We start from the raw sequence: 57,671 nt of genomic DNA, 5'->3' as shown, positions 1-57,671 counted from the left end.
CTGAAATTTTCTTTTTTTTATTACTATTTTCAGCTAATAAAACGTTTGAAATCAAAATAAAAATTAATAAATTAATTATTTTATTTTTTCTCAAAATTATCACCTTTTTAATATAATTTTTTACAATTATAACACACATACAATTTTTTATAAAGTAGTATTTTTCTAGTGATATAATAAAAATTTCAATATCTCTTATTGAATTGCTGATAAAATAAAAAAAATATAACCAAGACGATTATTAATAGAATTTATAAATAAAAAAGCAAGACCTTCATATCTTGCTCTATTATTATTCAACTGTTGTTTCTTCTTCAGTTGCTAAAATTTGTCTACCTCTATATACTCCTGTTTTTAAATTTAATCTATGAGGTCTTCTTACTGTTCCATCAGCTTCTACGATAATGCTTGGAGCAGAAATTGAATCATGAGATCTTCTCATATTTCTTTTTGCTTTTGAAGTTCTTTTCTTAGGTACTGCCATTGTTTACCGACTCCTTTCCAATAATTGGTATGTAATAAGTAAGCATATTTATGCAATTTGCTTTCTTTAAAATATTATACAAGATATTATAATAAATAAGTCTTTATTTGTCAAGTCTTTTTCTACTTTTTCATATTTTATTTTTATAATATCTTGTTTTTTGTTTTTTCTTATTTTTAAAAATAAAATAAAAAACTTTTACCATCTTTTAAATTAATGATTTCTCAAATTAAAATTTCAAATTAAACTCTACTTGTAGTTCCATTTTCATATTTTTTTCTTTCGTTAGCGTTCAAATATTTTTTTCTCAATCTAATAAAGTTTGGTGTAATTTCAACTAACTCATCATTTTCAATATATTCTAATGCCAATTCAAGTGTAAATTCTTTTGGAGGTGCTAATTTCACTGCATCGTCACTTCCAGCTGCCCTCATATTTGTAAGTTTTTTCCCTTTACAAACATTTACAACTAAATCATTTTCTCTTGAATGTTCTCCAACGATCATTCCTTCATATACTTCTACACCAGGCCCAATAAATAAAATTCCTCTTGGCTGTAAGTTATTCAATGAGTAACCTAAACTTGTTCCTGATTCCATTGCAATAAGAACTCCTCTTCTTCTTCCAGTTACTTCACCTTTAAATGGTTCATATTCAAAGAATGAATGATTTAAAATTCCTGTACCTCTAGTTTCTGTTAAAAATTCATTTCTAAATCCAATTAATCCTCTTGAAGGCACTTTAAATTCAAGTCTAGTATAACCATCTGTTCCTTGAACCATATTTACCATTTCACCTTTTCTCAATCCTAATTTTTCAATAACAACTCCTACAAATTCATCTGCAACATCAATAATTGCCAATTCTATAGGTTCCATTTTTTGTCCATTTTTTTCTTTATAAATTACTTCTGGTTTAGATACAGCTACCTCGTATCCTTCTCTTCTCATATTTTCTAATAATATTGATAATTGAAGTTCTCCCCTTCCTTTAACTATAAAGGCATCTGGCAAATCAGTCATTTCTAATCTCATACTTACATTATGATTTACTTCTTTTTGTAATCTTTCCAAAATGTTTCTAGACGTTACAAATTTTCCGTCTTTTCCAGCAAATGGCGAATCATTTACAACAAAAGTCATTGCTAATGTAGGTTCATCAATATCAATTAATGGAAGTGGTTTTGGATTATTTCTATCTGCAACTGTTTCTCCTATATCAATTTTTTCAATTCCTGCCACAGTTACGATATCTCCAGCTGATGCTTCTTCCATTTCCACTTTTTTCAATCCATCATAACCATAAATTCTAGTAACTTTAGCGTTTACCATTTCTCCGTCTCTTTTAATTAAAGTTATGTCGCCATTTTTTTCAACTTTTCCGTTATAAATTCTTCCTGTCCCCAATTTACCTACATATTCGTCATATTCTGTATTAGTAATTAGCATTTGTAAAGGTTCGTTTTCGTCACCTTCTGGATCTTCAACGTGTTTTAAAATCATTTCGAATAAAGGTTTCATATCTTTATCTGCATCTTCTAATTCAAGTTTAGCAAATCCATTTTTTGCAGAAGCATAAACTACTGGGAAATCCAATTGTGCGTCATTTGCTCCCAATTCAACAAATAAATCGAATACAGAATCAACAACAGCATCTGGATCAGAATTTGGTCTATCTATTTTATTTACAACAACAATTGGTCTCAAACCATGTTCTAATGCTTGTTTCAATACATATTTAGTTTGAGGCATTACTCCTTCAAATGCATCTACTAATAACAACACTGAATCAACCATTTTTAAGATTCTTTGTACTTCTCCACCAAAATCAGCATGTCCTGGAGTATCTACTACATTTATTTTATAACCACCATAATGAATTGACGCATTTTTTGAAAAGATTGTTATTCCTCTTTCTTTTTCTAAATCATCACTATCCATTACTCTTTCATCAACTTTTTCATGTTCTCCAAACGTTCCTGATTGCTTCAATAACGCATCCACTAATGTTGTCTTACCGTGGTCTACGTGAGCAATTATTGCTATATTTTTTATTTTATTACTCATTCTCGTTTCAAGCGAACTTTATCGCCTATATTCCTCCTTAATATTTTTCTATCTTTTAAATTTTATAAAATTAATATCAAAAAAATTTTAAAATTCATAATTTTATAGAGTATTATAACATATTTTTTAAAAAAATAAAAATACATTTTTATTTTTTGTTTAAACTTTTTTCTAAAGAAAAAATTACTTTAGAAATTTTATGGAAAAAATAGAATAGGAATGTATCATAAATTGAAAATTATTTTGTCCACTTTATGAAACATTCCTATATCAAAATTTTCTATTTAGTAAATATTACTTGACTTTCAACATCTTTAGGTAATTTTATCCCCAAAAATTCCATATTAGATTTACTAACTTTTATTTGTAAATCTTTTACAGTTTCTATTGGGAAATCACTCGGTTTTTTACCTTTTAATAAAATTTCTGCTGCAATTTCTCCTGAACGGTAACCAATTCCATAATCTGTCGTACCTTGAGAAATAAATGCACCTGCATTACTGTAAACATCATTTGTTGCAAATACTGGAACTTTCGCTTTATTTAAAACGTCTAACAATGCTGCAAAATATGATGCAACTGTGTTGTCTTGAGTTGCATAATAAATATCTATTTCTTTAGAAATTATATTTGCTGCTGCTAAAAGTTCTGTCCCATTTGTTATCGCTTTATCAACAACATTAAAACCATTTTCTTTAGCTAATTTTTTCAAATTATTTACTTCAGAAACTGAATTTTGTTCAGATGAATTATAAATTATACCTATATTTTTTGCTTTTGGAAATATTTTTCTCATTAATTTAAGATTTTCATTAATCGGAGCTGCTCCACTTGTTCCTGTAACATTTGGAATTCCTTCTAATCCTGCACTTTTAGGATCCGTTACCGACGCAAATACGACTGGTATTGATTTATCCACCTGATTTTTAGCTGCTTGAGCTGTTGGCGTTGTAACTGCAAATACTAAATCCTTTTTATCTGACGAAAACTGTTGCATTATCAATGTTTGAGCACCCATATCATTATTAGCTATTTTATCATCGTACTCTGCTTTAACTCCTGCCTTTTCCAAAGCATCTTTAAATCCTTTTTTCGCAGCATTTAATGCTGGATGGTCTACAATTTGCGATAATCCTATCCTAAAAACCTTTTCTGACTTAGAACTACTTTTACTTTGAGTATTTTGAGCTCCTTCATTTTTATTTCCACATGACATTAGCATGCCTCCTAACATACCGAATAACAGTACACCTCTCATAATTTTTTTCATCTGAATCTCCTCCTACATAAATAATTTTAAAATATATTTTTTTATTTTTTAACTATAACTTTTATTAATTACAAATCACAACACTTATTATAACTATTTTTAATCCTATCTGTAACTTCTCAAAAATGAAGACCATTCTTTAGTTTCTTTTGAAAAGTAATTTAAAAAGTCGTTTATTTTATAACCTTTTATATCAATTGTTATGATTTTATCTTCTATTTTCAAAGATTTTATTATATTTAAATCATCTTTTGTTTTGGTTCCACCTATTATAGTGTATTTCCCATTAAATTTAGGTGCAGGTATAGCAGTGAAGAAAAATTGGCTACTATTAGTATTAGGTCCTTTATTTGCCATTGCTAACATACCTTCTGTATTAAAATTTAACCATTTAACAATTTCATCATTTACTAAATATCCTGTTCCACCTGTTCCATCTCCAACTGGGTCGCCACCTTGTACAATAGCCTCTGGAAACGTTATTTTACTAAAAGATAATCCATCATAAAATCCATTTTTAGCCAGGAATACAAAATTTGCCACATTTTTAGGAGCAGCTTCTGGATATAAAAATACATTTATATCTCCTTTTGTCGTTCTAATAACTGCTTCCATTCTAAAATCTTCCATCTCTTTCAAAAACTTTTCATTAGCTTTATCTTCTTTTTTATCAACTTTTTGTTTTGTTTCTGATTTTGACTTTGATTTTTTTTGAGATTTTACAGTTTTCGCATTTCCTATATTTAAAATTAACAATAACAAAATACCTACTAACATCACTATTTTTCTCATAAATCCTAATGTCGGCAAATTTTGTAGCTAATAAAAATTTTAACTATTTTTATTGCCTTTTCCTTTCTAAAAACTTCTTTTCACTCTTAAAATCAATTCTTCCACATCAATTTTATTATTAAAATCAAACTCTAAAATTCTAAAATCGAATTTATCTACTTCTAAATTATATTTTAAAAGCTCTCTTTCTTCCATTAAATTATCATAGATTACAAGAAGTAATGCTTCTTCGCCACTTCCATATTGGACATCAACTACAGTAAATACCCTTTTTGGATCCATATTCAAAATTTCTCGTATAACCTCGTTTGAACGTTTTGTATTTTTCATCTCTTTATACAAACCCATAACGATATCTGGCAATCTAACTCCGAATAAAATTCTCAACTCTTCTCTTTTTTTTAATTTTACTATTGACATTCTATTTTTTCCTTCTTTAAAACTCTACTTTAACTTTGGATTGCTTTTGTCAATGGTGGAATAATTTGTTTTTTTCTAGAAACTACTCCTTTTAAAGTTACCAATCCATTTTCAACTTTAGAATTAAACGCTTTTTCAATATAATCATTTCCATTTCCTGTAACAATTGCAACGGAATCATTTGTTAAAATATTAGTTATAACAAACATGAAAAATTCTAATCCTTTTTCTGAGCTAATTTTTTTAATTTCTTCAACTAATTTAGCTTCTCTTTTTAAAACTTCTTCTTCATTAACAGTATTTACTTGAGCTACCCCAATTTTTTTACCGTCAATTTCAAATACTTTCATATCCATGTTAATTAATTCAGCTTCAGATTTGTTTCCTAATGCTGTTCCTGCTTTTAACATTTCCAATCCGTATTCTTCTAAATTTACTCCTGCTATTTCAGCCAATTCTTTTCCAGCTTTCACATCACATACTGTACAAGTTGGAGATTTGAATAATAATGTATCAGAAATAATTGCACTTAACATTAATCCTGCCACTTCTTTTGAAGGAACTAATTCATTTTCTTTGTACATTCCTAAAATAATTGTTGCAGTACATCCTACTGGTGCCATTCTTACCATTAATGGTTCGTCTACATTAAAGTTAGAAATTCTGTGGTGATCAATTAATTCTAAAACTTTTGCTTCTTCAAATCCGTCAGCAGTTTGAGTTCTTTCGTTGTGATCCACTAAAATAATTTCTTTTCCAGCTACATTTTCAACTAATTCAGGTTTTTCAACTTTAAAATAATCTAAAACATATTTTGTTTCTTCGTTAATTTCTCCTAATCTTACTGGTTTTACATCTTTTCCTAATTTATTTTTTAATTCAGCATAAGCAATTGCTGAACAAATTGTATCTGTATCTGGATTTTTGTGTCCAAAAACTAATATTGACATCTTTTCCTCCTAATTTTTTTATTTTTATAAATTTACTTTATCATTATACCTTATCTCTTTTAATTTTAAAATAGTTTTTTTTATTTTTTTAATATTTTTTATTTAAAATATTTAATCAATTATATAATATCCCAAAACTAGCTAAAAAAAACATTATTGAAGTTGCTACTACAAATCCTAAAAATCCTCCAGCAAGCACTTCTTTAAAACTATGAATCCCAGCTTTTACTCTACTTTGAGCAACTAACAATGCCATGAAAAATGCCAATCCCAAAATTCTTACATCAGAAGTCATATACAAAAGTATACCAAATACAGCAAATGCTATAGCACTGTGACCACTAGGCATTCCACCTTCAAGCGGAGTCCCTTTATTAAACAATGATTTTATTATTATTACTAAAATTGCAACTAAAATTATAATTAAAATTGAAACATTTCCTTTTCTAGCCGCAATCGTATGAAGCATATCTTTACTATCAAAGATATCCAATAATTTATCGTAAAATAATAAGTATCCTACACAAAGTGCATTTATCGCTGCCACTAAAACCGCTCCTGCTGCCACATCTTTTGCCAATTTTGCAAGTGGATGTCTTTCAGGCGAAACCATATCTACCAAAGCCTCAACCGACGTATTCATTAACTCAGTAATTATCACAAATGAAACCGATAATGAAATTATCAAAATTTCTACTTTACTTGCATTAGTAACTATCGCCAAAATTACAATTATAATCGATGCTATAATATGAACTTTCATATGCTTTTCATTTCTAATCGCAGCCGTCAATCCTTCAATCGCAAAATTAAAACTGTCTATAATTCTTCTATCTCTTTCTCTTTCTTTTTTTACATCCCATTCATATCGATGTCTATTAAAAAGTTTGAATCTCTCTTTTAAACTTTTTTTATCTTTCATTTCTTCTCCTTTCTAAAACTGAAAGTCTAATTTTTACTTTTTGTTTTCATAATCTTAATTTCTAACATAATTAAATTTTTCTAAAATTTCTTCTTCTCTTTTTCTCATAACTCTTTTATCTTCTTCTTCAATGTGGTCATACCCTAATAAATGTAACATTCCGTGGCAAAGAACATAATAAAATTCCCTTTCGTCTGAATGACCATACTCGCTAGATTGCTCTCTAACTCTATCCATCGAAATTACAATATCTCCAAGCACATTCATAGGCCCAATATTCTCAGTTTCGTTATAGGCAAAAGAAATTACATCTGTCGGCATATCCTTGTCTCTATATTCTCTATTAATCTTTCGAATCGCTTCATTTGTAGTAATCATTAGCGACAAATAATATTCCTTCTCTTGAACTTCATCTCCAAACTCTTTTTCCAAAATAAAACTCACAAATTCAGTAATTTTATCTTCATCAAAAAACTCATCAACTTTTTCAATTTCATAAGTTATATCTAACTCTAACATCTTTATTCTCTCTCTTTCCTTCTATTTTTCAATTTTCTTTTTTCTTCTTTCATCTAATTTAGGATATTTAATTCTTTCGTGGTATACTCCTTGCAATGTATTTACAAATGCTTGTATAACCTTTTCAATCTCTCCTAAAGTCAATGCTGAGTCGCTCAACTGATTATCATCTATTTTCGTTCTTATCAAATATCTAATAAAATTCTCGATACCTTCTCTACTTTTATCCTCTAATGTTCTTACAGCCGCCTCAACAGTATCTGCCATCAAAATAATTCCTGATTCTTTAGTTTTCGGTTTTGGACCACTATATCTAAAATTACTTTCAACAACTTTTTCTCCATTTTCCAAAGCCTTATAATAGAAAAATTGAACTAAAGTAGTACCATGGTGCTCTAATATTACATCTAAAATTTCTTTTGGCAATTTATTTTGTTTTCCCATAATGTATCCGTCTTTTGTATGCGAAGTCAATATTAATGCACTTAAAGATGGTTTTGTCTTATTGTGAGGATTTTCTCCACCTTTTTGATTTTCCACAAAAAATTCTGGTCTCTTCATTTTTCCAATATCATGATAATATGAGGCAATTCTAGCAAATGTAGCGTTCGCATTAATCGCTTCAGCTCCACTTTCTGCCAATGCACCAACCATTATGCTATGATGAAATGTTCCAGGCGCTTTTACCAACAATTGTTTCAATAACGTATGCGAAAAATCACTTAATTCCAGCAACCGCATGTTCGTCAAAATATCAAACGTGTTTTCAAAATACGGCAACACTCCTAACGAAATTACACCTGTTATAAGTCCTCCAAATACTGAAAAAATTATAATCGTCATCAACAATACGAGATTTAACTGATTTACAAGTCCATAACTAACTGAAACAACTGCTTGAAATATTCCAAGAAATAAACTTATTTTTATAATATCACTTCTACTTGTAAGATTGTCAGCTTTATATATTGCAACCAATGCAACTGCAATCATCACTAAAAGCCAAGATTCCTCTCGCGATAAAACAAGTATATTTGTAAATGTCAACACAAATGAAAATAACCTACCACCCAATATCGTTCCTATCAAAGGCAACATCGCAAATGGCAATATGTATGTAAAATAATTATTCTTTAAAAAAATTATATACAATACATCTAAAAATATTATCGTTATTAACATTGGATAGAAAACATTGGATTCCATTAATTCCTTACAATTTCTTTTTAAAATCGTATATAATAGAGCGATTAATATAATAAAAGTTATCACTAATCCCGTTATTTTTATAATCTTAGCTCCACCTCTTACCATTCCTAACTTTTCCAATTTCAAATAGGCGTCATTATCTATGATATCGCCTTTTTTTACAATTGTATCCCCTTTATAAATATTCACTTCTCTGTCTTTAAGAGAAGCAATATTATCAGCAATTTTTTTCTCAGTTTCTTGTTCATTTAATTTCAAATTTGGCTTTATAAAATTTTTCAAGAATTTTAAATCTAAATTATCAGCTCTAATCTCTTTTTCTCTTATTATTCGAGGAAAATCCTCTGTCCTTATAATTCCCTCATCATAAATTTCAGAAACAATATCAGAAATATTTACAAGATAACTTGGATCTTCTACTCTAATTAGTATTTTTTTTACATCTTCTACTGTTAAATTATACTTCCTTGATTGTATAAATTTCTTAATGTCGTCATCATTATAAAATTTAGTCTCTCTCAAATCCCTAAAAAATTCGTTAATCGCAATTCGCGTTTCTTTATTAACTTCTGGGATTTTATCATACTCTGGCGTTGTATTTCTAAAAATTTTATCTTGAATATTATCATCTAGCAAATCAACAGAATAAGTTACATTTTTGTAAGCGATTATATCTGATTCTGCTATACTTCCAACCGTATAATTTGGTTTTAATCGAATTGCTTCTACGAAAATTCCAAATATAAAAAATATTATCGATAATAGTAAAAATCTATAAATAAATTTACCCTTATTTTTTCGAATAGTATTTTTTACATTATTTCTAGTATCTCGATTTCTATTATCTTTCATTTCAAAAAGAAATTCTCGGCCTAGTATATTAAAATTCATTTTTATCCTCCCTTTATTTCCCAGATTTCATTAATTTCAAAATATTATCTTTACTATCTTTTATAGCATTTTTAGGCAATGTCTCTAAAAATTTCCTTCCATAATATTTTTTAATAATTCTATTATCTAAAATAATAATATTACCATAATCTGTTTTACTTCTAATTAATCTACCAATTCCTTGTTTAAATTTTATAACCGCTTGTGGCACTTGATAATCATTAAATGGATTTTGTCCATTATTTTTAATATTTTCAATTATCGATTCTGTTACTGGATCATTAGGCACTTTAAATGGCAATTTCACGATAATTACTGACTTTAACTGATCTCCTTGAACATCTACACCTTCCCAAAAACTATCCGTTCCAAGCAATATCGGATTTTTAGAATGTTTAAAAATTTCTATCATTTCATGTCTTGGATAATCATTTTGTCTAATAATCGTATATTCGTTTTTACTAAAAGTTCTTACTATCTTATTATACAAATAATTCATCATACTATAAGATGTAAATAACAAGAAACAATGTCCTTTTGTAGCTTTTATCGATTCTTTAATAAAGTCTTCTAAATCATTCAAAAATTCAAGATTTGTAGGTTCCAACGCATCAGTTGGAATATAAACTTTCATTTGTTTTTCATAATTAAATGGTGATTTTATAATTTTTTCTAAAATTTTTGATTTTTTCTCTTTTTTCAATCCTATACTTTTTTTATAATAATCAAATTTCTTATCAACTGCCAATGTAGCTGAAGTAAATATCATTCGATCCAATTTAGTTAATAAATTTTCATTCAGTTCATCTGAAATATCATAAGGCGTTGCATATAATTTTACATTAGATCTCACAGAAGTTATGTTTAACCAATAAACGAAACCATCTTCCTTCGCCTCAATAATAAACTCAAAATTCTTATAATATTTCTTTAATCTTTCATAATATCTTGAAAAATCAAAAATATAACCTTCTTTATCTTCTAAATTCAAATTCCCAACAAAATTTAAAAATTTATTTATTTGTAAAACCAAGTTTCCGTAAATTTCTTTAAATTTTTGATTTGCCAATTTTATTTCTTGCCATCTTGGATTATTTCTTAAAATTTTCTCATCTAATTTAACTTTAATTTCTCTAGCATCCTCTTGCGAAAACATTGCCATAAACTTATCAAAAATATCAATTCCTGTATCATAGAAATCATTTAATTCTTTTACGATTGCATCTCTCATTTCATCAATTTTCACATATGTTTCTTGATCCAAACTTTCATTCAAATAAGCTAACGCTCTCATTAAAGCTCCTGCATTATTTGAACCAGTTGCTCTTCTATTAAAAATATTCCCCATAAGACGTCCAAAAGATATCTTCGTCGCTTCAAACGTAAAATAATTTCTTGCTGTATCCTCAATATTATGTGCCTCATCAAACACAACAATATCATAATTTGGTAATATCGAATAGTTTGTATAAAATCCTGTTTGATTTCTAATCGACAAATCTGCAAAAAACATATGATGATTTACAATTAGCAAATTTGCATCTGAAATATTTTTTCGAGCTTTAAAAAAATGACACTCTGAATAATGTGGACATTTAACCCCTTTACACATATCCACTTCACTGTTCACCTTTTCCCAAACCGATAGCGGTACTTCATATTTCAGTTCACTCCTATCACCTGTTTCAGTAATATTTTCATCCCATTCCAACAAATTTCTTATTAACGCCTTCTCTTCTTTTTCCTTTTCAGTATCTGATTCCAACTCAGAAATATCCACATTTCTCAATTTTCTTTTTGACAAATAATTCCCTCGCCCTTTTACTATTTGATACGAAAAATCCTTCCCTAATATTTTCTTCAACAATGGAATGTCTTTATTTATAAGCTGCTCTTGTAAATTTATCGTATTCGTGGAAACAATTACTTTCAAATTATTTTCTATCGCATAAAGTAATGTAGGCAATAAATATCCTATTGTTTTCCCAGTCCCAGTTCCCGCTTCAATCAACAATTTTTTATTCTCATTTACACTTTTCTCAATATATTTAGCCATTTCATACTGTTCCTTACGTGGCTCAAATTTTTTAAAAGTTTTATGTATAATCCCATTTTCTCCAAAATAATCGTCAACATTAATTTTAATAAATTCCTTCAATGGAACGATGACATAAATATCATCAACATCATTATTTACAATATATGAAGCACCTCCAACATCTCCATACATACTTGATATTGCAACATCTTCATCTGAAGGAATTAATACTCCTGAAGGATGATTGTGTATTATTACCTCATTTTTTCTCATTTTATTCAATAATGCCGCTACAGAACTTTCATTTCCTCTAGCAATCACTTCTATATCTACTACCATTCCCTCACTATCAGGAATTCCCCTAAAAAATACTTCATTCCCTTTAGCATTTTTTATCTCTACTTTTATCCGTTCAATCGTCTCGACATTAATCAAATCTGTAATTTCCATTTTTCCTCCTATATAAAAGATTTTACTATATCTATTCGTTTTTTTCAACTTTTTTATTTGAAAAACCTCTTATTCTAAAAAAATTTGATAAATCACTTGATTTTTATTGAAAAAAATGATATCATACTTTGTAATTTGCATATACTATGTTATAGAGCAATGTTCATAAATATATTAAATATATTAAATATTAGAAAGGAGATTATAATGGCACATTCTAAATCATCTAAAAAAAGAGTATTTATTGGTAAAAGAAATGCAGAAAGAAACCAAGCTATAAGAAGTAGAGTTAAAACTTTCGTAAAAAAAGTACTTGCAGCTGTGGAAGCTAAAAATGTCGACGAAGCAAAAACAGCATTACAAGTTGCTTACAAAGAATTGGATAAAGCTGTAACAAAAGGTGTTCTTAAGAAAAACACTGTTTCAAGAAAAAAATCTAGACTTGCATTAAAAGTTAACTCATTAGCTAAGTAATTGCTTTTGATTAATTTTAAAAAAATTTTTTTAAAATTAGTAAAAAACAAAAGGATTGAAATCTATTCGATAACAATCCTTTTTTTATTTTCTTTATCTATTCAGAGAATATTTATAATTTTTTGTAAACTAATAGATAAATCTAGTAAATTCAGTACTTTGCTATTCTATTTACACAAAAATTTTTATACTCTCCCCATCTATTCTAATTCATTTAAAAATTCAAGAACTTAAAATACTTTAAAACAAGAAATAATTTCCAATATTAAATTTTCTACTGCTGGAGCCATCTCAATTTTCCCTGTTTTTATATCCCTTTCCACTTCCCAACATCTATACACTAATCTTTTTAAATTATCTTTAGTATAATTTTTTTCTATCTCCAATTTTTTATAAATCACGTACGGATTTGGAATTCTCCCATTATTTTTAAAAATATCTTCATATTCTTCAAATTGCTTCTTAAAAACATTGTAATTGCTACTAAAAACTTTCCCTTCCTTTTTCAACGAACTTATCTTATACATTGCTTCCAACTCACCATAAAGCGAATACAACACTCCCATATATTCCTTCGTTTTCTTCAAATAATCCATCGCTTCCAAAATGTTATTTGTCAATATTTCTCGAACAATCTGATAAATTTGAAATTCTTTTTCTATCGATACAATTTTCTTAACTTCCTCTAGAACAAAATTATCTCCACCCAAATAAGCTTTTATTTTTCCAACCTCATTTTTTATTTTAAATGGATTTTTTCCAACCATTTCAATTAAAAGCATAGCATCCCTTTTAGAAACACCTAATTCATGACAAATGTAATCCCTCATTTCGTCATCACTATATTTCAAATACAAATAAACCTTAAAATCTCCATTTTGCTTCAACTCTTCTAGCTTTTTAATAAGTTTTGAACCTAGTTTCCCATCTTCCTTTAAATAATCAATAATTATTTCCTTATTTTGTATATTCAAACTTTCAATATATTCCAATAATTTTTCAATATTTTTCAATTTTTCAGTTCTTTTTAATATTACGATCTCAGGAACAGAAAATATCGAATTCATACTTATTTTTTCTAAAAACCGATCTTCTTCTTTTAAACTCGCATCGAACACTGTCTCTAAAATATTTGGTGTTTCTTTTCTTATCTGTTCCAATATCTCAAAGTACTTGAATTCTCTATGTTTCAATCCACCTATAAAATATATCATTTCTCTCCCTTTTTTCTTCTATTTAAAATTAAATTGATTTTTTATTTTTTTTATGCTAAAATTCTCACGTATCATATAAATTAGGAGGTTTTTTTATGAATTTAGATGTTAAATCACAAAAATCAATTGCTGGTTTAAGAGCTAATGTTGCAGCTTTTCTTATTAATTTAAGTTTCTTTATACCAGGATTCAATATTTTTTTCCCAATATTAGCGTTAATAATTGAAGAAAATAACAATTTTGTTAGAGAATATTCAAAACAAACATTAATTGTTAGTATATTCTTTACAGTTAGCTCATTAACTTTACTTATTGCATACATTGGTACTTATGTTGCCGCAATTTTAATGACACTTATTTGTATAATCCAAGTTATCTCAATAATTTTATCTATTTTAGGTAAAGAGTTTAAAATTCCTTTTATAGATACAATTACAGATTTCTTTTTTGTTGATTAATTTTAACATTTTTAGAAGTTATCTTTTTAAAGATGACTTCTTTTTTATTTTATCACAGATATTTTTAAAAAACAATGAAATATAAAAACATCATTTTATAATAAAACCACCTTAAAATTAAACTCAAAAAACTATGACTATTTTATTCAACTCCCAATTTATACAATTTTTAGTATTTTAATTTTAAATAAGTTTGAGTATAATTTTAAAATAGTTATAGCTTTTGAATTTGTTTTTTTAAAACAATTTTACTATAAGTATCCTTTGAAATTATCTCCAAAGAAAAAAAGACCATTCATTACTAAACTGGTCTTTTAATATCTTAAATATATTCACAAATTCTTTAAATATCTAATTTAATTCTTTGAATATCAGCACCAACTGCATTCAATTTTTGCTCTAATTTATCATACCCTCTATCTATGTGATAAACTCTGTTAATAATAGTTTCTCCATCAGCTACAAGTCCTGCTAATACTAATGCTGCTCCTGCTCTTAAATCTGAAGCCATAACTTCAGCACCAGTTAATGATAATCCACCATTTATCATAGCAATTCCATGTTTTATTATAATATCTGTCCCCATTCTATTGAATTCAGGAACATGCATAAATCTATTTTCAAATACAGTTTCTTCCATAGAACTTCCACCATTTACTAATGCTTGTAACAACATCATTTGAGGTTGCATATCAGTAGGGAATCCTGGATGAGGTAAAGTTTTTATTTTTGCTGGTTTTAATTTTTTCAAATCACCAATTACTGTTAAAATATTCCCTTCCTTCTCAAATTTTACACCCATTGCTTCTAATTCAGTTTTAAATACGCCTAAATCATCTAAATTAGCATTTTCTATTTTTAATTCACCTTCTGTTATTAATGAAGCAATTACATAAGTTCCAGCTTCAATTCTATCTGGCATAATTGAATATTCAACTGCATGAAGCTCTTCTACACCTTCAATTTCAATATTTGGTGTTCCTAATCCTGTAATTTTAGCTCCCATTTTATTTAAAAAGTTTCCTAAATCTACAATTTCAGGCTCTCTTGCTGCATTTGAAATTACTGTTTTTCCAGGTGCTTTTACTGCTGCCATCATAATATTTTGTGTAGCTCCAACACTTGGGAATCCTAAAGGAATTTCTGCTCCTTTTAGTTTATCAGCTTTTGCATGAATATAACCATGTACTCTAGTTATTTCCGCTCCTAATAATTCAAATCCTTTCAAATGTAAATCAACTGGTCTAGAACCAATCGCACATCCTCCTGGAAGTGATACAACAGCTTCATCCAAGTTAGCAATCATAGGCCCCATTACTAAAAATGACGCTCTCATTTGTTTTACAATTTCATAACTTGCTTCATTTCTTTTAAAACCATTATTTACAATTCTATAAGTAGTTTCGTCTAATTTTTCTGTTTCCATACCTAAATCTTCTAAAAGTTTCATTAGTACTCTAATATCTCTTAAATTTGGTACATTTCTTAAAATGTACTCCCCTTTAGCAACTAATGTTGCAATTATAATTGGTAAAGCTGCATTTTTTGCTCCACTTACTTTTATCGTTCCATTCAAAGGCGTTTTTCCTTTTACCTTAAATCCATCAACCACGTTTTTTTCCTCCTAATTTTTGACATATTGGACATTTTGCACCAAAAAGTTTATCTAAAAAGTTTAATTCTTTGTATTTTTTTTCATATTCAGGCATTTCTTTTTTTATTATATCCATATGAAAATCACAAATTGATTTTTCTAAAGCTTCAAAATAAATATCTGGTAGTCCTGCTTCTTTAAATTTCTCTTTTGCTGTTTTTACTATCGGATTATCCAAAGGATTTTCTATTGCATCATCTGACGCAACAACTAATCCAATTTCTCCTGTATTAACTATACTATCTACTAATTTATACGGAATATTTTTTCTTTTTGATATTTCAATATATTTTTTTGAATAATCAAAGCCTAATTCCCTTGAAATTAATAATTTTTTTGCAGCTTTATCTCCCAAGGCATCTTCTATTTCAGGATAAATGCCTTTTTCTTTTACTTGAGAAAATGTCAATGCTGCAATTACTCTTTCTTTATATTCTCCTAAATAAATGTTTTTTTCTATCTTTGCTTCAAAAGCTCTATCTTTTGATTTTTCAATTGAATTCATTAAATCTGTACTAGAAATATTTTTATTCATTTTCATTTTCTCTCCATTCATAATAGGCATTCTATCATAAATTTATAAATTTTTAAATATCATTTGTTCAAAATCTTTAAAAGAAAATGAATGTTATAATGAAAATTATTTCAAATAATACATATAATTTCATAAAATTATCAATTTTTGGAATTTGATTTTTCCCTTCGTCACTAATTAGTAAATTCCGTAAAACAATTAATAAAACTATATAGATTATAAGGTTTAGTATCGAAAAAGGAAATCTAACGAAACATACTATCGATATCATCATAAAAATATAGATTTTAAAAGTCGTTCTTTTACTGGAAAAAAAGATATTAATTAAATTATATTTTGAATACATATACAACAAAATCAAACAAACAACCCCCATATAAGGCGATATTACTTCCAATTTCGTTATTGCATAAATAACAAAATACAAAACAATAGATATTGCTAGAATTATTAGTTTTTCAGTTTTATCGACTTCTTTTTCTTTAAACACTTATTTTCCTCCTTAAATAATCTCTACTTTTCTTAATTTAAAAATTTATAAATAAATAATCATATCATTTTCATATTACATTATTTTTTATATTTTACGAACAATTATATACCTTTTTTTAATATTTTTCAAGGCTAAATCTTCAATTATTTTACAAAATAACAATTTATAAAAATATTAATCGTCACCTAAATTTATATTGTTATAAATCTTTTTCAAAGTTGATTTTTCTATATGTGTATAAATTTCTGTTGTCGATATATTTGCATGACCTAAAATCTCTTGAACAATTCTTATATCAGCACCATTTTTTAATAATGCTGTTGCGATTGAATGCCTAAAAATATGTGGATAAACGTTCTTTTCAATTCCAGCATCTTTCGATATTTTCTTCAAATTTTTCCAAAATTTTGATCTTTTTGTATTTGGAAATATTTTAAAATTTTCTTTTGCATTTTTCAATTTTGGTCTATAATTTTCCAAATAATCCTTTATCTCTTTTTCTAATCCATCATAAATTGGGATCACTCTATATTTAGAACCTTTTCCTAAAACTTTTATAAATTCATATTCTTGATTTTCAACATCTTTTATTTCGAGATTCAAAATTTCAGAAATTCTCGCTCCAGTTGCTATCAAAAATTTTATTATCATCTTATTTTGCATACCTTCTGGTGTGTGATTACAGTTGTCTACAATTCTTTTTATTTCTTGCAATGTCAATGTTTCTGGAAGTCTTTTTTCTCGCTTTAAACTTCTTATCATGTTTGTAGGATCTTCCTTTACAATTTTATTCAAATAACAAAACTTATAAAAAGTTCTAATAGCAGAAATTTTTCGCAATATCGAATTTCGTTTCAACTTTTCACCAATTTTTTCAATATATTTATAAATATCGTCCTCTTGAATTTCCTCTACATTTTTACTAATACTCAAAAAAAAATGTTTTAAATCTCTTTCGTATCCAATCAACGTATTTTCTGAACTTCCCTTTTCATATCTCAAAAAATCTAAAAAATCTATTATTCTAACATTAACTTCTCTTTTTAACTTAATTCTTTCTTCCTTTTGTTTTTCTTCTTTTTTTTCTGAATTTTCTTCTATTTCTAGCTTTTCTTGTTCCATATCTTTTCCCATTTATAGCAACCCCATTATTTCTTTCGCATGAGTAATCGATGCTTCTGTAATCTTATCTCCTGAAATTATTCTTGCAACTTCTTTAATTCTCTCTTCTTGAGTCAATTCTCGGACCTTTGTTTCTGTAACATTATTTTCAACTTCTTTTTTAATGAAAAACTGTTGTCGTGCTTTTCCTGCGATCTGTGGCGAATGAGTAACACAAATTACTTGCACTTTTCCAGATAACTCTTTCAATTTATCCGCAACTCTTTTTACAGTCTCTCCAGAAATTCCCGTATCAATCTCATCAAAAATCAATACTGAAATATTATCAACCGTTGAAAATACTACTTTTAAAGCTAACATAATTCTTGAGATTTCTCCACCTGAAGCAATTTTTGCAAGTGGTTTAAAATCCTCACCTACATTTGTTGTCATCATAAATTCCACATCGTCAATCCCTTTAGAATTTACCACATCTTGCTCCAAAAACTCAAACTTGAATCTAAACTTAGCATTAGACATATTCAAATCTTCTAATTGCTCATGAATTGTAACTTCTAAATTTTTTGCAACACTTTTTCTTATTGCACTTAATTTTTTTGAAAGTTCATAATATTTTTGTTCCTTCTCATTTTTTTCATTTTTCAAAGTTTCTAATTCATTATTTTCAAAATTAATTAGCGATAACTTATTTTGAATATCGTCTCTATAATCTAATATTTCTTGAATTGTCGAACCATATTTCAATTTCAACTTATTTATTTCATCAATACGCTTAACAACCTTTTCAAGCCTGTCATCATCCAACTCAATATCCTCAATATAATCATCCACAGTATAAGCAATTTCATCCAAGTCATAAATAATATTCTCAATTTTATCTTTCAACTCATTGTAATTTTCTGAAATTCCAACTAATTGCTCTAAATTTCTTTTAACCTTTCCTAAAGAACTTATCACTGAAAATTCTCCATCTTTTAATCTTTGAGCTGAATCTTGTAATTTTTCACCTATTTTCCCAGCATTAAACAAGATTTTATATTCTTCTTCAAGTTCAACATCTTCGTTAACTTTCAAGTCCAAGCCATTTATCTCATTACACTGAAATTCAAAAACATCTTTTCTTTCCTCAACTTTTTTCTTTTCAACCTCAATTTTATCAATTTTACTATTCAATTTTTTTATAATTCCAACTGTTTCTTCTATTTCCTTTAGTAAATCTTGACCTTCTCTCTCCAAATATTTATCCAACAATAATAAGTGATAATTTTTATTTAATAGATATTGATGCTCATGCTGACCTACTAAATCAATAATATTAACCATCAGTTCTTTTAATCTAGAAACTGTCATTCTAACACCATTTACAGTTATTTTCGTTTTTGAATTTCTATCAAAATAACGAGAAACTATTAATTCATCATCTTCAATCTCAAAACCAAGTTCATTCAATTTTTTTTTCTGATTTTCATTCAAATCAAAAATACCTTCTGCATAAAGACCTTCCTCATTTGTTCTTATCATTTCCAAATGACTTCTTTCACCGATTAGCAAAGAAATTCCATCCAATATTATTGATTTCCCCGCTCCAGTTTCTCCTGTCATCGAAATTAGTCCTTCATCAAATTCTAAATTCAAATCTTTTATTATAGCTAAATTATTCAACCTTAATTCTCTTAGCATTTCTAATCCTTCACCTATTCCTTTTTACACCTTTTATTTTTAAATCAATAAATTTTTATTTTATTATAGCGTCTCCCCACTTTAATTTTTGTCTTAAAATACTGTAGTAATCATTCTTCCCTGATTTTATTATTTTTACTTTTTTATTAGATAATCTTGCGTTTATTGTATCATCTTGTTTAACTTTAATACAGATACTTCCATCAAGATTCAAATGTGCATCATTATCTCTTGAAAACACTTTAAAACTAAGAGTATTTCCCCCATCAATGATAATTGGTCGTGCTGTTAGTCCTTGAGGTGACAATGGTGTTATTGTTACTGCCTTCAAACCTGGATAGACAATGGAACCTCCTGCTGAAAGTGAATATGCTGTAGAACCTGTAGGTGTTGCTACAATTACCCCATCAGCACGATATTCATTAACAAAAGTATTATTTTCATAAACTTCCACTTGTATTAAATGCGACATCATTCCACCCTTTAACAAAACTAACTCATTCAAAGCATAATAAGTTTTTTTATTATATTTTACTTCCAAAAAAGCTCTTTCATCAACTACATATTGTCCATTTTGGTATCTTTTTAACATCTCAACTAAATTTTCTGGACTTATTTCAGCAAGATAACCTAAACTTCCCATATTTACAGCCATTACAGGCACATTTTTCTTCAAAGCTTCCTTCGCTGCAACAAGTGTCGTTCCATCTCCACCAAAAGATATTATCAAATCTGCCTCTGATACATCTTCAACTTCTTCAATACCATTATTTTTTATATATTCATAATACTCTTTCAATAAACTTTCATCTAGATACTCACTTTTCACATATCTTATTTTTTTTAATATATTTTTATGTTCACTCATAAATATCACCTCTTTTTTATAGTTACCACATTTCGCAAACACAATAAAAATCAAATTTTTTTCAAATTACAAATATTTCTATTTTTTTACAACTTTATTTTTTAATTTTATCAAAATTCCACTTATTTTATTATATACTTCTCTATTAACTAACAATTTAATAACGACAGCAAAATAAATAATTTTTATTCCAAATTTCATTAAAGATATATTTTCATTTCCTAAATACAAAATCACAGGATTTATTACTATTACTAAATATAAAATCAATTTTTTATAATTAAATGAAATTTTATATCTCTTTTTAATAATCACAAATTCTATAATTATTCTTAATAAAAACGCAATCAATGTAGTCCAAGAAGCAATTAAAATCCCATGTTCTGGATATTTTGGAATCAATATTAAATTTGCAGACAAATTAAATATTAATGCACATACTGAAAAATAGAAAATAAACATACTATCTTCATGGAAATGAAAAAAATAATCTAAACAAATTAGCGATCGAATTACGACTCCAGCTAAAATAATCGGTATCGGATTTATTGAAGACGCATAACTTGCTGGAAATACCAATCTTACAGCCTCTGGCGCAAATAACTGAGCTCCCACACAAACAAATGAAATCAACGCCAAGAAATCTTCCAAACTTTTCGTAATTCGTGGATTATTTTTATCAATTTTCATTGCCTCATAAAATTCTGGTGTCCAGCTATTTATAAAAGAACTTGTTACAACTGATAAAACTTGACCTCCCGTATATGCCAAAGTATAAATTCCAGCATTGGCAAATGAAGAAAATTTCGCAATCAAAATTCTATCACTAAAATTTACAATTTGGTCAGTTAATTCAATAAAAATTAATGGCACACCATTTTTTATCGAATATTTCATATAGTCAAAATTCAATTTTAATCTAAATTTCCCAAAATAATCTTTAAAATAATAAAGTAACAATACAAGTATTGCAATCAAATTCGCAAACTGATTCCCAAAAACACCCATTTTTAAATTTTTTATAAAAATAATTGTCAAAATATAAGTTGTAAATAAACTGATCATACTTCCGATCGCAACTTTCATATACATCTTTTTCATTCTAAAAAGTGTCGTTGCTAAGGTATTTAAAGCATTTACAGATGCTATAACAACTGTTATGATAACTAATGGATTATATTTCACTGTTGTCAAATCAATTACATATGAAAAAAGTGTCTTTGCTAATGGTGTCAGCAAGAAAATATATGTCAATACATTGAAAATAATAATTACCATCGCTGTCGAGAACATGTAACTTCCTAGCTCTTCTTCGTTATCTTTCAATTCGATATACTTTTTCATTTGTGCATTATAAAGACCAAGTCCCAAAATAACCGCAAACAATGTTGCAATCGGACCTAATGTCCCAACTATTCCAAATTCCTCTTTTGTCAATAGTCTAGTTATAATTGGCAAAAATATCAATGATCCCAATTTTGTTACTATAGTTGAGAGTGAATACACCATTGTTCCTTTTACTAAATTTTTATTATTCATCTTTTCTCCTCACTATTTTAATCCAACTAAATCATGAAGTCTAATTATTCCAACTAATTTTTCATTTTCCACAACAGGCAGCACACTTATCTGGCTTTCTCTTTTTTCCATCAAATTTAGTGCATTTAATGCCATCGCTTCAACATCAATAGAAATCGGATTTTGTATCATTATGTCTTTCGCTTTATAACTAAAAAACTCATCCTTATGAGCCAAAGCTCTTCTAATATCTCCCTCAGTTATAATTCCTTTCAATTTTCCATTTTCTTTCCCCGTATCAGTTATACAAACTGCTCCCATTTTCTTCTTAGTCAAAATCATCAGTACATTTTCAATATTTTCATCTTTTGTAACAACTGGTAATTCATCACCACTATGCATTATATCTTTAACCGTCAAAAGTAATCTTTTCCCTAAACTTCCACCTGGATGATACTTAGCAAAATCACTTTCTTTAAAATCCTTCATTCTTATCAAAACCGCTGCTAACGCATCTCCCATTACCAAAGTTGCTGTCGTCGAACTCATTGGTGCCACACCAATTATACTAGCTTCTTTTTCGACACCAATATTTATGACAATTTCCGAATATTTAGCTAAAGTCGATTCTTCGTTTCCAGTAAACGCAACTATTTTTGCACCTATTTTTTTTATCGGATTCAAGATAGTCAAAATTTCGTCTGAATTTCCACTATTTGAAATTGCTATCACGATATCACCTTTACTTATCATTCCCAAATCTCCATGCAATGCCTCTGCTGCATTCATAAAAATCGAAGAAGTCCCAGTCGAAGCCAAAGTCGCTGATATTTTTCTTCCAATATGTCCCGATTTCCCAATACCAGTAACAACTACTTTATTTTCTCCCATCGAATAAATTTCATTAACAAGTTTTTCAAAGCTAGAATCCATTTTTTTCTTAACCTTTTCCAACTCCTCTATTTCCAAATCAAAAATCGATTGTCCTTCTCTAATAATATCCATTTTTCTAAACAAATGCTCTTTTCATAAATTCCAAAAAACTGATTTATCCCTTTATTTATGAACTTTACAAATGTTTTCTCCTTTCAAAAATTATCTTTCAATAACTATTTTTTCTCTATTTTATCCAAAATTTTCTTAATTTCCTGACTTTTATCTTTATGACAAACAAGTAAGGCATCCTCAGTATTAACGATGACAATGTCTTCTACCCCAATTGTCGCAATAATTTTTTTATTTTCTTTATTAATTATAATATTTCCTTCTGACTCAATCTCTTCATATTTTTCAGATTTTATAATATTATTATTTTCATCTTTTGGAAACACTTCTTCCAATGATTTAAAACTTCCAACATCGTTCCAATCAATATCTGCTGGAATCACTGAAACCGATCGTGTATGCTCCATTACTCCAAAATCAATTGATATTTTCTCAAATTTTTTAAACACACTACTTACATAATCGCTCAGCTTTTTCCCATAAATTTCATTCAAATCAATTTTTCCTAATAAATTTTCAATTTCTTCCAAAACAATTTTATGAGTTTCCATATATTTCTTAATCTCATGCAAAATAAATTCTGATTTCCAAACGAACATTCCACTATTCCACAAATAATTTCCTTGTTCTATATATCTTTCAGCAAGTTCTTTATTCGGTTTTTCTCTAAATCGTTTTACTTTATAAATCTCCATTTCATCATGATGGTTTTTTTTCTTATCAATATATTCAATGTATCCATATCCAGTTTCTGGATAAGAAGGTTTTATTCCAAGCGTTATAATTCTATCTTTTTCTGCCTTTTCAAATGCAAATTCCAAATAACTTAAAAATTCTTCTTCTTTTCTAATCAAATGATCTGACGGCAACACAGCCATTACACTATCTTCATAAAACTTTTTAATAATTTCAGCTGCATAACCAATACAAGCCGCCGTATCTCTAGCCATTGGCTCAAAAATAATATTTTTTTCTGAAATCTCTGGCAACTCTTTTTTGATTATCTCAAAATAAGAAATATTTGTTGCAATAAATATTTTTTCGCTCGGAACTATCCTAGAAATCCTATCTACTGTTTCCCTTATCATTGTTTTCTCTGATACCAAATCTAAAAATTGCTTCGGTCTTGATGTTGTTGACAATGGCCAAAATCTTGTTCCACTACCCCCAGCCATTATTAATGCTACTCTTTCCATTTTTATCTCCTCACTCATTTTTGGATACTACAAATGTTATTTTTAAATTTTTTATTACAAATTTTCTTGATTTTATAAAAAAATAAACTCAAAGAATTTCCCTTGAGCTTTTATGAGGTCTTGGTGTAAGCCGGATTTTGTATTAGTTAATCATTTATCTAAATTGATAATTACTTATCAATTTTAGCGAATTACCCTTCGAGCAAAGACGGGTCGCCTCTTAACTGCTCTCTACTTATTCTTGCTTCAAGAGGGGTTTACCAAGCTAATTTAATCTCTTAAACTACTGGTGGTCTCTTACACCACCTTTTCACCCTTACCCAAAAATTTTAGGCGGTTTCTTTTTCTGTGGCACTTTCCTTAAGATTACTCTCAGCAGTCGTTAACTGCCTCTCTTACCCTATGAAGTCCAGACTTTCCTCTTAAATTTCTTCAAGCGATTAACTCCAAAACCTCTTTGTTTATTTTAACATTTTTTGTATAAAAAGTGAAGAAAAAATTATCCTAATTGAAATACTTCTTCACCAAAATATTTAATCATTTCTCCATCAAAAAATCTAGATATTTCTCGTTCCATTAAATCCGCAAATAAATACTCACTTTCATAATGCCCTATATCTACCAATAATCCGCCTTCTTCTAAAGCATCAAGCGATTCATGATGTCGCAAATCTCCTGTCAAAAATACATCAATTCTATCTTTAATATCATGCATAAACGAACTTCCTCCACCAGTTACAAGTCCGATTCTTCTAATCTTACGATTTTTATCTCCAACAAATCTCACATAATCTAATCCTAAATGATATTTTATTTTTTCAACTAAAACTTGTAAAGTAATCTCATGATCTAAAGTTTTTATTCTCACAGATCCTCCACGAATTCTATCGATTCTATTCTTTCTAAAATTATATTCATCAAATTCATATTGATTAACAATTTCTACATTTCCATTCAATTCTAATTTCTCAAATACAAAATCATTCAATCCATTCGCTGCAAAATCACAATTTGTATGTATCGAATACACTGCTATTTTATTTTCTATTAATTTTAAAACTTTTCTTCCTTGAAGATTTTCAGTTGTTATTCTTTTCATTCCTGAAAAAATCGCTGGATGATGTGAAATTATCAAGTCCACTCCTTTTTCAACAGCTTCATCTACAGCTTTCTCCGTCAAATCTAAACAAAACAACATTTTATTAATATCTCTATTTTCATCTCCAACTAATAACCCAACATTGTCCCAATCTTCCGCAATTTTAGGATGATACAAAGTTTCCAACTCTCCTATTATATCCCTTAATCTCATCTCGTTCTCCTTCATCTTCAATACATTTTTGTATCCGTTATTAATTTACGGTATAATCCATTTCTTCACTAGCACTCGTAAAATCATTTTGTAACAAATCAATTGATAATTTACTCAATGCCTTCTCCTTCAAAATATTAACGTTATGTTTAGAAATATTTAAAGCCTTTGAAATTTCTTTTTCATCATAAACTTTATCTTCTAATCCATACGTCATAACTAGAATTCTCTCATCAATATAATTCAGCTTTTTCGGTATATTTTCCAAAATATACATTTGAGTAATTTTATCAGCCTTCTTAAATATTTCCTCACTTTGAATTAATTCTTCCAATTCAACATTTTCAAATAAATTTTCCAAATCATGAATATACTCTTTTGTCACATTCATTTGTTTACATATTTCATCAATTGAATGCCCCATTTCCTTATCCAATTTTACTTTCAAATACAAAATATACGATAATTCTGAAGATTTAATATCTTTTAACATGTTTTTTTGAAACTCTAAAATATATTTTATTGCAAAATTTTTTATAAATTCTTCTGGAGTTTTCGTGATTTCTTTTATTTGATCATAATAATTAAAGCTAGACAAAACACCTAACGTAGCCTCTTGAACTGTATCCAAAAATGAAAATCCATATTTTGAATACAACAAACTTTCCTTAACTGCAACTTTTAAATATTTATCAATCAACTCTATATCATTATCATCAATTTTATCTTTTAAATCTTCATATTTTTCTTTAATTTCTTCCAAATAATATTTAATTGTATCTTTTTCTTCTACATAAAAATTCTCATTCTCAAGCATTATAAAATCTTGTCCATCCACAGATGTTCTTACTTCAGGAATATTTTCCAAATGAATCATCTTTAAAAGTTCAAAAAAATCATCATCTGACAAACTATTTTGCTCTATTATTTTTTCAAAACTATAATTTCCCTTTTTTCTAATATCTTCCATTATTCTCTTTATCATACTTACCTCTTTTTTTCCAACAAATTTTCCCTAATGAAGACAAAGGAGCTAGTTATCCACTTAGCTCCTATAATCCTCTAATTTTTTTCTTCTACTTGGATGTCTCAATTTTCTCAAAGCCTTAACTTCAATTTGTCTAATACGCTCTCTTGTAACATTAAAGATTTTTCCTACTTCTTCCAATGTTTTTTGCGAACCATCATCAAGACCATATCTGTATCTTAAAACTTTTTCTTCTCTTTCATTCAATGTTTTCAATACTTCATCTAATTGTTCCTTCAACAATACCCTTGTTGTTGCATCATATGGATTTGCAAATTTATCATCCTCAACAAAATCACCTAATTCACTGTCTTCTTCACTACCTACTGGTGTTTCAAGCGAAATCGGATCTTGATTCATTTCCAAAATATTTTTCACTTTATCTACTGGTATTTCCAATTTTACAGCCAATTCTTCTGCAGTCGGTTCTTTTCCAGTTTCTTGTAAAATTATTCTGCTTTCCTTTTTAATTTTATTTATTGTCTCAATCATATGAACTGGTATTCTTATCGTTCTTCCTTGATCTGCAATCGCACGTGTAATCGCCTGTCTTATCCACCAAGTTGCATATGTTGAAAACTTAAATCCTTTTTCATACTCAAATTTTTCAACAGCTTTCATCAATCCCATATTTCCTTCTTGAATTAAATCAAGCATTTTCAAACCTCTATTAGTATGTTTTTTTGCAATACTTACAACTAATCTTAAATTTGATTCGATCAATTTTTGTTTAGCTTCTTCATCGCCTTCTAAAACTCTTTGCGCATACTCAATTTCTTCTTCGTAACTTAACAAAGGTATTTGACCAATTTCTCTTAAGTACATTTTTATTGGCTCATCTACATCCATGCTTTCAGCCATTTTCATTAAATCTGCTTTTAATAATTTATCTACTTCTGTTTCATCAATTTCACTTTCAACAAATTTATCATGAGCATCTTCTTCAAAATCATTCAATTCTAATTTTTCTATTTCTTCTAAGGAATCAGGTACTTTTAACAACATTTCTTTTTCTTTAATAGTATCAACTATTTGAACACCGTCATCTGTTAATTTTTTTATAAATTGATCAATTTTATCAGTGGAAAAACCTACAGATAAAATTTCATTGATTTCTTCGTAACTAGCTACTTTCTGCTCTCTTGCTTGTTTTATAAAATTGGTGAGACTATTTTTTAACGTTCCCTTTTTTTCAGACATAACTTTGTCTCCTTAATTGATATAATTGAATTCATTAATATTTATTTCTGTTTCTATTTCATTGATAACTTCATCATTTAACTTATCAGGACTGCACTTCAATCCCAACATTCGATATTTAACCTGTTTTTCTAGTACTTTCCCTAACTTTACTTTATACTCCCGATATTTCGAATCTTCTGAATTTAAGCCTTGTAATTCTAACTTTTCAATTTCCTCTTTCAAAGTTTCTTTTTTCTCTTTTAATTCTTCAATTCTATTTTTTATAATTCTTTTTATCCAGCTCGTATAAATTTCTCTAAAATATCTATCCCTATCATCAATCATTATTCCAACATCCATCTCAATGCTTATAATCTCTTTTTTTAATAACTTTAACTCATCAAGCCGAACTTTGTTTAATTTCTCTACTTCCTCTTTTTCCAATTCTATTTGAATCTTTTTAAAATTAAAATCAAATTCTTTTAAATTTTCAAATATTTTTACATATCTTGAAGTAGTAAATTTCTTGTTCATCAATTTATCACATTTTCCATTTTTGTCAAAATAATATTTCAATAAATATTTTAAAGTACTCTTTTCTAATTCTTCATAAAGAAAATTCCCCATAAGTTTATTTTCTACTTTTTTTATCGTTTCTTCTTGAATTTTACTATATTTATTGATTTTTTCTTTATTTTTTTTATTATAATTTTTCTCTCTATTTTCTGAAGAAATATTTTCTTCTTCTCTAAAAGTCCCTGAAAAATCATATTCTCTTAATATAACTTCTTCTTTTATATTAAGTCTTTCAGCTAATTTTTCTGCATAAAAAACTTTATCAATTTCTGGCAATATTTTAAAATATTGCTTAAATTGTTGTACTACATTTCTTTTGGTTAATCTGTCATTCAAATCTAAATTCTTCGTATACTTTACATACAAAAAATCAAAAAAATCTTTTGATTCCTTTAATGCTCTTACAAATCCTTCTTTTCCGTGAGCTTTCATAAACTCATCTGGATCTTTTTCTTTTACATTATCCCCCATAACGATGCACTTAATTTTAAAACCATTTTCCTGCAAAATCATTCCAGCCTTTGTTACAGCTTCTTTTCCAGCTTCATCGTTATCATATGATATAACAACATTTTCTGTATATCTTTTTATTAACATAGCCTGTTGTTTTGTAAAAGCTGTCCCCAAACTTGCAACAGAATTAAAAAAACCATTTTTATAAGCTCTTAAAACATCTAAATACCCTTCCATAAGGATTGCGTAGCCTTTTTCTTTTATAATCCTAGCTTTTTCTTTTAGTCCAAAAAGTTCTATACCTTTAGTAAAAATTTTCGTATCAGAAGAGTTCAAATATTTTGGTGCCCTCTTAGAAATGCTCTCATCAATTATTCTTCCTCCAAATGCAACAACTCTCTTAGAACTATTGTAAATTGGGAACATTATTCTATTTCTAAAAGTATCAAAAATTTCTCCCTCGTAATTAGTTTTTGCTAAATTTAAATCTAAAATATCCTTCTCGTTGTATCCTTTTTCTATCAAATACTTAAACAAGCTATCCTTACCATTTAGCGAAAATCCTATTTCATAAATTTCTATATCTTCTGTAAAAAAACCTCTCTCATCCATATATTTTATAGCTTTTTCTGATTTTTTTATATTCTCTTTAAAAAAAGACAAAGCTTCTTCCATAATGCTATAATAAACTTCAAAGTCTTTTTTATAATACATTTGATAATTTTTATTAGCACTTAATGGAATATTATATTTTTGAGCTAGTTCCTCCACAGCTTCAATAAAGCTCAAGTCATTTATCTTCATATAAAAACTTACAGCATTTCCACCAATTCCTGTACTAAAATCTTTAAAAATTCCTTTTACTGGACTAACTACAAACGACGGCGTCCTCTCATCTTTAAAAGGAGAAAGCCCCTTATAGTTCGAACCTACCTTTTTTAAATTTACATACTCGCCTATAACTTCAACTATATCCAAAGCTTCAATAAACTTTTCAATCTCTTCTTTCTGGTATTTCATGTTTTAGAATTTTTATAAAATTCAATTTTTTATAAAAATCTCCCCTCCCTTTCTCTGATTAAAATTTCTAATTAATGGCAACATATTTCATAAATTTTATAAGATATATACTCAAGTCAATTTAAATTTATAATTCTTATCCTCTAATCTTAATTATACCACAAATTTACAAAAAAACAATTCCTCAAATATTTTATTGGAAAATTCTAGTATATTATTTTTTTATTTATTCATTAATCAAATAAATCTTTAATCAAATATCTATTTTTTATATAATTAATTTTCTTTATTTAATAAAATTAGAATTTTAGGGACAGCAAGTCTTAAAATTTTTTAATTATAGATTTGAAAATTTAATTATTTATCGATTTTTATTCATCATCTTTTATAGTTTCTTCATTAATAACTACAACTTCATCATTCATTATGTCATCAAAAACATTGTCCATTATTTCAGATTTATTACAACCCTTCATAAATTCTTTTTTTGCAATTTTCCCAGAAATAATAGCCAATTCATATTTATTAGGCATTTTTTCTAATAATTCATCTATTGTTATTTTTTTTCTTTTCATTATTTCTCCTCTACTCATTAATAATATTAATAAGTTTTTCACATGATTTTTCTATATCAACATTTATTATTGTATAATCATATTTTGGTTGATATTCCAACTCTTTCAATGCATTCTCTAAACGAGTCTTTATCACTTCTTCTGAATCTGTTTTTCTATTTCTCAATCTATTTTCAAGAATTTCCATATTTTCAGTTTTGAAAAATACTAATACTGCATCTTTTTTCTTTTCTTTTGCAATTAATGCTCCTTGAACATCAATTTCCAAAATGACATTCAATCCTTTGTCTAAATTATCTTCCACTACCTTTTTCAAAGTACCGTAATAATTTCCATGAACATTTGCATATTCGTAAAATTCATCATTTTTTATTTTATTTTCAAATTCTTCAGTCGTTAAAAAATAATAGTCTTTTCCATCAACTTCTCCAACTCTTGGCTGCCTTGTAGTTGCAGATATTGATAACGGTATATTTAATCTATCTTTTACAATTTTTGTTACGGTCGATTTCCCAGAACCACTTGGACCAGAAACTATCACAAGCTTACCTTTTTTCATAACTTAGCCTCCTATTATTAGAAATCTTCATTTTTAACATGAATAGGGAAATTTATTTTATAAATCTCCCTGTTCACTTTATTATTTTTACTCTTCTGTAGTTTCAACTACTTCTTCGGTTTCTTCACTTTCTTTTTCTAATAATTCAGCCGCCATTTTTTCAGCTTCAGCCTCAGCTTCTAAATCACTTTTCAAAGTTGCATCTAAATATTTGTAATCTTTAAATCCTGTTCCTCCAGGTATTTTCTTACCTATAATTACATTTTCTTTCAATCCTTCTAACTTATCAATTTTTCCTTCAACTGCTGCATTAGCAAGCACTTTTGTAGTTTCTTGGAATGAAGATGCTGATATAAAGCTTTCTGTATTTACAGCTGCTTTAGTAATACCTTGAATTACCGGTTCATATGTTGCTGGTTTTTTACCTTTTGAAATTAAGATTTCATTTTCTTTATCAACAATTTTCTTATCGATTAATTCTTCTTCTAAGAATAATGAATCTCCAGGTTCTTTAATCTTAATTTTTTGGAACATTTGTTTTACGATAATTTCAATATGTTTATCATTTACCGAAACTCCTTGTTCTCTATACACTTGTTGCACTGATTCAAGTATAAATTGTTGTGCCGCTACCAATCCTTTAATTTTCAAGATATCATGTGGTGATACAGGTCCATCAGTTATTTTAGCACCTTTTTCAATAATCATTTCATTAGTAACAACTAAATGTTCCCCAACTGGAACTGTATACTCTCTAATTAATTCTCCTGTTTCTGGATCTTCAATAAGTATCAATCTCATACCTTTTTTCTTTTTATCTGAGAATACTACCCTACCAGACACTTCTGATAATGTTGCTTTCCCTTTTGGATTTCTAGCTTCAAACAATTCTTGTACCCTAGGAAGACCTCCAGTAATATCTTTGTTCCCTTCACCAGTTTTCAAGATTTTTGTAATAATTTGTCCTTTTTTAACGTGATCTCCTTCATTTATCATCAAATAAGCGTTATAAGGAATATTATATTCAGCAACTTTTTTATTATCATCATTATAAATAATAATTCTAGGGTTTACATCATTACTTTCAATTGGTTTTATCGCAATTTTTTCAGTAACTCCATATTTAATATCTGGATTTTCTCTTACGTAGATATCTCTAAATTCTGCTCTTCCTTCTTCAGATGTAATAATAGGTACTTGATATGGATCAAATTCAACTAAAACTTGTCCTTTTTTAACTTTCTCACCTTGTTTTACTTTTAAAATAGATCCAGATGGGATTTCATATCTATGTGTTCCTATAATTACTCTTCCTGTTTGTGAAACTACTAATTCTTCACCTTTATCATCAATTAATGTTTCGATACCTTTTAATTCAACTACTCCATCAATATCAGCTTTATAATCTGATTGAACAGAAGCTGCTGTTGCTACTCCACCTGTATGGAATGTACGCATTGTCAACTGTGTACCAGGTTCCCCAATTGATTGTGCTGCAATAACTCCAACTGCTTCCCCTTTTAAAATTTCTTTATGATTAGATAAGTCTAATCCATAACATTTTTTACATACACCTTTTTCCAATTTACAAGTTAATGGAGATCTGATACTTACTTCTCTTATATCTAATTCTTCAATTTTCTTAATTAACTCATCTTTTACTAAAGTATTTTTTGGAGCAATAACTTCTCCATTACAAACTAAATCTTCAGATAAGTATCTTCCATAAATTCTTTCTGATAATTTTTCAATTACTTCCCCAGCTTCAACCAAATCAGAAACTAAAATTCCACCAGTACTTCCACAATCATCATGGTTTACAATAACTTCATGTGAAACGTCAACCAATCTACGAGTCAAATATCCTGAATCGGCTGTTCTTAATGCCGTATCCGCCAATCCTTTTCTAGCTCCATGTGATGACATGAAGAATTCCAAAATATTCAACCCTTCTCTAAAGTTCGCTTTAATTGGTACCTCAATGATTCTACCTTGCGTATCTGCCATCAATCCACGCATTCCACCTAATTGTCTCATTTGTGCAACTGATCCTCTGGCTCCTGAGTTTGCCATCATGAATACTGGATTAAATTCATCAAGATTTCCCATCATTTCAGCTGTTACTTTATTTGTAGCTTCAGACCAAATACTTACTGTTTTTCTATATCTTTCCTCATCGATAATATCTCCAGCTTTATATTGTTCTTCAATTTCCGCTACATCTTTTTCAGCTTTTTCTAATATTGCTTTTTTACTTTCAGGAATTTCCAAATCTTCTATTCCAACTGTAATTCCCGCCAATGTTCCGTAATGGAATCCAAAGTTTTTCAATTTATCTATTAATTCAGCTGTTTTCTCAAATCCATATCTTTTATATAATTCAGCTATTAATGTTGCCAATTCTTTTTTACCAAAAGTTTTGTCATAAGATCTTACTTCTTTAGGTAAAAGTAAATTAAACATTAATCTTCCTGGAGTAGTTTTTACCATTTCTCCATCAATTCTTACATTCACAATAGCGTGCGTTCCAATTTCTTTAATTTGATACGCTGTTATTAATTGATTTTTACTAGAGAATGATTTCCCTTCTCCTTTTTCGCCTTTTCTTTCTTTAGTCATGTAGTAACATCCCATTACCATATCTTGCGAAGGTACTGCAATTGGTTTACCACTTGAAGGTGCAATAATATTATTTGTTGCCAACATTAATAATTTTGCTTCCATTTGTGCTTCTTGTGATAATACCAAGTGAACTGCCATTTGGTCACCATCGAAATCCGCATTAAATGCAGAACATACTAACGGATGTAATCTAATAGCTTTCCCTTCAATTAAAATTGGTTCAAATGCTTGAATTGACAATCTATGTAATGTTGGGGCACGGTTTAATAGAACTGGATGATTTTTAATAATTTCTTCAATCAATTCCCATACATTTTCATCTTCTTCTTCAACCATTTTTTTAGCAACTTTAATATTTGAAGCTAATTCTCTTTTAACTAATTCTCTCATTAAGAATGGTTTATATAATTCCAATGCCATTTTTTTAGGTAACCCACATTGATTCATTTTCAAGCTAGGTCCTACTACGATAACCGATCTTCCTGAATAATCAACCCTTTTTCCTAATAAGTTTTGTCTAAATCTACCTTGTTTCCCTTTTAACATATCTGACAATGATTTTAATTCTCTATTATTTTGAGTAACAACTGGTTTTCCTCTTCTACCATTATCAATTAAAGCATCCACAGCTTCTTGCAACATTCTTTTCTCATTTTTTATTACAATTTCTGGTGCATTAATTGACATCAATTTTTTAAGTCTAATATTTCTATTAATTACTCTTCTATACAAATCATTTAAATCAGAAGTTGCAAATCTTCCACCATCTAATTGAACCATTGGTCTCAAATCAGCAGGAATAACTGGCAATACAGTTAAAATCATCCATTCAGGTCTATTATTTGCTACTATCAAATCTCTTACAATTTTTAATCTTTTAATTACTTTTTTTCTCTTTTGTGAAGAAGTTTCTGTATCCATTTCTAATTCTAATTTTTTTTCTAATTCATGTAAATCAATTTCTTCTAGCAATTTCAAGATTCCTTCTGCTCCCATTTTAGCAGTAAATCCATTTTTATATTGACTTTGATATAATCTATATTCTCTATCAGTCAAAATTTTTCCTTTTTCAAGCTCTGTTTCACCTTTATCAGTTACTATATATCTTGAAAAATATAACACTGATTCCAATTCTTTTGTACTAATTCCTAACAAAAGACCCATTCTATTAGGTGTTCCTTTTGAATACCAAATATGAGCAATCGGTGTAGCCAATTTAATGTGACCCATTCTTTCTCTTCTTACTTTAGCCGTTGTAACTTCAACACCACATTTTTCACAAACCACACCTTGATATCTCATTCTTTTATATTTACCACAAGAACATTCATAATCTTTTGATGGTCCAAATATTTTTTCACAAAATAACCCGTCCATTTCAGGTTTTAATGTTCTATAATTTATAGTTTCTGCTTTTGTTATTTCACCATAAGACCACTCTAAAATCTTTTCAGGTGACGCTAATTTTATTTGAATACTATCAAAATCTCTTATACTCATTCGTTAAGAGCCTCCTCAATACTTAATTTCCACTTTTTTCTAAAAGTGGGAAAAATTTATTTAATCAATAATATATTTCTGAAGCCGATAAAACTCCTTCCTATCATTAATTTTATAAACAATTTATGATATTTAACAGACTTTATCAGCTCCTAATTAATTTTATATAAATGTATTCTTTATTATTTTGATCTAACTTTTTTACTAATCAAATTTCAACTTATCCTTCGATATTTTTATCTAATTTAATTCTTCCTCCCTCTTTATCATAAAGAGTCACATCTAATCCTAATGATTGGAATTCTTTAATTAATACTCTAAATGATTCAGGTGCATCAGCTTCAGGCATAGGTTGACCTTTTACAATTGATTCATATGTCTTAGTTCTTCCACTAATATCATCTGATTTAACAGTTAACATTTCTTGTAAGATATTAGATGCTCCATAAGCTTCTAATGCCCAAACTTCCATTTCTCCCAATCTTTGTCCACCAAATTGCGCTTTTCCTCCTAATGGTTGTTGAGTTACTAATGAATATGGTCCAATAGCTCTCGCATGCATTTTATCTTCTACCAAGTGGTGTAATTTCAACATATACATTCTTCCAACTGTTACTGGATTGTCAAATGGTTCTCCTGTTCTTCCATCAATCAATTTAACTTTACCAGTTCTGTTATATCCAACTTCTTCCAAATAGTCTTTTACATCTTCTTCACTAGCACCATCAAATACTGGAGTGGCAATATATTTATCAATATCTCCGATTGCTAATCCCAAGTGAACTTCTAATACTTGCCCAATATTCATACGTGATGGTACCCCAAGTGGATTCAAGCAAACATCAATTGGTGTTCCATTTTCCAAATGTGGCATATCTTCAACTGGCAATACTCTAGATACAACCCCTTTATTACCATGACGTCCTGACATTTTATCTCCAACCATGATTTTTCTCTTCTCAGCGATATAAATTCTAATTAATTTATTTACACCAGCTTTTAGATCGTCACCATTTTCTTTAGATAATTCTAAAACATCTACTACAGTTCCTTTTACTCCGTGTGGCAATCTTAACGACGTATCTCTAACATCTTTTGCTTTTTCACCAAAAATTGCTCTCAATAATTTTTCTTCTGCAGGTGGTTCAGTTTCACCTTTAGGCGTTACTTTCCCAACTAAGATATCATCAGGCGTAACATGTGCTCCAATTCTAATAATTCCATTTTCATCAAGATTTTTTAATGCTTCTTCTGATACATTAGGAATTTCTCTAGTAATTTCTTCATCTCCAAGTTTTGTAGTTCTTGCTTCTATATCAAATTCTTCAATATGTAATGAAGTAAACACATCATCTTTTCTCAATCTTTCAGATATCAAGATCGCATCCTCAAAGTTATATCCTTCCCAAGGCATAAATGCTAACAAGATGTTTTTACCTAACGCTAAATCTCCTCCAGCTGTAGAAGGTCCATCAGCAATAATATCACCTTTTTCAACTTTATCTCCCAAATCAATAATTGGTTTTTGATGTAAACACATTGATTGGTTAGATTTTTCAAAGTTTAATAATCTGTGAGAATGTTCTTTCCCTTCAGCATCTGTTACAACAATTTTTCTAGCATCTACATACGTTACTTCCCCAGCTGCTTTTGAAGTTATAACCGCTTTTGAATCAACCGCTACTTTTCTTTCCAATCCTGTACCAACATAAGGTGCTTGTGTTTTCAATAATGGTACCGCTTGACGTTGCATATTTGATCCCATTAATGCCCTATTGGCATCATCGTGTTCCAAGAATGGAATCAATCCAGCTGAAACAGAAACTAATTGTTTAGGCGAAACGTCCAAAATATCAACTTTCGATTTATCAATATGTACAATTTCATCTCCATAACGACAAACAACTTCATCAGTTAAGAAATTTCCATCTTTATCAATAGGCGTATCTGCTTGTGCTATAAATAATCCTTCTTCTTCATCTGCTGCTAAATATTCAATATCATTAAAGTCTGCTTTACCATCTTTTATTTTTACAAATGGTGTTTCAATAAATCCATATCTATTAACTTTCCCATAAGTTGAAAGTGAAGCTATCAATCCGATATTTGGTCCTTCTGGAGTTTCTATTGGACAAATTCTTCCATAATGTGAATTATGAACGTCACGCACTTCAAATCCAGCTCTATCTCTTGACAATCCACCTGGTCCTAACGCAGAAATTCTTCTCTTATGAGTTAATTCTGATAACGGATTTGACTGATCCATAAATTGTGATAATTGTCCACTTCCAAAGAACTCAAGAATTAAAGCATTCAATGGTTTCGTATTCAATAAACTTTGTGGTGTTAAAGTTGTAATGTCTTGAATAGTCATTTTTTCTCTAACCATTTTAGCCATTTTCAACATTCCACCTTTAACTTGAATTGACAACAATTCTCCAACTCCTCTAACCCTTCTGTTAGACAAGTTATCAATATCATCAATAATTCCTTCACCACTAAATAATTTTTTAATATAAGCAATAGTTTGTAAAACATCTTCTTTTGTCAAAACTATTACGTCTTCAGGAATATCTAATTTTAATCTTTTATTTATTTTATATCTTCCAACATCTGCTAAATCATATCTTTGTGGATTAAAAAACATTTGTTTAACCAAAGATCTTGCACTTTCTATAGTAACTAAATCTCCTGGTCTTAATTTTTTGAAAACTTCAATTACAGCTTCATCACTATTTTTTGTATTATCGTTTACAACTGCATTTGCAATAATTCTATCTTCTGGTTTTACTTCCCAAATAGTTACTGATGAAATCCCATTTTCAATTAATTTTTCAACAACTATATTATCAATTGGTTCTTGTGATTCAACTATAAATTCTCCTGTTTCTTCATCTACGATATCTTCTTTTATGAAACTACCTTCAAGTTTATTTCTCAACACTTCTTCTAATTCATTACCACTATAATTTTCAGCTAATGCTGCTAAATCTACTACAGTTTCATTGAAAAATTCATTCATAATTTCTTCATTAGATGAAAAGAAATCTACTGCTTTCAAGAAAACTGTTGAAAGTACTTTCTTTCTTCTATCAATTTTTACATTTAAGACGTCATTTTTATCAGTTTCAAATTCAAGCCATGTCCCTCTATAAGGAATAATTTTTCCAACAAACATATCTTTACCAGTTTGTATATTCAATTCTTTATTAAAAGTAACTCCTGGCGATCTATGTAATTGCGAAATAACAACTCTTTCAGCTCCATTTATAATAAATGTTGCTTTATCCGTCATCAAAGGGATATCTCCAAAGTGTACTAATGTTTCTTGAATTTCACCTGTTTTCTTATTAGTCAACTTTAATCTAACTTTTAATTGACCTGAATACGTTTTCCCTCTTTTTTTACATTCTAATTCATCATTCAATGGTTCGTCGTTATCGTGAATTTCATACCATAAATATTCTAACTTAAGTAATCCATTACTTGATTCTATCGGAAAAACTTCATTAAAAATTGCCTCTAATCCTTTATCAACTCTTTTTTGTGACGGAACTTTTGCTTGTAAAAAGTCCTCATATGAATTCAATTGAAATTCTAGAAAATCTGGCATCTCTCCTCTATCTACTATTTTCCCGAAACTATATCTTTCAATAAGTTTGTTCATTTAAAAAATTCCTCCCTATATAAAGAACATATTCTTTTTTATTAAAACTTATCATTTTATTATAATGTTCTCTCTTTATTTTTTATTTTTATAAATTTACCTTCAATAAATAGCGTCTCTGTTCGACATAACTTAAAAATAAAGACGAACATTACTAATACTATCTAAAAATTAATACAAAAAAGAATAGATTCTAACAGTTTTAAGTCATTTAACAAAATATCTCAACTCTGTCTATGTCACTTACTTATTTTGATTTTAGTAGTGGAAAAAGACACTCTCCTTAAAGAAAGAGTGTCTTTAAAATTTCTTTTTTATACTACTATTTTAATTCTACAGTTGCTCCTGCACCCTCTAATTGAGCTTTTAAAGCTTCTGCTTCTTCTTTAGAAACTCCTTCTTTAACAGCTTTTCCACCAGCTTCAACTAATTCTTTAGCTTCTTTCAATCCTAAACCAGTGATTCCTCTTACTTCTTTAATTACAGCTAATTTAGCTCCACCAGCTGATACTAAGATTACATCAAATTCTGATTTTTCTTCAGCTGCTCCTCCTGCTGCTGCTCCACCTGCTACTGCTACTGGTTGAGCTGATACTCCAAATGTTTCTTCGATTGCTTCTACTACTTCTTTTAATTCTAATACAGACATAGCTTTTAAATCTTCTATAAATTGTTCTTTATTGAATGCCATTATTTTATTTCCTCCTATTTTTTCTTTTAATTTTAAATTTATTATATATAATTATTCAGCAACTGCTTCAGTCGCACCTTGATCTGCTACATTAGTTAACGCAACAGCTAACATTCTAACTGGCGATAATAATCCGTAAGCGATTTGACCAAGTAATTCTTCTCTTGATGGTAATTTAGCTAATGCTTCTATTGTTTTAACATCGACTCTATCATTTTCTAACATACCACCTTTGATTTGTATTTTATCTTTTAATTTATTACTGAAATCAAAGATTAATTTTGATGGAGCAATACCATCTTCATATCCTAATGCAAATGATGTTGTTCCTTCTAATAAGTCGTCAAAATCTGTATCAATCCCAACTTCTTTCAATGCTATTTTCATCAATCTATTTTTAGCAACAAAGTATTCAACCCCTGCTTCTCTAGCATTTTTTCTTAATTCAGTATCTTCATTAACACTAATTCCTTTATAATCAACAAAAACCATTGCTTTAGCATCTTTTAATTTGGCAGTTAAAGCTTGAACTGCTTCTACTTTAGATTGTGCTGGCAATTTGTTCACCTCCTTATATTAAAAAACCTCTGAAACAAAAACAATAGCCCAGAGGTGTTTTATCTAACGAATCCTGATTATATCCTAATTAATTCTATATATAAAACTACCTCGGTAGGGATTACAGAATTTCTTCCACCTACTGTCTTTGGTTTTGATATTTGAATATCTTTCAAACATCTTAAAACATTATAAAGTATTTTTCTAAAAAAGTCAAGTATTTTTTTAAAAAATACAACTTTTTAAATAAAATTTATAAAATACCATAATAAAAACACAGGCTTATTGAAATATACCTATGTTTTTATTTTTTTACAACAGTAAAACTGCTAATTAACTAAAACTTTTACTTAATTTTGTATTCATTTAACAGTTACAAATATTTCACAAAAATTAAATTAGTATTATTTATTTATAACTATTTAGCTACATATGATCCTGCTAATAAAGGATCTATTTTGATTCCAGGTCCCATTGTTAATGAAATAGCAACTGTTCTTAAGTATTGTCCTTTAGATGCTGCTGGTTTTAATTTAACAATTTGATCTAATGCTACTTTGAAGTTTTCTACAATTGCTTCTTTAGAGAAATCAACTTTACCAATTGGTAAGTGAATTGATCCTAATTTATCAACTTTGAAAGCAACTTTCCCTTTTTTAAATTCATTAACTGTTTGTTCAACATTAGTTGTAACAGTTCCTGATTTAGGGTTAGGCATTAATCCTTTAGTTCCTAAAGTTCTTCCTAATTTACCTAATTTAGGCATCATGTCAGGTGTAGCGATTACTAAATCGAAATCTAACCATCCACCTTGAATTTTATTGATGTATTCGTCATCTCCTGCAAAATCTGCTCCTGCATCTAGTGCTTTTTGAATATTTTCTCCAGAAGTTATCACTAATATTTTAACTGATTTACCAGTTCCATGAGGTAATACAACTGTACCTCTAACTTGTTGATCAGCATGTCTAGGATCTACTCCTAATCTTACTGCTAATTCTACTGTTTCCACGAATTTAGCACTTTTAGTATCAAAAACTAAATCTAATGCTTCTTCTGGAGTGTATATTTTTAATTTATCTACTTTTTGAGAAATATCGTTATATCTTTTTCCTCTTTTTGCCATTTATTATTTCCTCCTTTGTGGTCATTGGCATTAAGCCTTCCACTTACTTTCTAATAATTTAATAATCATTTTTATTTTTAATTATTCTGCTATTTTAATTCCCATACTTCTTGCTGTACCTGCAATAATATTCATTGCTGCTTCAACACTTCCAGCATTTAAATCTGGCATTTTTGTTTCTGCAATTTCTTGTAATTGAGCTTTAGTTATAGTCCCAGCAACTTCTTTTAATGAATTTCCTGCTCCTTTTTGAACTTTAGCTGCTTTTTTTAATAAATCTGATGCAGGTGGTGTTTTTAAGATAAATGTAAAACTTCTATCTGCATATACTGTTATTTCTACTGGAATTACGAATCCCATTTTATCTTGTGTTTGTGCATTAAACGCTTTACAGAACTCAGGAATATTAACTCCATGTTGTCCTAAAGCTGGTCCTACTGGTGGTGCAGGATTTGCTTTCCCTGCTTCCAATTGTAATTTAATCTTTCCGATTACTTCTTTAGCCATTTTTCCTCCTTTGTGGTAATTGAATTTTTAAAATCTCCCACTTTTTCTTTCTAAATAAAATTTCGCTAACTATTCTTTAAATACTTTTCAATCATCTGTTTTTAAAATTTGTTTTTTTACATTTGGTTTCTAATATTCTAATTTCGAAATTTCGTTATACTCTAATTCTACTGGCGTTAATCTACCAAAAACTTCAAGCATAACAGTAACTCTACCATGTTCATAATCGATATCTGTTATTTCCCCTTCTTGATCAAGGAAAGTTTCTTTAGTAACTACTACCTTATCTCCTATTTCAAAATCAATCTTATAAAGTGTTTTTTGTTCTTCATTTGTATCAATTCCTACTTTAGCTAGCAATTCACTTGCTTCTTCATCTGATAAAGGTATAGGGTCACTTCCAACTCCTACGAATCCCGTTACTCCATTAGTATTTCTTATCACATACCAAGCATCACTATCAACACGATATCCTAATCCCAATTCATTTTCTTCTTTAACAGAAAGCATTTCTATCATAACATAACTTGGAAATAATTTTCTAGGAACTTTTACCATTTTCCCTCTTTTTTCTTCCAAAACTTCTTCTTCAGGAACTAATACCCTGAAAACTCTATCTGTTAAATTCAAGGATTGGATTCTTTTTTCTAAATCTGTAGCCACTTTTTTCTCGTAACCTGAATATGTATGAATTATATACCATTTTTTTTCGTATACAATTTCATCATCTTTTTTTTCTATATTTTCAGTCACTATTACGCGCCTCCTAAAAAGCTCCTTAATATTTCACTTATTTTCGTCAATACAAAATTAAACGCCGTATCAAAAAGAAGTGAATAAATAGCTATAAAAGCTGTTATCAATAACACTATTACTGTGACATGATATGTTTCACCTTTTGACGGCCAATATATTTTTTTATACTCTTCACGCAAATTCGCAAAAGATTCTTTTAAATTTAATTTACTCATAACCATCTCCATAAAATAAAATGGCAGGTCAGACAGGAATCGAACCCGTAACCCTCGGTTTTGGAGACCGATGCTCTACCAATTGAGCCACTGACCTATTTCATATTTGTACTATTTAACTTCTCTATAAAGAGAATGTCTTCTTAACACTGGATTATATTTTCTCATTTCCAATCTTTCAGGATGAGTTTTTTTATTTTTAGTTGTTACATAATGTCTCAACTTAGTTTCAGTGCATTCTAAAATTACTTGTACTCTCATTTTTTTCTATCCCTCCCAATAAAATATTGGTATTACCAGAATAAACTAGCATAAATATGATACCATCTTTTGTTTCTCTTGTCAACTACTTTTTTTATTTTTCTATAAATTTATTTTTATCATCACAATCAAATTCGATATAAAGTCAATGAAAATCATTATTTAAACTAATTTAAAAAATATTAATTTTCTAAATATTTATTCAAAATATCAATTGCTTTATCATAAATTTCTGTTAAATTATGTTTATTTTTTTTTCTTTCAAGCATTATATAACTTTTTTTGTTTTTTTCTAACAATTCAATAAGTTTATTATCGTATTCTGAATTTTTTTCTTCAGGATTTTGAACGTAAATTATTTCATCAAAATTATTATTTCTAATAAAATCTTCTATTATTGGATGTTCTCTTCCTTCAGTTATGCTTGCAAAAGCCTGTAACGACATAAATTCTGTATCTACAAATACTAACTTATCTGAATTTTTTATTGATTTTAAGATTTTTTCATTTTGTCCATAAACAATTTTGCTATAATCATCATACTGTAAATTTTTTGCATTTCCGTTCAATTCTTCTTTAATGTATTTTTTTCTGTATTCTTCGACATATGTCGTATTAAAATAATTAGCTAATTTGTGTGTTAAATTCGTTTTCCCTGAGTTTTTTGAACCGATTATTGCTATTTTTAATACAAAAAATTCTCTGACATATCTTGGAATGAAAAACCAGTTCTTATAAGGATTTTTTCTTATTTCCGTTGCACTTATGTAAAAATTATTTCTTTGAATGTCTATTGTCTGTATTTCTAAATTTTTATTAAAAGTTTTTTCAAAATTTGGTAATGTCAAAAAATTATTTTTATAATTTTCTACATCTTGAGTTTCGTTTGTAAAAATCATATCTACTTTTATATTTTTTTCAAGTAATTTTTCCTGAACTCTTTCACTCCAACCTTTCCATCCATTAGGATAAAATGGTATTCCATCTTCAGCTAAATGCAACACTTTTATATTTGATTGATTCTTAAAAGTTTGTTCCACAAATTTTAATCTATCTTTTATCGTTGGCATTTTTTTCATTTTTGACTCATTAAAAAGTTTCAAATCTCTTTCATCGTCGGTACATACGAAAACATACAATGTATCTACATATCCACTCGCTTTTTGAATAAAATCAACATGACCAATGTGTAATGGATAAAATTTTCCAAATATTATTCCACATTTTTTATTTTTTTTCTCCAATTCTTATCCTCCTTTTTATTTTTAGTTTAAATTAAAAATCCTCAATAACCCTTTTCCTCTCTTATTTTTACATAATTCGCCATCTTCCTCCTACGAATCTTGCTTTCTTAGTCCCATTTGATGATAAATCAGAATTATCGTTGTCATCTTCAATTTCATCATCTGCTTCTTTGAACAGCAACTCTTCGTTTTCAGAATCTTTAGAATCTATATTATCTTTTATATTTGTATCACTGTTTTCATCTTTTTGCTCTCTTCGTGCCTTTACAGTCGTTAAAATTTCAAAATTTGGTATTTCAAACGAACTGCTTTCTTTAGAATTTGTTTCTGGTTTTTCTTCAACAATCTTTTCAGAATCTTCTTTTTCAGTAATATTTTCTGATAATTTTTCCAAGACTTTTTCATCTTTTATTTCTTTTTCCTCAGTTTTTTTAGATATTGGTTTTTCTTCCTTTTCAATAACTTTTATTTCTTTTTCTACTTCTTTTGTTTCCATTTTTTCAACAGTATCATTCAATTCTTGAGAACTTTCTTCTGATTCTAAAATTTCTGATTTTTCTTCAACTTTTAATTTTTCTTTTTGTTTTTCATTTTCTTTATTTTCTTTTTCTTTTATAATATTTTCTTTGTTTTTTTCTTCCTGAACAACTTCCTCTTCTACTATTTCTATTTTTTCTTTGTTTTTCTCTTTACTATTTTCTTCTTCTTCAATGAAATTTTCTACATTAGGAACTACTTCAAACTCTAATTGATTATTAGGATTTAATTTTTTAGGGTTCGTATATTCTTTATTTGCATATAATTCTGCAATTGATTTTACTTCGCCTTCTTCCATATTTTTCATAGATAATTTTTCTCTAATATCTTCTAGTATTCTTTTATCTTCATCATTCAAATGGCTGAAAACATCGCTATAATATTCAATATTTTTAGTATCAAATTCCTTCATGAATTGATTTATCGTTATTGATGTTGGATTATAAGCAACATGATATTGAATATCAGCGTTTTTTTCAGAAAACATTTCATGAATAAATCCCATTTTTTCTAAATCAGACAAAATATCTTTTATTAAAAAAACACTCATTCCCAATCTGTCTGATAATTTTTGATAAGTATATGGCGATTTTTTCTCTTCAAAATTTTTAATTATTAGAGATAAAATCAAAATTCCTGCTTCTCTTTTTACTTTTATTGGAACTTCTTTATTTTGATTGTACAAAAACTCATCTGAAGTTTGAATCGAAAAAGCTATTTGCGATCCCAATAGTATCGTTACCCAAACATATTGAACCCATATTAAGAAAATCGGTATTAATGCTAAACTTCCATAAATGACATTGTAATTTGTTATTGTTGATTGAAGTAATAAAAATAATAATTTCCAACCGAAAGTCAATACTGTTGTAACAACACCCGCAATAATTGCTGGTTTAATCTTTACATTTATGTTTGGAACCAAGTAAAATATGAACGAAAATAATAAAATATATGTCAAAGGTCCAGAAATACCAATAAATAAATCTATTAGTATTTTTTGTTTAGGAAAACTTTTTATTATACTTTCAGCAATGTATGAATTAAAAGCTGAAAATGATATAAAAAATATTGGTCCTAAAAAGATTATTGCTACATAATCTACCATTCTTCTTGCTAACGATCTTTTTTTATTAATTCTCCATATTTTATTAAATGAATTTTCTAATGTTATCAAAACTTTAGAAGCCGCATAAAACAAAACTATTATCCCAACTCCTGCTAATACTCCACCCTCTGTTGAAACTAATAATTTTTTAGCTACATCTATAATTACTTTTAACATTCCATTATTTCCAGGCCAAATTTCAAAAAATTTTTGAATAAACATTTTTTCCAAACCAAATCCTCGAGTAATCCCAAGAATAAGCGCAACAATGGGAAAAATCGCTAAGAGCGAATAATATGTAAGAGCTATTGACAACATCTGAGTATCTCTATCTCTATAATTTCTATAAATTAAATACACCATTTGTTTCAAATCATTTAATTGATTTTTGGCATTCTCTATTCTTTTGTTATTTTCCATCATTATTCTCCATTTTTCTATAATTTATGATAATTATCCTATATTAAAATATTCCTTTTCATTAAATATTTCATCTAAAATTTCATCATAATTTTCGATTTTTTCCTCTTCTGCTAAAACATCTTCCAACTTAGGATTTGTCACTGGATGTTTAGGTGCAAATAACGCACATGAATCTTCATGCGGTTCTATCGATTTTTCATATGTATCAATATCCTTCGCAATATCAATAATTTCTGTTTTGTCCATCCCAATCAACGGTCTGAATACTGGTAATTTTTCCATAACTGCATTTGTACAAGTCAATCCTCCCATTGTTTGCGAAGCAACCTGTCCTAAACTTTCCCCTGTTATTAATGCTTGATATTGCATTGTATTTGCTAATCTTTCTGCTAATCTCATCATTGCTCTTCTACCCAATATTGTTGCCAAATCTTTTTTTGTTTTTTCATTAATTATTTCCTGAATTTTTAAAATATTCATCGAATAAAGTCTAGCTTTCCCTGTATAAATCGACAATATTTCTGTAAGTTCCTTAATTTTTTCCAACGCTTGTTTACTTGTAAATGGAAAACTATGGAATGTAACAAAATTCAATCTCATTCCTCTTTTTGCCATCATAAATGAAGCAACTGGACTATCTATTCCTCCAGATAACAAAACAAGACCTTTTCCTGTTGATCCTAAAGGCAGCCCTCCGTAAGTTTTTATTTTATCAGTATAAATATACACATTTTTTCTAATATCTACATTAAAAATTATATCTGCATCTTTCATTTTAACCTTTTCAAACGGACTATTAATCAAAATATGCGCTCCCAATTCTTTTGCATATTCCATCGAGTTTTTCTCAAAACCTTTATTGCTTCTATTTACTACAACCTTAAAATTTCTAGCTCCTTTTTCATAAGCATACTCTGCAAACTGTAAAAGTTTTTCTTTTATTTGTTCGTCTTCTCTCTCAACTTTTGCCGCTTGATTAAGTCCTACAATTCCAAAAACTTTTTTCATTTTTTCAGTAACTGCATCTAAATCTTCTGAATTGATAAAAAGATACGGCTTTGAAATGTCATCAAATAGCGTATACTCAAACCCTTCTAACACTTTTTTAATTTTATTTCTTAGCTTTTTCTCAAATTGCCCTCTATTTTTCCCTTTTAAAGACAACTCTCCATAAGCTAAACCTATTGAATTTAGTAATTCTTTATTGGTATAACTCATTAATTTTTTCCTTTCTCTGTTTAATTTTTCTTTCATTATTTTTAATTTCCTAATCACTATTATAAAGACTTATCAAAAAAAATGCAATAATTAATTTTTATCTCATCTTTCTAATTCTTTCAACACTTGATTTTAATACTGTTACAACTTCAGAAATTTCTTCCAAAGTGTTATAAATAGAAAAACTAAATCTTATTGCTCCATTAATTTCACTCGGATCAAGTTTCATAGCCTCCAAAATTCTACTATTTCCAGTTTTTGAAGAACAAGCCGAACCTGTTGAAACATAAATTTCATTCATTCCTAAAAAATGTGTCAACACTTCACCTTTTGCACCTTTAAACGATACATTCAATATTTTGGGACTTGATTTTTTTATATCAAATCCTGAATTAAACTTCACATTTTCTATATTCTTTTCAATTTCTTCTGCAAATTTTTCTTTCAACTCTTGAATTTTTTTCATATCATTTTTATAATTTTTTTGTAATAATTCCACAGCTTTTGTAAAAGCAAAAATCAATTCTGTTGGCATTGTTCTCTTGACTATTCCATTTTCAGAATTTTCCCCCTTTACAACATTTATAACCTTTACATCTTTCTTCAAATAAATTGCTCCAATTCCCTTTGGTGCATAAATCTTATGTCCACTCATAGTTATAGCATCTACTGAAATCTCATCAAATTTAATATCCACTGTTCCAAGCCCTTGTACAAAATCTGTATGAAAATAAATATCTTTACTTTTCTCTTTTATAATTTTTCCAATTTCCTCAAGATTTTGAATTGCACCAGTTTCACTATTAACTGCCCCTATCGAAACTATCAATGTATCCTCTCTCAATAGATTTTTTAGTTGCTCGGTATTCACATATCCCTCTTTATCAACATCTAAATAATCTACTTCAAATCCTTTTTGTTCATAATAACGAAAATTTTCAAAAACTGTTGGATGCTCGATTTTCGTTGTAATCAAATGTTTTTTCGTACGAGAATTTGCTTCAATAATCCCTTGTAACAACAAATTATTTCCATCTCCTCCACCAGCTGTAAAAAATACTCTATTTCCGTCAACTCCTAAAAAATCTCCTACTATTTTTCGTGACTTTTTAATCTTCTGAGCAATTTTATGTGAAAATTCATGTATTGCATCAGCATTTGCAAAATTTTCTTTCATTGATTCAACCATTACATCAATGACTTCTTGCTTAGGTTTTGTACTTGCTGCATTATCTAAATATATCATTTTATTCCTTCCTATTCATTCTAACTTTATTATTTCTAACAAATTTTGTCAACTACTTAAAAATAAGCACTCTGCAAGTTTTCTCTCACAAACAAAGTGCTTAGATTTCATTAATATTAAATTTTATAACCAACTTGTTTTATACATGTTATAATCAATTTCAGGGAAAATATTATCTCTGTATTCAATTTCTCTTATCCAAGATTCATCAAGCGTTCCATTTTTGAAATCTTCGTAAATCTTAAATAATCTATGAACATGGTCACTTACTTTTTTCTGTGCATAACCAACCATTGTTCCTGTATACATTATAAATTCCCAACAAGAAGTTTGAGCCATTAATAATTCTCTTGCTGCTTGATTTAATGCTCTGTATTCTAGTTCATTTTGTGGATCTCTTCCATTAGCTAGTTCTATCATTCTTTCAGCTGCTTTATGTAAATGTCTGTAAACATAATCATTTGATCCATCTATCCAAACATCATAATATCCATTTGCTCCCCAACTTGACATACTTACATCTACAATTTGATTTGTTGGGTATTTTTCTAAGTATTTATATGGTGTTATTGTTGAGAAGTTTGATTCAGCTGTTGCTCTGAATACCCATTCTAAGAAAATAGGCCCTTCATACCACCAGTGTCCATAAAGCTCTGCATCATAAGGTGAAATAACTATTGGTTTTCTATATTTCATTCTAGATGCCAAAAATTCAATTTGTTTTGAACGATTGAAAACGAAGTTATAAGCATGTTCTTTTGCTCTGTTGTATGCTGCTTCTGGATCGTAAACTGCTTTATAAGTTCCTTTTTTATCAGTTATTGCATGATATTTGATTCCAATATTTCTTCTTACACCATCACTATGTAAGTAAGGTTTTATATAATCATAATCTAATTCATATCCTGCATCTTTATGGAATTCTCTATAAAGTCCATCTCCTGGATATCCACTTTCCGAACTCCAAACTTGTTCAGATGATTCCAAATCTCTAGCAAATGCCGCTACGAAATTTCTTGTATAAACTGGAGAATAAATACCATAAACAGGTCTTGGATCACTATGCATAATTCCATGCGCATCAACCAAGAAGTATCTAAATCCATGTTTTTCCAAGTATTTATCTTGTCCTGGATAATATGCACATTCTGCTAACCAAATTCCTTTAGGGTCTCTACCAAAATTCTTGATATAATCTTTTTTAGCCATATAAACTTGTGCATTAACTGCTTCAGGATAATCTTTCATTACTGGTAAAAATCCATGTGTTGCTGTAACTGGAATTATTTCTAAATTCCCTTGATCTTGGAATCCTCTAAATGCTCCAACTAAATCTTTATGATATTTGTTTACAAAAATATCTTTTGCAGTTTTATGTACATGTAAATTATGATTTGCAACCTTAATCATATCAGGATATGGTTTTAATCTTTCTACTTCCTTTTCACAAAATTCAACTAATTTTGTTATATGTTTTACATATCTGTTTCTCAAAAGATCATCATTCAACATATTTACCAATGTTCCTGACATTGTTAATGTTAAATTCCAAGGTATATTATCTCTAGTCAAATTCTCAAACATCTCTAAAAGTGGGATGTATGTTTCAGTTATTGCCTCGTATAACCAATCCTCTTCCAAAAATTCTTCATACTCTGGATGTCTTACATAAGGTAAATGAGCATGTAAAACAAAACTTAAATATCCTTTATTCATAAATTCACTTCCTCCACCTTTTTATTAATATTTATATACTTGTATTATACCACATTTTTTGGCAATTTGAAAATTATTTTTTTCATAAATTTTTTTATTTTTTTATTTTTATAAAACTTTTTTGAATTATTTATAACATTTGAATATAAATAAGATAATTACATTATTTTTCTTTTTAACAATTATAAAATTTAATAAAAAATTTTTAATTTATCTCTTATAAATTCTATCTCAACTTTTTCATTTTTCCCCTCTTCACCGTCAATACTAACTCCAATTTCCTCAGAAACTTCCTCAATTACGCATTTTTTCGCTTGTAAAGTTCGCACATTTTCATTATTAACAAGCTGTCCATTAAATAAATCAAACAAAATTTTTGAAATTTCTAAAGGATTTTCTATATTTTTTACAATTAGAATATCCATAATCCCATCATCAACATTTGCATTTTGAAGTAACTCATCAAATCCTCCAACATTTTTTCCATTTAAAATTATATATAAAATTGCTTTTTCTGAAATCTCTTCATTGTCGTCTATTAGCATTTTTAAATCAAATTTTTTTATGTTTTTCAATTCATCAATACCCGTTATGTAATACGCTGTTTTTCCAAAAGTTTTCTTCAATCCCTTATCTGTCGCATATGAAACCTTTGTAAAAAGTCCACCAGCATATGAAGATAAAAATATTTTATTCCCATTTATCAATCCAAAATCAACAAATTTTGACTTTTTGTTTAAAATATTATTTATCCAATCTTCAATTTTTTCTCCTAAATTCAAAGACTTTGCCAAATCGTTAGATGTCCCTGTCGGAAAAATTGCAATTTCAGGAAATTCAATATTTTCATTATACATGTCTGTTAAGCATCTACTTAAAGTTCCATCTCCACCAGATAAAATCACAATATCATACTTTTCATTTTTTAAAATTTCTATCAATCTATCATAATTTCTGCTTATACTATATAAAGTTAAAATTATCCCTTTTTCCAATAATTTTGTCGTTATTAAATCGAAATTATTTAAAATCAAATTTGAATTACCTGATTTTGGATTATATACTAAAAGTGCTTTTCTTAATTTTTTTCTCATACATCATACCTCATTTTCAAAAATTTTTATTTTTTAACAAATTAATTTTCATTAAATGCTTTTGGCTCATATCCAATATTAAATATGTATCTCACGCCTTCTCCAGGTGACTTCGCCAACCCAAAATATATCGGTCCTATTGGTAATCTCGCTCCAACACCTAAACTGTAATTTTCTTTTTGTTCTTTTCCAAAATCAAATCCTTTGTCTGATATTCTAGCGATTGATCCATTTATTCCAGCAAATATAAATTTATTTATTTGATATTGTAAATTCAATTTCCCAATAAAAATACTACTTCCTGACAATTTATCTACAGGTATTCCACCAAACTCCATTGAATAATCACTTTCTGAGAATCCTCCTAGTTTCGGTCTATAAGTTTCAGGAACTTTATCTCCATCAGTTGTTACATAAGTTATACTAGGCGTCACCGTTACCTTTTTACCAAGAGGTATATTTACTTCTCCTTTTGCATATAAAGTATCAAATTTTGCTTCTTTTGAAGATCCTTTTATATAATCTGCTTTAAAATAAGAGCCTTTAGTAGCAAAATTAATTGCATCTCTAGAATCATGTGTTAAACTTGTTTCAAAATAAGGAAATTTTGTTTTTTTATTCATATTTTTATCCAAACTTTTATTTACATCAGAGATTTGATAACCTCCACCAATTAAAAATAATGTATTCGTATTTAATTCTACTCCAAGTCCTAATCCTGCTCTAAATTTTTGATTCTCAAAATCATATTTTTCATTCATAAAATATTGATTTTTTATTTTATCTCTTTTATACTCAAAATCAGTAACTCCTAAAAGTTTATTTGATTTTCCAAAAAGAACAGTTCCTGCTCCATTTATACCATACTCATCGGCAATAATTCCTTTTAATTGATATCTAGTATCTAACGTACCTACAAGTGTCTTATTCCCTTGAATTCCAACTGTTATTGTTGCCAAATCTTCTGTATTTGCATTCGAAGAAAAAGTTAAATAATCTCCTGCCTTTTCCTGAACATTAATAACCAATTTATCACCATCTGCTATTTCATAATAAACTGTTGAAAAATCACCATTTTTATACAAATTATCTACAATACTTTCCAATTCTTTCTCATTCATTTTTCCTAATTTTTCAGGTAAATATCGTTTAAAATATTCTGTTTCGTATTTTTTATTTCCTCGAATTTCCACTGATTTTATATCGTATTCATTTTTCCAAGTTTTTCTAAATTCTTTTCTTTTTTCTTCTATTTCATCAAATTTTTTTGGATTGCTTAATTTTCTAATTTCATCAATATGATCTCTTGCTAATTTTTCTCCCATAGCAATAATATCCTTTGCTTTCAAAAAATCATATGCTTCTACTTTTGATAAATCTGGAGCCATATACATGTCCAACATTCTAATCTGTCTTTCAACTTCTTGTCTACCAGCTATTGTCATCGCATCTGAAACTACATCAACCAATGTCATTTTATTTAAATCTCTTTTTTCAAATCCACTTCCAACATTTATCCCTATTGTATAATCTGCCCCCAAAACCTTCAAATCTTGAACTGGCAAATTTCTAACAACTCCACCATCAATATACAATTTATCACCAACTTGCATTGGATTATAAATTGATGGCAGTGATAAGCTCGAACGAATTGCAGTAGCCAATGAGCCTTTTGTTATCATTACTCCTTCTCCAGTATTCAAATCAGTTCCTACTGCTGCAAATTTTTTTGGATATTTTGTAAAATCATTTTTATCGAGTACACCGTATAACAACTCATTTAATCTTTCACTTGCACTTTTACCACCAATTGCCCCAGGAGTTATTTTAGGCATAAATTTTTCCATAGGCAAACTTAATGTATTTCTGTCCTCAATCATATTTCTTACTATCCCTTTTTTCTCTCTATCAATTTTATCATTAAACAAGCCCATCCAATCCATATGAACTGCAATATCCTCTAACTCTTTCGCTGTATATCCCGCTGCATAAAGTCCTCCAATTATACTTCCCATACTTGTTCCTGTCACATACTCAATCGGCACTTTTTCCTCTTCCAAAACCTTCAAAATTCCAATATGTGCAAGTCCCTTTGCTGAACCTCCACCAAATGCAATTCCAATTTTCTTATCTATCTCTGGAACAGTATCTATCTCATTATTTACAACAAATTTCCCTTCTGATTTTTTATCTGTTTCCAAAGAATCTTTCTTATTTTTTGAAACTTTTTTACTCTTTTTATCTTCCCCTTTTACTTTTGTATCCTTACTATCTTTCTCATCTATACTCTCTTGTTTAGAATTTTCTTTAGAATTCTTTTTATCCGTCTCACTAACTACAATCAGTTTATCTGAACATCCATTACCGCATAAATTTTCACTATTCTCTGAAAAACTTTCTGCCAAAAGAAAATTATTAAAAACCAATAAACACAATAAAATTTTTATCCACTTTTTTCTTATCATATTATTCTCCTTTCACCATTTTATCAAAACCTAAATTATTTCATACAACTCACTTAATTTATCAACTTTATATTTTGTTTTAATTTCTGGATTTTCATCTTTCCCTAATAAATTAACCCAACAAGTATCTATTCCAAAATTAATCCCACCTTTAATATCAGCTGTTTGCGAATCCCCTATCATTATAATTTCACTCTTGTCTAAATTTTCACACCCCAATTTTTTTATCGCATACTCAAAAATCTTCGAATTTGGCTTACTCACTCCAACCTCTTCTGAAACAATAATTTCATCAATATATTCACTAATTTTTGAATTTTCTATTCTAGAATGTTGAACTTCTTTAATACCATTTGTCACAATCGCCACTTTGTACTTAGATTTTATATACTTACATAATTCCACCGCACCATCAAATAAATAAGTCCCCTCACCTAATCTATCTAAATACCCTTGACTAAATTTTTCAGCATCATATTTAAGTCCAACTTTCTCAAACAATTGCTTAAATCTCTCTACCCTCAAATTTTTACTTGTAATATTCCCTTTCTCCAATTCCGACCACAAAAAACTATTAATCTTCTTGTACTCTTCCTTTATTGAAAAATATTCCTCTTCAGAATTTCTTTCAAAAAAACCAAAATCTTCAAAAACCTTTCTCATCGCATGTTTTTCAGACTTTTCATAATCAAATAAAGTATCATCTGCATCTATTAATACAACTCTATACATTTTCCCTCTTTTCTTTTCTAAAAATTTCTCATTTTCTATTTTAATTCCATCTGTACAATCTCTCAAAAAATAAAATAGAATTAACAATTTCATTATATCCAATTTTCCACTTTTTATCAATCTTTTTGAAAATAAAAAAATACGCTTTTCAACCTGTTTTTACCACAAGTATCTAGCGTATTTCACAAATTTATTTTATTTTTTTAACATTTTTTCTTGTAAGAATTTCAATGCCTTGTCAACATTAGCTTCCTTACCTTGTTCTGGCACATATTCAATATATTTAACAACATTATTTTCATCAACAATCATCAATGCTCTAGTTAACAATCCACTTTCTTTCATTAAAAGTCCATTTTGTGCTCCAAATTGATGATATTTGTAATCAGAAACTGTTTTAATTCCATTTATATCATTTGCTGTACAAAATCTTTCTTGTGCAAATGGAGTATCTACAGTAACTGAATAAAATTTAACATTTGGATATTTAGCTGCTGCTGTATTCAACATTTTTGTTTGTAACGAACAAACTTTCGTATCCAATGAAGGTGCTGTATAAATAACTTTTATCGCTTTATCTGCTAAAATATTCTTTTCTTCCAATTTACTATTTACTGTTAATGGAACACCTTTTAACGTATCTCCAACTTTTGTTTCTTTCCCAACAATCGTAACAGGATTTCCTCCCATAGTTATTTTTAAATTGTTGTCAGCTTTTAAAGTATCCAAATATTGAGTGTACTCTTTTGGAACTCCTGCTGGAGCTGCTGAAACTTCTTTTTTTGAACCACAAGAAACCATAATTCCTAGTAATCCTGTAATTAACAATAATTTCTTCATAATCTTAAACACAACTTTTTCGTTGTGTCCTCCTTTCAACCTAACAATTCTCTACTTAAATAAATTTCCCCTATCTAATCTATTAAAAACTAACAGATTTTTAAGGGGACATTTGTATATAATAATATCAAATTTTTAGATTAATGTCTATCTTTTTTTGATTTTTTTGAACTTTTCTTTCTTTTTGAAGAACCTTTATCTTGTTTCTTGTTTAATTTCTTATCTGATTTTTTGTCTGATGACTTTCTTTTTCTTCTTCCACCAGATTTTTTACCACTTGAATTTCCACCAGTGCTATTTGCTTTTTCTACTAATGGTTTTGAATCTTTCTTAGAATTTAAAGCTCTAATAATAAATTCTGCTTCTTGTAAAGGTACTGTTATGAATGAATATTTATCCATAATCTTAATATCTTTAACTTTTCTTCCAGGTGTTTTAGCTTTTTTATTCAATAAATCTAACAATCTACCAGCGTTATAACCATCTTTAGAACCTAACGCAATGAATAATCTAGTTTTATCATCAATTTTAACTTTTACATTTTCAATTTCATTATAATTTTCAGGCAAGAATTCATCTTCATAAACATGTCTTAACACAGAAGCTAAAACTTCTTGTGGATTTCTTCCTTCCAATAATTCAGTCGCTAATTGATCATATGCATTATGGTCGTTTTCTTTAATAATTTCATCCACATAAGCAATTAACGCTTCTTTTTTCGCATTTAAGATTTCTTCCACATTTGGTATATTTTCTCTCTTAATGTCTGTTTTTGTAATTCTTTTAATTTGCGCTAATTTACTAGCTTCTCTAGGTGTTACAAATGTAATTGCAATACCTTTTTGTCCAGCTCTTCCAGTTCTTCCAATTCTATGAACATAAGACTCTGCCTCTTGTGGTATCGAATAATTAATTACATGTGTCAAATTACTTACATCTATTCCTCTTGCTGCAACATCTGTCGCTACTAATATTGTAAGCACTTTTTTCTTAAATAAATCCAATGCTTTTTGTCTCAATCCTTGTGTAATGTCTCCGTGAATACATTCAGCATCGTAATTTCTAGCTTTCAATCTATTTGTTACATCATCAACTTCAGATTTTGTTCTACAGAAAACAATTCCATAAAAATCTTGTTCATAATCTAAAACTCTTGATAATGCTTCAAATTTATCTTCTTGTTTTACTTCATAATAAATTTGTTCTGTCAAGTTAGTTGTCAATTCTTTTTTCTCAACTTTTAACATTTTGTAGTTAACCATAAATCTTTTTGCAATATCCAAAATAGCTTTAGGCATTGTTGCTGAGAAGAATAACATTTTTTTCTCGTCATTTGTTTTTTCTAATATTAATTCGATATCTTCAAGAAATCCCATATTAAGCATTTCATCCGCTTCATCCAATACGAAATAATCTAAGTTATCAACTTTTAAAATTTTCTTTCTCATTAGGTCCATAACTCTTCCAGGCGTTCCAACTACAATATCTACACCCTTTTTTAAGTTTTTTATTTGCTGCTCAATAGAAGCTCCTCCATACACAGCCAATACTTTTATATCTTTTTCACCTTTTAATGAATAAATTTCATCTGCAACCTGATTTGCCAATTCTCTTGTTGGAGCTAAAATCAATGCTTTTACTGTTTTATCCGCATCTATTGTTTCCAATATCGGTATACTAAACGCTGCAGTTTTTCCTGTTCCTGTTTGCGCTTGTCCTATTAAATGTGTTCTTTCTTTTAATAATTCTGGTATTACTAATCTTTGTATTTCACTTGGTTCTTCAAATCCTTTTTTACTCAATGCATTAAGTAATTCTGTACTCAATCCTAAATCTTCAAATTTTTGCATTCTTTCCTTTTACCTTCCTTTTTTTACTAATACAAACTATTATATCATACTTTTCATTTTTCTGCTTGATTATTTTTTATTTTTTTCAATTTATTTCATTAATCAAAAAAGTATTTTTATTATTTCCACTCATTTTCTCTAAAGAAGGCAAAAGTCTTTATCAATCTTATTTCCCACTATCTCCATAATTTTTCAACACTCTTGCACTTGGATCGTCTACATCGCATCCTTCCCACTCTTTATTCGGCATCCAAAAATCTTTTATCCATTTAGCTTTGTTTGGGTAGAATTTTTCAAAAATATCTCTATACAGTAGTGATTCTTTTGTAAATGGTGTTCTATATGGATATTTGTCTACAGCAT

49 protein-coding genes, 1 tRNA gene, 1 other RNA gene and 1 other annotated feature (2 of these 52 running past the window's edge) are annotated in these 57,671 nt (G+C 28.3%); of the genes, 2 read left to right on the top strand and 49 right to left on the bottom strand.

All coding sequences use genetic code 11. The features are described 5' to 3' along the window. The 11 genes from J4863_RS03145 to J4863_RS03095 form a co-directional block, all read right to left on the bottom strand. Positions 1-94, bottom strand: partial view of a hypothetical protein gene (locus J4863_RS03145; RefSeq protein ID WP_211619011.1) — the 5' portion only. It extends 812 nt beyond the left edge of the window; only the first 94 of its 906 coding nucleotides appear in the window; the start codon lies at positions 92-94; its stop codon lies beyond the left edge, outside the window. A gap of 198 nt (positions 95-292) precedes the next feature. After that, positions 293-484 (bottom strand): 50S ribosomal protein L32, encoded by a 192-nt coding sequence (rpmF, locus tag J4863_RS03140; RefSeq protein ID WP_211619010.1) that lies wholly within the window; start codon positions 482-484, stop codon positions 293-295. Between the two features lie 242 nt (positions 485-726). Next, positions 727-2,550, bottom strand: a complete 1,824-nt coding sequence (gene typA / locus J4863_RS03135) for a translational GTPase TypA (RefSeq protein ID WP_211619009.1) — start codon at positions 2,548-2,550, stop codon at positions 727-729. A 280-nt stretch (positions 2,551-2,830) separates the two neighbouring features. Then, on the bottom strand, positions 2,831-3,820 hold the full coding sequence (locus J4863_RS03130) for an ABC transporter substrate-binding protein (protein WP_211619008.1): 990 nt from the start codon (positions 3,818-3,820) through the stop codon (positions 2,831-2,833). 105 nt (positions 3,821-3,925) lie between these two features. After that, positions 3,926-4,597, bottom strand: coding sequence for a peptidylprolyl isomerase (locus tag J4863_RS03125; RefSeq protein WP_249111566.1), 672 nt, complete (start codon positions 4,595-4,597; stop codon positions 3,926-3,928). A gap of 81 nt (positions 4,598-4,678) precedes the next feature. Next, positions 4,679-5,032 carry a hypothetical protein gene (locus J4863_RS03120; RefSeq protein ID WP_211619006.1) on the bottom strand — a complete coding sequence of 118 codons (354 nt, stop codon included), beginning with the start codon at positions 5,030-5,032 and terminating at the stop codon, positions 4,679-4,681. Between the two features lie 29 nt (positions 5,033-5,061). Continuing rightward, positions 5,062-5,982, bottom strand: coding sequence for a manganese-dependent inorganic pyrophosphatase (locus J4863_RS03115; RefSeq protein ID WP_211619005.1), 921 nt, complete (start codon positions 5,980-5,982; stop codon positions 5,062-5,064). Between the two features lie 115 nt (positions 5,983-6,097). After that, positions 6,098-6,904 (bottom strand): diacylglycerol kinase, encoded by an 807-nt coding sequence (locus J4863_RS03110; protein ID WP_211619004.1) that lies wholly within the window; start codon positions 6,902-6,904, stop codon positions 6,098-6,100. A gap of 54 nt (positions 6,905-6,958) precedes the next feature. Beyond that, positions 6,959-7,423 (bottom strand): rRNA maturation RNase YbeY, encoded by a 465-nt coding sequence (gene ybeY, locus J4863_RS03105; RefSeq protein WP_211619003.1) that lies wholly within the window; start codon positions 7,421-7,423, stop codon positions 6,959-6,961. A gap of 21 nt (positions 7,424-7,444) precedes the next feature. Continuing rightward, positions 7,445-9,523, bottom strand: coding sequence for an HD family phosphohydrolase (locus J4863_RS03100; RefSeq protein WP_211619002.1), 2,079 nt, complete (start codon positions 9,521-9,523; stop codon positions 7,445-7,447). 13 nt (positions 9,524-9,536) lie between these two features. Continuing rightward, on the bottom strand, positions 9,537-12,011 hold the full coding sequence (locus J4863_RS03095; RefSeq protein WP_211619001.1) for a helicase C-terminal domain-containing protein: 2,475 nt from the start codon (positions 12,009-12,011) through the stop codon (positions 9,537-9,539). 207 nt (positions 12,012-12,218) lie between these two features. Between J4863_RS03095 and rpsT the strand changes: the two genes are divergently transcribed. Then, the gene (gene rpsT, locus J4863_RS03090; protein ID WP_211619000.1) at positions 12,219-12,485 is read left to right on the top strand and encodes a 30S ribosomal protein S20; all 267 of its coding nucleotides are present in this window, start codon (positions 12,219-12,221) and stop codon (positions 12,483-12,485) included. Positions 12,486-12,715: 230 nt separating this feature from the next. On the opposite strand, the gene holA is transcribed toward rpsT, so the two are convergent. Further along, complete coding sequence (gene holA / locus J4863_RS03085) at positions 12,716-13,699, bottom strand: DNA polymerase III subunit delta (protein ID WP_211618999.1); 984 nt, start codon at positions 13,697-13,699, stop codon at positions 12,716-12,718. 95 nt (positions 13,700-13,794) lie between these two features. Between holA and J4863_RS03080 the strand changes: the two genes are divergently transcribed. Then, positions 13,795-14,157, top strand: a complete 363-nt coding sequence (locus J4863_RS03080; RefSeq protein WP_211618998.1) for a DUF4870 domain-containing protein — start codon at positions 13,795-13,797, stop codon at positions 14,155-14,157. A gap of 343 nt (positions 14,158-14,500) precedes the next feature. Here J4863_RS03080 and murA read toward each other — a convergent pair whose 3' ends face one another. From murA to asnB, 37 genes are all read right to left on the bottom strand, one after another. Next, entirely contained in the window at positions 14,501-15,769 is a 1,269-nt protein-coding gene (gene murA, locus J4863_RS03075) for a UDP-N-acetylglucosamine 1-carboxyvinyltransferase (RefSeq protein ID WP_211618997.1), read from the bottom strand. Next, positions 15,762-16,352 carry a DUF1694 domain-containing protein gene (locus J4863_RS03070; RefSeq protein WP_211618996.1) on the bottom strand — a complete coding sequence of 197 codons (591 nt, stop codon included), beginning with the start codon at positions 16,350-16,352 and terminating at the stop codon, positions 15,762-15,764. The genes murA and J4863_RS03070 overlap by 8 nt, the downstream gene beginning before the upstream one ends. 70 nt (positions 16,353-16,422) lie before the next feature. Further along, positions 16,423-16,836 (bottom strand): phospholipid phosphatase, encoded by a 414-nt coding sequence (locus J4863_RS03065; protein ID WP_211618995.1) that lies wholly within the window; start codon positions 16,834-16,836, stop codon positions 16,423-16,425. A gap of 177 nt (positions 16,837-17,013) precedes the next feature. Further along, positions 17,014-17,973 (bottom strand): tyrosine-type recombinase/integrase, encoded by a 960-nt coding sequence (locus J4863_RS03060; protein ID WP_249111565.1) that lies wholly within the window; start codon positions 17,971-17,973, stop codon positions 17,014-17,016. Beyond that, positions 17,974-19,641, bottom strand: a complete 1,668-nt coding sequence (recN, locus tag J4863_RS03055; RefSeq protein ID WP_211618994.1) for a DNA repair protein RecN — start codon at positions 19,639-19,641, stop codon at positions 17,974-17,976. Positions 19,642-19,696: 55 nt separating this feature from the next. Next, positions 19,697-20,509 carry an NAD(+)/NADH kinase gene (locus J4863_RS03050; RefSeq protein ID WP_211618993.1) on the bottom strand — a complete coding sequence of 271 codons (813 nt, stop codon included), beginning with the start codon at positions 20,507-20,509 and terminating at the stop codon, positions 19,697-19,699. 78 nt (positions 20,510-20,587) lie between these two features. Beyond that, the gene (locus J4863_RS03045; protein ID WP_211618992.1) at positions 20,588-22,048 is read right to left on the bottom strand and encodes an oligosaccharide flippase family protein; all 1,461 of its coding nucleotides are present in this window, start codon (positions 22,046-22,048) and stop codon (positions 20,588-20,590) included. 12 nt (positions 22,049-22,060) lie between these two features. After that, positions 22,061-23,032, bottom strand: a complete 972-nt coding sequence (locus J4863_RS03040; RefSeq protein ID WP_211619302.1) for an SIS domain-containing protein — start codon at positions 23,030-23,032, stop codon at positions 22,061-22,063. 104 nt (positions 23,033-23,136) lie between these two features. After that, positions 23,137-24,228 (bottom strand): mannose-1-phosphate guanylyltransferase, encoded by a 1,092-nt coding sequence (locus J4863_RS03035; protein WP_211618991.1) that lies wholly within the window; start codon positions 24,226-24,228, stop codon positions 23,137-23,139. 110 nt (positions 24,229-24,338) lie between these two features. Next, an RNA gene (rnpB, locus tag J4863_RS03030) (RNase P RNA component class A) lies at positions 24,339-24,684 on the bottom strand. Positions 24,685-24,727: 43 nt separating this feature from the next. After that, entirely contained in the window at positions 24,728-25,540 is an 813-nt protein-coding gene (locus J4863_RS03025) for a Nif3-like dinuclear metal center hexameric protein (protein WP_211618990.1), read from the bottom strand. 40 nt (positions 25,541-25,580) lie between these two features. Beyond that, entirely contained in the window at positions 25,581-26,525 is a 945-nt protein-coding gene (locus J4863_RS03020; RefSeq protein WP_211618989.1) for an RNA polymerase subunit sigma, read from the bottom strand. Positions 26,526-26,585: 60 nt separating this feature from the next. Next, complete coding sequence (gene rpoD, locus J4863_RS03015; protein WP_211618988.1) at positions 26,586-27,767, bottom strand: RNA polymerase sigma factor RpoD; 1,182 nt, start codon at positions 27,765-27,767, stop codon at positions 26,586-26,588. A 12-nt stretch (positions 27,768-27,779) separates the two neighbouring features. Next, positions 27,780-29,798 carry a DNA primase gene (gene dnaG / locus J4863_RS03010; RefSeq protein WP_211618987.1) on the bottom strand — a complete coding sequence of 673 codons (2,019 nt, stop codon included), beginning with the start codon at positions 29,796-29,798 and terminating at the stop codon, positions 27,780-27,782. A 371-nt stretch (positions 29,799-30,169) separates the two neighbouring features. After that, positions 30,170-30,373 (bottom strand): DNA-directed RNA polymerase subunit omega, encoded by a 204-nt coding sequence (locus tag J4863_RS03005; RefSeq protein ID WP_211618986.1) that lies wholly within the window; start codon positions 30,371-30,373, stop codon positions 30,170-30,172. Positions 30,374-30,383: 10 nt separating this feature from the next. Continuing rightward, positions 30,384-30,932 carry a guanylate kinase gene (gmk, locus tag J4863_RS03000; RefSeq protein WP_211618985.1) on the bottom strand — a complete coding sequence of 183 codons (549 nt, stop codon included), beginning with the start codon at positions 30,930-30,932 and terminating at the stop codon, positions 30,384-30,386. A gap of 87 nt (positions 30,933-31,019) precedes the next feature. Beyond that, entirely contained in the window at positions 31,020-35,054 is a 4,035-nt protein-coding gene (gene rpoC / locus J4863_RS02995; protein ID WP_211618984.1) for a DNA-directed RNA polymerase subunit beta', read from the bottom strand. Positions 35,055-35,274: 220 nt separating this feature from the next. Further along, on the bottom strand, positions 35,275-38,721 hold the full coding sequence (rpoB, locus tag J4863_RS02990) for a DNA-directed RNA polymerase subunit beta (protein ID WP_211618983.1): 3,447 nt from the start codon (positions 38,719-38,721) through the stop codon (positions 35,275-35,277). A 322-nt stretch (positions 38,722-39,043) separates the two neighbouring features. Then, a complete protein-coding gene (gene rplL / locus J4863_RS02985) occupies positions 39,044-39,412 on the bottom strand; it encodes a 50S ribosomal protein L7/L12 (RefSeq protein WP_211618982.1) in 369 nt (122 codons plus the stop codon). Between the two features lie 51 nt (positions 39,413-39,463). Further along, positions 39,464-39,970, bottom strand: coding sequence for a 50S ribosomal protein L10 (gene rplJ, locus J4863_RS02980; protein ID WP_211618981.1), 507 nt, complete (start codon positions 39,968-39,970; stop codon positions 39,464-39,466). Between the two features lie 11 nt (positions 39,971-39,981). Then, positions 39,982-40,140 (bottom strand) — a sequence feature (ribosomal protein L10 leader region). A gap of 248 nt (positions 40,141-40,388) precedes the next feature. After that, the gene (gene rplA / locus J4863_RS02975; protein WP_211618980.1) at positions 40,389-41,096 is read right to left on the bottom strand and encodes a 50S ribosomal protein L1; all 708 of its coding nucleotides are present in this window, start codon (positions 41,094-41,096) and stop codon (positions 40,389-40,391) included. An 81-nt stretch (positions 41,097-41,177) separates the two neighbouring features. After that, entirely contained in the window at positions 41,178-41,603 is a 426-nt protein-coding gene (gene rplK / locus J4863_RS02970; RefSeq protein WP_211618979.1) for a 50S ribosomal protein L11, read from the bottom strand. A 129-nt stretch (positions 41,604-41,732) separates the two neighbouring features. After that, positions 41,733-42,356: a transcription termination/antitermination protein NusG gene (gene nusG, locus J4863_RS02965; RefSeq protein WP_211618978.1), complete on the bottom strand. Its 624-nt coding sequence runs from the start codon at positions 42,354-42,356 to the stop codon at positions 41,733-41,735. 2 nt (positions 42,357-42,358) lie between these two features. Then, positions 42,359-42,574: a preprotein translocase subunit SecE gene (gene secE, locus J4863_RS02960; RefSeq protein ID WP_211618977.1), complete on the bottom strand. Its 216-nt coding sequence runs from the start codon at positions 42,572-42,574 to the stop codon at positions 42,359-42,361. Positions 42,575-42,595: 21 nt separating this feature from the next. After that, a tRNA-Trp gene (locus J4863_RS02955) sits at positions 42,596-42,671 on the bottom strand. 14 nt (positions 42,672-42,685) lie between these two features. Beyond that, the gene (rpmG, locus tag J4863_RS02950; protein WP_178935316.1) at positions 42,686-42,835 is read right to left on the bottom strand and encodes a 50S ribosomal protein L33; all 150 of its coding nucleotides are present in this window, start codon (positions 42,833-42,835) and stop codon (positions 42,686-42,688) included. Positions 42,836-43,017: 182 nt separating this feature from the next. Continuing rightward, positions 43,018-44,079 (bottom strand): multifunctional transcriptional regulator/nicotinamide-nucleotide adenylyltransferase/ribosylnicotinamide kinase NadR, encoded by a 1,062-nt coding sequence (gene nadR / locus J4863_RS02945; protein ID WP_211618976.1) that lies wholly within the window; start codon positions 44,077-44,079, stop codon positions 43,018-43,020. 67 nt (positions 44,080-44,146) lie between these two features. After that, positions 44,147-46,144, bottom strand: a complete 1,998-nt coding sequence (locus tag J4863_RS02940) for a YihY/virulence factor BrkB family protein (RefSeq protein ID WP_249111564.1) — start codon at positions 46,142-46,144, stop codon at positions 44,147-44,149. A gap of 33 nt (positions 46,145-46,177) precedes the next feature. Then, on the bottom strand, positions 46,178-47,401 hold the full coding sequence (gene thiI, locus J4863_RS02935; protein WP_249111563.1) for a tRNA uracil 4-sulfurtransferase ThiI: 1,224 nt from the start codon (positions 47,399-47,401) through the stop codon (positions 46,178-46,180). 61 nt (positions 47,402-47,462) lie between these two features. Further along, a complete protein-coding gene (locus tag J4863_RS02930) occupies positions 47,463-48,611 on the bottom strand; it encodes a cysteine desulfurase family protein (RefSeq protein WP_211618974.1) in 1,149 nt (382 codons plus the stop codon). A gap of 123 nt (positions 48,612-48,734) precedes the next feature. Beyond that, positions 48,735-50,327: a glycoside hydrolase family 57 protein gene (locus tag J4863_RS02925; protein ID WP_211618973.1), complete on the bottom strand. Its 1,593-nt coding sequence runs from the start codon at positions 50,325-50,327 to the stop codon at positions 48,735-48,737. Positions 50,328-50,518: 191 nt separating this feature from the next. Further along, the gene (locus tag J4863_RS02920) at positions 50,519-51,421 is read right to left on the bottom strand and encodes a diacylglycerol kinase family protein (protein WP_211618972.1); all 903 of its coding nucleotides are present in this window, start codon (positions 51,419-51,421) and stop codon (positions 50,519-50,521) included. 41 nt (positions 51,422-51,462) lie between these two features. Beyond that, positions 51,463-53,886 carry a patatin-like phospholipase family protein gene (locus J4863_RS02915; protein WP_211618971.1) on the bottom strand — a complete coding sequence of 808 codons (2,424 nt, stop codon included), beginning with the start codon at positions 53,884-53,886 and terminating at the stop codon, positions 51,463-51,465. Positions 53,887-53,916: 30 nt separating this feature from the next. Continuing rightward, a complete protein-coding gene (locus J4863_RS02910; protein ID WP_249111582.1) occupies positions 53,917-54,711 on the bottom strand; it encodes a YjjG family noncanonical pyrimidine nucleotidase in 795 nt (264 codons plus the stop codon). Positions 54,712-54,813: 102 nt separating this feature from the next. After that, positions 54,814-55,458: a thiol peroxidase gene (gene tpx / locus J4863_RS02905; protein ID WP_211618970.1), complete on the bottom strand. Its 645-nt coding sequence runs from the start codon at positions 55,456-55,458 to the stop codon at positions 54,814-54,816. 140 nt (positions 55,459-55,598) lie between these two features. Further along, positions 55,599-57,308, bottom strand: a complete 1,710-nt coding sequence (locus J4863_RS02900) for a DEAD/DEAH box helicase (protein WP_211618969.1) — start codon at positions 57,306-57,308, stop codon at positions 55,599-55,601. Between the two features lie 166 nt (positions 57,309-57,474). Further along, positions 57,475-57,671, bottom strand: the 3' end of a protein-coding gene (gene asnB, locus J4863_RS02895) for an asparagine synthase B (RefSeq protein WP_211618968.1). It continues 1,387 nt past the right edge of the window; 197 of the gene's 1,584 nt are visible here — the last part of the coding sequence; the start codon falls outside the window, past its right edge; the stop codon is at positions 57,475-57,477.

It is taken from the genome of Leptotrichia sp. oral taxon 221, assembly GCF_018128245.1.
In the GTDB taxonomy this organism is placed as follows: domain Bacteria; phylum Fusobacteriota; class Fusobacteriia; order Fusobacteriales; family Leptotrichiaceae; genus JABCPH02.
Note: the sequence above shows the minus strand (reverse complement) of the source record. Positions and strands in the feature narration are given on the sequence as shown.

Excerpts from the sequence above, each read along its gene's own strand:
- J4863_RS03045 (WP_211618992.1), bottom strand. The coding sequence starts at position 22,048 with ATGAATAATAAAAATTTAGTAAAAGGAACAATGGTGTATTCACTCTCA.
- J4863_RS03025 (WP_211618990.1), bottom strand. The coding sequence starts at position 25,540 with ATGAGATTAAGGGATATAATAGGAGAGTTGGAAACTTTGTATCATCCT.
- J4863_RS02920 (WP_211618972.1), bottom strand. The coding sequence starts at position 51,421 with ATGAGAAAAAAATTAAGAAAAGCACTTTTAGTATATAATCCAAAATCA.
- typA (WP_211619009.1), bottom strand. The coding sequence starts at position 2,550 with ATGAGTAATAAAATAAAAAATATAGCAATAATTGCTCACGTAGACCAC.
- J4863_RS03040 (WP_211619302.1), bottom strand. The coding sequence starts at position 23,032 with ATGGATATTATTAGAGAAGGACAATCGATTTTTGATTTGGAAATAGAG.
- J4863_RS03020 (WP_211618989.1), bottom strand. The coding sequence starts at position 26,525 with ATGATAAAGAGAATAATGGAAGATATTAGAAAAAAGGGAAATTATAGT.
- J4863_RS03005 (WP_211618986.1), bottom strand. The coding sequence starts at position 30,373 with ATGAAAAGAAAAAAAATAACAATAGATGAATTATTAGAAAAAATGCCT.
- rplL (WP_211618982.1), bottom strand. The coding sequence starts at position 39,412 with ATGGCATTCAATAAAGAACAATTTATAGAAGATTTAAAAGCTATGTCT.
- J4863_RS03080 (WP_211618998.1), top strand. The coding sequence starts at position 13,795 with ATGAATTTAGATGTTAAATCACAAAAATCAATTGCTGGTTTAAGAGCT.
- rpoB (WP_211618983.1), bottom strand. The coding sequence starts at position 38,721 with ATGAACAAACTTATTGAAAGATATAGTTTCGGGAAAATAGTAGATAGA.
- rpmF (WP_211619010.1), bottom strand. The coding sequence starts at position 484 with ATGGCAGTACCTAAGAAAAGAACTTCAAAAGCAAAAAGAAATATGAGA.
- J4863_RS03100 (WP_211619002.1), bottom strand. The coding sequence starts at position 9,523 with ATGAATTTTAATATACTAGGCCGAGAATTTCTTTTTGAAATGAAAGAT.
- J4863_RS02910 (WP_249111582.1), bottom strand. The coding sequence starts at position 54,711 with ATGAAATTGTTAATTCTATTTTATTTTTTGAGAGATTGTACAGATGGA.
- J4863_RS02925 (WP_211618973.1), bottom strand. The coding sequence starts at position 50,327 with ATGAATAAAGGATATTTAAGTTTTGTTTTACATGCTCATTTACCTTAT.
- J4863_RS03115 (WP_211619005.1), bottom strand. The coding sequence starts at position 5,982 with ATGTCAATATTAGTTTTTGGACACAAAAATCCAGATACAGATACAATT.
- rpsT (WP_211619000.1), top strand. The coding sequence starts at position 12,219 with ATGGCACATTCTAAATCATCTAAAAAAAGAGTATTTATTGGTAAAAGA.
- J4863_RS03050 (WP_211618993.1), bottom strand. The coding sequence starts at position 20,509 with ATGAGTGAACATAAAAATATATTAAAAAAAATAAGATATGTGAAAAGT.
- J4863_RS03110 (WP_211619004.1), bottom strand. The coding sequence starts at position 6,904 with ATGAAAGATAAAAAAAGTTTAAAAGAGAGATTCAAACTTTTTAATAGA.
- J4863_RS03120 (WP_211619006.1), bottom strand. The coding sequence starts at position 5,032 with ATGTCAATAGTAAAATTAAAAAAAAGAGAAGAGTTGAGAATTTTATTC.
- J4863_RS03095 (WP_211619001.1), bottom strand. The coding sequence starts at position 12,011 with ATGGAAATTACAGATTTGATTAATGTCGAGACGATTGAACGGATAAAA.
- rpoC (WP_211618984.1), bottom strand. The coding sequence starts at position 35,054 with ATGAGTATAAGAGATTTTGATAGTATTCAAATAAAATTAGCGTCACCT.
- ybeY (WP_211619003.1), bottom strand. The coding sequence starts at position 7,423 with ATGTTAGAGTTAGATATAACTTATGAAATTGAAAAAGTTGATGAGTTT.
- rplK (WP_211618979.1), bottom strand. The coding sequence starts at position 41,603 with ATGGCTAAAGAAGTAATCGGAAAGATTAAATTACAATTGGAAGCAGGG.
- rpoD (WP_211618988.1), bottom strand. The coding sequence starts at position 27,767 with ATGTCTGAAAAAAAGGGAACGTTAAAAAATAGTCTCACCAATTTTATA.
- rplA (WP_211618980.1), bottom strand. The coding sequence starts at position 41,096 with ATGGCAAAAAGAGGAAAAAGATATAACGATATTTCTCAAAAAGTAGAT.
- J4863_RS02915 (WP_211618971.1), bottom strand. The coding sequence starts at position 53,886 with ATGATAAGAAAAAAGTGGATAAAAATTTTATTGTGTTTATTGGTTTTT.
- holA (WP_211618999.1), bottom strand. The coding sequence starts at position 13,699 with ATGATATATTTTATAGGTGGATTGAAACATAGAGAATTCAAGTACTTT.
- J4863_RS03070 (WP_211618996.1), bottom strand. The coding sequence starts at position 16,352 with ATGAAAATGAATAAAAATATTTCTAGTACAGATTTAATGAATTCAATT.
- J4863_RS02930 (WP_211618974.1), bottom strand. The coding sequence starts at position 48,611 with ATGATATATTTAGATAATGCAGCAAGTACAAAACCTAAGCAAGAAGTC.
- gmk (WP_211618985.1), bottom strand. The coding sequence starts at position 30,932 with ATGAAAAAAGGTAAGCTTGTGATAGTTTCTGGTCCAAGTGGTTCTGGG.
- J4863_RS03130 (WP_211619008.1), bottom strand. The coding sequence starts at position 3,820 with ATGAAAAAAATTATGAGAGGTGTACTGTTATTCGGTATGTTAGGAGGC.
- rpmG (WP_178935316.1), bottom strand. The coding sequence starts at position 42,835 with ATGAGAGTACAAGTAATTTTAGAATGCACTGAAACTAAGTTGAGACAT.
- dnaG (WP_211618987.1), bottom strand. The coding sequence starts at position 29,798 with ATGAAATACCAGAAAGAAGAGATTGAAAAGTTTATTGAAGCTTTGGAT.
- J4863_RS02900 (WP_211618969.1), bottom strand. The coding sequence starts at position 57,308 with ATGCAAAAATTTGAAGATTTAGGATTGAGTACAGAATTACTTAATGCA.
- secE (WP_211618977.1), bottom strand. The coding sequence starts at position 42,574 with ATGAGTAAATTAAATTTAAAAGAATCTTTTGCGAATTTGCGTGAAGAG.
- J4863_RS03125 (WP_249111566.1), bottom strand. The coding sequence starts at position 4,597 with ATGTTAGTAGGTATTTTGTTATTGTTAATTTTAAATATAGGAAATGCG.
- J4863_RS03035 (WP_211618991.1), bottom strand. The coding sequence starts at position 24,228 with ATGGAAAGAGTAGCATTAATAATGGCTGGGGGTAGTGGAACAAGATTT.
- recN (WP_211618994.1), bottom strand. The coding sequence starts at position 19,641 with ATGCTAAGAGAATTAAGGTTGAATAATTTAGCTATAATAAAAGATTTG.
- thiI (WP_249111563.1), bottom strand. The coding sequence starts at position 47,401 with ATGAAAGAAAAATTAAACAGAGAAAGGAAAAAATTAATGAGTTATACC.
- J4863_RS03060 (WP_249111565.1), bottom strand. The coding sequence starts at position 17,973 with ATGGGAAAAGATATGGAACAAGAAAAGCTAGAAATAGAAGAAAATTCA.
- J4863_RS02940 (WP_249111564.1), bottom strand. The coding sequence starts at position 46,144 with ATGGAAAATAACAAAAGAATAGAGAATGCCAAAAATCAATTAAATGAT.
- tpx (WP_211618970.1), bottom strand. The coding sequence starts at position 55,458 with ATGAAGAAATTATTGTTAATTACAGGATTACTAGGAATTATGGTTTCT.